At 51.0% G+C, this 57,671-nt stretch carries 52 protein-coding genes, 2 pseudogenes and 1 other annotated feature (2 of these 55 cut by a window edge); of the genes and pseudogenes, 22 read left to right on the top strand and 32 right to left on the bottom strand.

All coding sequences use genetic code 11. The features are described from left to right. From I2G61_RS04125 to I2G61_RS16360, 5 genes and pseudogenes are all read left to right on the top strand, one after another. Positions 1-756 carry the 3' end of a hypothetical protein gene (locus I2G61_RS04125; RefSeq protein ID WP_195547957.1) on the top strand. It extends 1,611 nt beyond the left edge of the window, so 756 of the gene's 2,367 nt are visible here — the last part of the coding sequence; the start codon falls outside the window, past its left edge; the stop codon is at positions 754-756. After that, positions 734-1,453: a S24 family peptidase gene (locus tag I2G61_RS04120; protein ID WP_195547956.1), complete on the top strand. Its 720-nt coding sequence runs from the start codon at positions 734-736 to the stop codon at positions 1,451-1,453. The genes I2G61_RS04125 and I2G61_RS04120 overlap by 23 nt, the downstream gene beginning before the upstream one ends. Positions 1,454-2,036: 583 nt before the next feature. Beyond that, a pseudogene (gene tnpA / locus I2G61_RS04115) lies at positions 2,037-2,366 on the top strand (IS200/IS605 family transposase); the annotation flags it as partial. A gap of 151 nt (positions 2,367-2,517) precedes the next feature. After that, positions 2,518-2,910 (top strand): annotated as a pseudogene (locus tag I2G61_RS16365) (class I SAM-dependent DNA methyltransferase); the annotation flags it as partial. Positions 2,911-3,111: 201 nt separating this feature from the next. Beyond that, the gene (locus tag I2G61_RS16360) at positions 3,112-3,423 is read left to right on the top strand and encodes a hypothetical protein (protein ID WP_229100669.1); all 312 of its coding nucleotides are present in this window, start codon (positions 3,112-3,114) and stop codon (positions 3,421-3,423) included. 367 nt (positions 3,424-3,790) lie between these two features. On the opposite strand, the gene I2G61_RS04105 is transcribed toward I2G61_RS16360, so the two are convergent. After that, entirely contained in the window at positions 3,791-4,135 is a 345-nt protein-coding gene (locus I2G61_RS04105; protein ID WP_195547954.1) for a transposase, read from the bottom strand. 642 nt (positions 4,136-4,777) lie between these two features. Here I2G61_RS04105 and I2G61_RS04100 point away from each other — a divergent pair. The 3 genes from I2G61_RS04100 to I2G61_RS04090 all read left to right on the top strand — a co-directional run bounded on the left by I2G61_RS04100 (position 4,778) and on the right by I2G61_RS04090 (position 9,674). Next, positions 4,778-6,208 (top strand): RNA-binding domain-containing protein, encoded by a 1,431-nt coding sequence (locus I2G61_RS04100; protein WP_195547953.1) that lies wholly within the window; start codon positions 4,778-4,780, stop codon positions 6,206-6,208. A gap of 65 nt (positions 6,209-6,273) precedes the next feature. Next, a complete protein-coding gene (locus tag I2G61_RS04095; RefSeq protein ID WP_195547952.1) occupies positions 6,274-7,512 on the top strand; it encodes an amidohydrolase family protein in 1,239 nt (412 codons plus the stop codon). A gap of 56 nt (positions 7,513-7,568) precedes the next feature. After that, on the top strand, positions 7,569-9,674 hold the full coding sequence (locus I2G61_RS04090; RefSeq protein ID WP_195547951.1) for a LamG-like jellyroll fold domain-containing protein: 2,106 nt from the start codon (positions 7,569-7,571) through the stop codon (positions 9,672-9,674). A gap of 316 nt (positions 9,675-9,990) precedes the next feature. Here I2G61_RS04090 and I2G61_RS04085 read toward each other — a convergent pair whose 3' ends face one another. Together I2G61_RS04085 and I2G61_RS04080 are read right to left on the bottom strand one after the other, a co-directional pair. Then, complete coding sequence (locus I2G61_RS04085) at positions 9,991-11,583, bottom strand: hypothetical protein (protein WP_195547950.1); 1,593 nt, start codon at positions 11,581-11,583, stop codon at positions 9,991-9,993. Positions 11,584-11,876: 293 nt separating this feature from the next. Further along, positions 11,877-12,434 (bottom strand): DUF5662 family protein, encoded by a 558-nt coding sequence (locus I2G61_RS04080; protein WP_072684440.1) that lies wholly within the window; start codon positions 12,432-12,434, stop codon positions 11,877-11,879. 141 nt (positions 12,435-12,575) lie between these two features. Between I2G61_RS04080 and nusB the strand changes: the two genes are divergently transcribed. The 12 genes from nusB (at position 12,576) to deoB (ending at position 25,361) form a co-directional block, all read left to right on the top strand. Beyond that, complete coding sequence (gene nusB / locus I2G61_RS04075) at positions 12,576-12,953, top strand: transcription antitermination factor NusB (protein WP_039865145.1); 378 nt, start codon at positions 12,576-12,578, stop codon at positions 12,951-12,953. After that, positions 12,950-14,281 (top strand): exodeoxyribonuclease VII large subunit, encoded by a 1,332-nt coding sequence (gene xseA / locus I2G61_RS04070; RefSeq protein WP_072684441.1) that lies wholly within the window; start codon positions 12,950-12,952, stop codon positions 14,279-14,281. Before nusB ends, xseA begins: the two co-directional genes overlap by 4 nt. Continuing rightward, positions 14,278-14,499: an exodeoxyribonuclease VII small subunit gene (xseB, locus tag I2G61_RS04065; protein WP_006060764.1), complete on the top strand. Its 222-nt coding sequence runs from the start codon at positions 14,278-14,280 to the stop codon at positions 14,497-14,499. The genes xseA and xseB overlap by 4 nt, the downstream gene beginning before the upstream one ends. Further along, on the top strand, positions 14,496-15,338 hold the full coding sequence (locus I2G61_RS04060; RefSeq protein ID WP_195547949.1) for a polyprenyl synthetase family protein: 843 nt from the start codon (positions 14,496-14,498) through the stop codon (positions 15,336-15,338). Before xseB ends, I2G61_RS04060 begins: the two co-directional genes overlap by 4 nt. Positions 15,339-15,362: 24 nt before the next feature. Further along, positions 15,363-17,228: a 1-deoxy-D-xylulose-5-phosphate synthase gene (dxs, locus tag I2G61_RS04055; RefSeq protein ID WP_072684442.1), complete on the top strand. Its 1,866-nt coding sequence runs from the start codon at positions 15,363-15,365 to the stop codon at positions 17,226-17,228. Positions 17,229-17,251: 23 nt separating this feature from the next. Next, the gene (recN, locus tag I2G61_RS04050) at positions 17,252-18,922 is read left to right on the top strand and encodes a DNA repair protein RecN (protein WP_072684443.1); all 1,671 of its coding nucleotides are present in this window, start codon (positions 17,252-17,254) and stop codon (positions 18,920-18,922) included. 232 nt (positions 18,923-19,154) lie between these two features. Then, positions 19,155-20,159 carry a SpoIVB peptidase gene (gene spoIVB / locus I2G61_RS04045; protein WP_072684445.1) on the top strand — a complete coding sequence of 335 codons (1,005 nt, stop codon included), beginning with the start codon at positions 19,155-19,157 and terminating at the stop codon, positions 20,157-20,159. Between the two features lie 163 nt (positions 20,160-20,322). Further along, entirely contained in the window at positions 20,323-21,156 is an 834-nt protein-coding gene (spo0A, locus tag I2G61_RS04040) for a sporulation transcription factor Spo0A (protein WP_072684446.1), read from the top strand. Positions 21,157-21,381: 225 nt separating this feature from the next. After that, complete coding sequence (gene dinB, locus I2G61_RS04035; RefSeq protein WP_072684447.1) at positions 21,382-22,575, top strand: DNA polymerase IV; 1,194 nt, start codon at positions 21,382-21,384, stop codon at positions 22,573-22,575. Positions 22,576-22,620: 45 nt separating this feature from the next. Beyond that, positions 22,621-23,241, top strand: a complete 621-nt coding sequence (locus I2G61_RS04030) for a stage II sporulation protein M (protein WP_072684448.1) — start codon at positions 22,621-22,623, stop codon at positions 23,239-23,241. A 34-nt stretch (positions 23,242-23,275) separates the two neighbouring features. Then, complete coding sequence (locus I2G61_RS04025; protein WP_195547948.1) at positions 23,276-24,190, top strand: tyrosine-type recombinase/integrase; 915 nt, start codon at positions 23,276-23,278, stop codon at positions 24,188-24,190. Further along, positions 24,180-25,361: a phosphopentomutase gene (gene deoB, locus I2G61_RS04020; RefSeq protein ID WP_255524671.1), complete on the top strand. Its 1,182-nt coding sequence runs from the start codon at positions 24,180-24,182 to the stop codon at positions 25,359-25,361. Before I2G61_RS04025 ends, deoB begins: the two co-directional genes overlap by 11 nt. A 739-nt stretch (positions 25,362-26,100) precedes the next feature. Here the strand turns inward: deoB and I2G61_RS04015 are convergent. The 10 genes from I2G61_RS04015 to I2G61_RS03970 form a co-directional block, all read right to left on the bottom strand. After that, a complete protein-coding gene (locus tag I2G61_RS04015; RefSeq protein WP_072684452.1) occupies positions 26,101-26,349 on the bottom strand; it encodes a hypothetical protein in 249 nt (82 codons plus the stop codon). A 119-nt stretch (positions 26,350-26,468) separates the two neighbouring features. Beyond that, entirely contained in the window at positions 26,469-27,218 is a 750-nt protein-coding gene (locus I2G61_RS04010; RefSeq protein WP_072684453.1) for a sugar isomerase domain-containing protein, read from the bottom strand. 99 nt (positions 27,219-27,317) lie between these two features. After that, positions 27,318-27,989 carry a zinc metallopeptidase gene (locus I2G61_RS04005; RefSeq protein WP_229100667.1) on the bottom strand — a complete coding sequence of 224 codons (672 nt, stop codon included), beginning with the start codon at positions 27,987-27,989 and terminating at the stop codon, positions 27,318-27,320. Between the two features lie 257 nt (positions 27,990-28,246). Further along, on the bottom strand, positions 28,247-28,531 hold the full coding sequence (locus I2G61_RS04000; RefSeq protein WP_072684455.1) for an HU family DNA-binding protein: 285 nt from the start codon (positions 28,529-28,531) through the stop codon (positions 28,247-28,249). A 96-nt stretch (positions 28,532-28,627) separates the two neighbouring features. Then, on the bottom strand, positions 28,628-30,304 hold the full coding sequence (locus tag I2G61_RS03995; RefSeq protein WP_083538516.1) for a hypothetical protein: 1,677 nt from the start codon (positions 30,302-30,304) through the stop codon (positions 28,628-28,630). Beyond that, a complete protein-coding gene (locus I2G61_RS03990) occupies positions 30,301-31,254 on the bottom strand; it encodes a bifunctional oligoribonuclease/PAP phosphatase NrnA (protein ID WP_195547947.1) in 954 nt (317 codons plus the stop codon). Before I2G61_RS03990 ends, I2G61_RS03995 begins: the two co-directional genes overlap by 4 nt. Positions 31,255-31,256: 2 nt before the next feature. Beyond that, the gene (locus I2G61_RS03985) at positions 31,257-32,453 is read right to left on the bottom strand and encodes an acetate/propionate family kinase (RefSeq protein WP_195547946.1); all 1,197 of its coding nucleotides are present in this window, start codon (positions 32,451-32,453) and stop codon (positions 31,257-31,259) included. A 12-nt stretch (positions 32,454-32,465) separates the two neighbouring features. After that, positions 32,466-32,792 carry a putative DNA-binding protein gene (locus tag I2G61_RS03980; protein WP_006060729.1) on the bottom strand — a complete coding sequence of 109 codons (327 nt, stop codon included), beginning with the start codon at positions 32,790-32,792 and terminating at the stop codon, positions 32,466-32,468. Further along, the gene (gene ftsY / locus I2G61_RS03975; protein WP_195547945.1) at positions 32,782-33,753 is read right to left on the bottom strand and encodes a signal recognition particle-docking protein FtsY; all 972 of its coding nucleotides are present in this window, start codon (positions 33,751-33,753) and stop codon (positions 32,782-32,784) included. Before ftsY ends, I2G61_RS03980 begins: the two co-directional genes overlap by 11 nt. Then, entirely contained in the window at positions 33,750-36,689 is a 2,940-nt protein-coding gene (locus I2G61_RS03970) for a chromosome segregation protein SMC (protein WP_195547944.1), read from the bottom strand. The genes ftsY and I2G61_RS03970 overlap by 4 nt, the downstream gene beginning before the upstream one ends. 235 nt (positions 36,690-36,924) lie before the next feature. On the opposite strand from I2G61_RS03970, the gene I2G61_RS03965 reads away from it, so the two are divergent. Further along, a complete protein-coding gene (locus I2G61_RS03965; RefSeq protein WP_195547943.1) occupies positions 36,925-37,287 on the top strand; it encodes a CidA/LrgA family protein in 363 nt (120 codons plus the stop codon). After that, positions 37,284-37,961: an LrgB family protein gene (locus tag I2G61_RS03960; protein ID WP_195547942.1), complete on the top strand. Its 678-nt coding sequence runs from the start codon at positions 37,284-37,286 to the stop codon at positions 37,959-37,961. The genes I2G61_RS03965 and I2G61_RS03960 overlap by 4 nt, the downstream gene beginning before the upstream one ends. Before the next feature lie 63 nt (positions 37,962-38,024). Here I2G61_RS03960 and I2G61_RS03955 read toward each other — a convergent pair whose 3' ends face one another. The 19 genes from I2G61_RS03955 to I2G61_RS03865 all read right to left on the bottom strand — a co-directional run. Then, on the bottom strand, positions 38,025-39,440 hold the full coding sequence (locus tag I2G61_RS03955; RefSeq protein WP_195547941.1) for an amidase family protein: 1,416 nt from the start codon (positions 39,438-39,440) through the stop codon (positions 38,025-38,027). Between the two features lie 164 nt (positions 39,441-39,604). Continuing rightward, on the bottom strand, positions 39,605-41,899 hold the full coding sequence (locus I2G61_RS03950) for a U32 family peptidase (protein ID WP_072684462.1): 2,295 nt from the start codon (positions 41,897-41,899) through the stop codon (positions 39,605-39,607). Then, positions 41,896-42,102, bottom strand: a complete 207-nt coding sequence (locus I2G61_RS03945) for a hypothetical protein (protein ID WP_072684463.1) — start codon at positions 42,100-42,102, stop codon at positions 41,896-41,898. Before I2G61_RS03945 ends, I2G61_RS03950 begins: the two co-directional genes overlap by 4 nt. Before the next feature lie 32 nt (positions 42,103-42,134). Further along, positions 42,135-42,629, bottom strand: coding sequence for a DNA-deoxyinosine glycosylase (locus tag I2G61_RS03940; protein WP_072684464.1), 495 nt, complete (start codon positions 42,627-42,629; stop codon positions 42,135-42,137). Continuing rightward, a complete protein-coding gene (locus tag I2G61_RS03935; RefSeq protein WP_195547940.1) occupies positions 42,626-43,930 on the bottom strand; it encodes an L-serine ammonia-lyase, iron-sulfur-dependent, subunit alpha in 1,305 nt (434 codons plus the stop codon). Before I2G61_RS03935 ends, I2G61_RS03940 begins: the two co-directional genes overlap by 4 nt. A 77-nt stretch (positions 43,931-44,007) precedes the next feature. Beyond that, positions 44,008-44,967, bottom strand: a complete 960-nt coding sequence (holA, locus tag I2G61_RS03930) for a DNA polymerase III subunit delta (RefSeq protein WP_195547939.1) — start codon at positions 44,965-44,967, stop codon at positions 44,008-44,010. Positions 44,968-44,975: 8 nt separating this feature from the next. Beyond that, positions 44,976-46,913 (bottom strand): ComEC/Rec2 family competence protein, encoded by a 1,938-nt coding sequence (locus I2G61_RS03925; RefSeq protein ID WP_195547938.1) that lies wholly within the window; start codon positions 46,911-46,913, stop codon positions 44,976-44,978. Then, complete coding sequence (locus tag I2G61_RS03920) at positions 46,904-47,377, bottom strand: helix-hairpin-helix domain-containing protein (RefSeq protein ID WP_072684468.1); 474 nt, start codon at positions 47,375-47,377, stop codon at positions 46,904-46,906. The genes I2G61_RS03925 and I2G61_RS03920 overlap by 10 nt, the downstream gene beginning before the upstream one ends. Positions 47,378-47,426: 49 nt before the next feature. Then, entirely contained in the window at positions 47,427-47,897 is a 471-nt protein-coding gene (gene greA / locus I2G61_RS03915) for a transcription elongation factor GreA (protein WP_006060688.1), read from the bottom strand. 27 nt (positions 47,898-47,924) lie between these two features. Continuing rightward, positions 47,925-48,554 (bottom strand): uridine kinase, encoded by a 630-nt coding sequence (gene udk, locus I2G61_RS03910; protein ID WP_195396978.1) that lies wholly within the window; start codon positions 48,552-48,554, stop codon positions 47,925-47,927. Between the two features lie 27 nt (positions 48,555-48,581). Then, positions 48,582-49,664: an endolytic transglycosylase MltG gene (mltG, locus tag I2G61_RS03905; protein WP_006060686.1), complete on the bottom strand. Its 1,083-nt coding sequence runs from the start codon at positions 49,662-49,664 to the stop codon at positions 48,582-48,584. Next, positions 49,645-49,911, bottom strand: coding sequence for a DUF1292 domain-containing protein (locus I2G61_RS03900; RefSeq protein ID WP_039865117.1), 267 nt, complete (start codon positions 49,909-49,911; stop codon positions 49,645-49,647). The genes mltG and I2G61_RS03900 overlap by 20 nt, the downstream gene beginning before the upstream one ends. Before the next feature lie 51 nt (positions 49,912-49,962). Beyond that, positions 49,963-50,382 carry a Holliday junction resolvase RuvX gene (gene ruvX / locus I2G61_RS03895; protein WP_006060684.1) on the bottom strand — a complete coding sequence of 140 codons (420 nt, stop codon included), beginning with the start codon at positions 50,380-50,382 and terminating at the stop codon, positions 49,963-49,965. Beyond that, positions 50,382-50,639 (bottom strand): IreB family regulatory phosphoprotein, encoded by a 258-nt coding sequence (locus I2G61_RS03890; protein WP_006060683.1) that lies wholly within the window; start codon positions 50,637-50,639, stop codon positions 50,382-50,384. Before I2G61_RS03890 ends, ruvX begins: the two co-directional genes overlap by 1 nt. A 56-nt stretch (positions 50,640-50,695) precedes the next feature. Beyond that, positions 50,696-53,317, bottom strand: coding sequence for an alanine--tRNA ligase (gene alaS, locus I2G61_RS03885; RefSeq protein WP_072684570.1), 2,622 nt, complete (start codon positions 53,315-53,317; stop codon positions 50,696-50,698). Between the two features lie 58 nt (positions 53,318-53,375). Next, positions 53,376-53,579 (bottom strand) — a binding site (T-box leader). Beyond that, positions 53,554-54,621, bottom strand: a complete 1,068-nt coding sequence (locus I2G61_RS03880) for an AI-2E family transporter (protein WP_072684470.1) — start codon at positions 54,619-54,621, stop codon at positions 53,554-53,556. (Overlaps the previous feature by 26 nt.) Positions 54,622-54,647: 26 nt before the next feature. Next, positions 54,648-54,803 carry a hypothetical protein gene (locus tag I2G61_RS03875; protein WP_006060679.1) on the bottom strand — a complete coding sequence of 52 codons (156 nt, stop codon included), beginning with the start codon at positions 54,801-54,803 and terminating at the stop codon, positions 54,648-54,650. Positions 54,804-54,854: 51 nt separating this feature from the next. Next, entirely contained in the window at positions 54,855-57,044 is a 2,190-nt protein-coding gene (locus tag I2G61_RS03870; protein WP_072684471.1) for an ATP-dependent RecD-like DNA helicase, read from the bottom strand. A gap of 16 nt (positions 57,045-57,060) precedes the next feature. Continuing rightward, positions 57,061-57,671: the 3' portion of a CPBP family intramembrane glutamic endopeptidase gene (locus I2G61_RS03865; RefSeq protein ID WP_083538520.1), read on the bottom strand. Its footprint extends 88 nt past the window's final position; 611 of the gene's 699 nt are visible here — the last part of the coding sequence; the start codon falls outside the window, past its right edge — the gene reads right to left on this strand; it ends in the stop codon at positions 57,061-57,063.

Raw genomic sequence — 57,671 nt, 5'->3', positions numbered from 1 at the left:
ACAGCTGATGTAAAAAGCAGAATAGTAGAGCTTATACGTTATGAACGTGCCCTTCAAGTATATAAGCCTAATGTGAAAACTCAAAAAATCTTGCCTCACAGCAATCAAATATTGGATTATGAATTTATTTCAAAACTGAATATAGATGAAATAAGCATTGATTATTTCAACAGTGTTCTATCCAAAACATTAAAGGTAGGGAAAAAAATCAACTGGAAGACAATAACGGAAAATGATTTAAAGGATATGCTGTTGCGCTATGACGACACAGAGGTACTGCAATTTTTTAAATCTGCAATTAATGAGGTATTGGATCAGGATTTCTCTGCGAAGTATTCAATTATCAGCCAAGGAACAGATAAGTATGCGGAGATGTCTTCGGGCTTAGATTCTAAAATATACTTTGACTTGCTTTGTTCGGAAACACACCATGATGGTGTTTATTTGATTGATCAGCCAGAAGATAATATTTCCCAAAAGGCAATTAGGGATTATTTGCTGGATCGTTTCAAAAACATGGGAGAAGTAAGACAAGTCATCATGGTGACACATAATCCACAATTTATCGTAAATTTGGATGTGGACAATCTTATCTTCTTATCTAAAGATGAAAGCGGCTTAAAGATTAGATCTGGTGCACTTGAATATGAATGCCCAGAGTACAATATTCTGGATATCGTGGCTCAAAATATTGATGGAGGGCTTGATTCAATTCGAAAGAGGTGGAAACGGTATGAGAAGACGGCTGTACTTTGACTATTCGTCGGCTGAAAATAGCTACATAATACAAGAAGATGGAAGTAGTATCTTCCGTATTAATGGCAATACTTTGAAATTTGTGTCTCTTGAATTTTATAATGGTGTGTATGCCGGCAACAAATCAACTGCAATCGATTTTGAAAACAAAATTGCTGACAATTCTTCTGATCCATTGAAAAAAGGTCGCTATATTTTCGATTGGATCAAAGAAATTTTTAAAGCCATTGAGGAAGAATTACCTGACCCTGAAAAAGCTGAAGGCCAAGACAACGAACAAAAAGATAACGAATTTGCTCTCATTGATGAAACACAGTCCACCTCCGAAAGCAAGAAAATAATTCCGCTATTTGATTGGCCAGCTTGTGCTGGAGATGGTTTTTATTTTGATCAGGCCAATGTTCCCTTTGAGAGGATTGAAGTAGATAACCTAAATGCCGATTATGCCGTAAAAATTTCCGGTAGAAGTATGGAACCTACCATTGCAGATGGTTCTGTTGTAATGGTAAAACAAGTGGATGTGTTGTCAAACGGTGATATTGGCATTTTTAGCATTAATGGAGAAATCATGTGTAAACGCTATTGTATAGACGATGCAGGTATTATCCTAATGCCAGATAATCAGTCAGGCGACTTTTGTGATATTGATGTTTCGAAAGTAGAATGTGCAATTCAGGGTAAAGTGCTTCTTGAATAGTACTAACTTTATAGTGGCTACAAATGTTTGACTGATACAATTGTTTCGGGAGAGCTTCAAGTAGGCTCTGTAAAAATGTCTTTATACATGCTATAATACTCCTAAACCACCCAATCATCCGTCTCAAGCAAAACCTCTGATAGGATGCCCCAGATAGATTTTTGATAGCAAAAGTCTGAATAGACCTTAGGATAAGGATAATCTGCATCAAATAAAACCACGACGAATTAAATCCCCTATACAAAAAAGTTTAGAAATGAATTTAACTCGGCGAGTGGGAATAATATCAGCGCTCTGAAAAAGCTCAGTATGACTGGGTCAGACTGTAGACAAACTCAAAAAAGAGGAAGTCGGCAGTTTTTATGATACGGAGAAATCCACAGAAGGTGGATTCCGGGAAGACTTAAGTCGGTTGAGCAGGCGAAGCCAGCGAAACAAAAAACCACCCGCTATGCGGGTGGGCAAAAAAAGTTATACAGTGGAATCACCTTTCCGAATAAAATAGAGTTGTTCAAGCTACTATTAAGAAAGGAAAGGTGATTCAAATGGCTTGAAATACAATTCATTAGCCCACACAGCATGAATGTGCAAATATCACATTGTGTTCATTTCTAAGTATAGAAGAAAAGTGATCTATAATCAAAATCGAAAAGATTTGATCAATATCATCAAAGCACTGTGCAAATACAAAGGGATAGAGATCATAGAGGGGCATATGATGCCGGATCATGTGCATTTGCTGTTAGCTATTCCGCGAAAATACAGTGTATCCTCATTCATGGGATATTTGAAAGGGAAATCAGCGCTGATGATGTTTGATCAGCATGTAAATTTGAAATGCAAGTTTGGGAATAGACACTTTTGGGCAGAAGGATACTATGTAAGTACAGTGGGGTTGAATGAAGCGACAATCTAAATTTCATCAAGCGTTATAACCCCACCGCCGATGCGCGTTTGTTTGAACAGGGAATCAACCCTGAGTCTTACTCAATCTGCCTTGCCTGAGATGATGATTAAGGGTCAGAACGCAGAAAACATCTGCTACCAGGACACCGAAGGCAGACCGTTTTAAGGGCACCAGGATGCGCTTTGTAATTGAGAACTCGTCTTTTGGCACTCCTTGGGGCGGCAAGGATGCAGCAAAGGGTGTGGAACAGGCTGTTCAGTCTGAATATGCCAAGGGCTTTAACGGTCGTTGGGGTGCAGATCTGCCTGGTTCCGGCGATATGCAGATGCTGTTCCTGCAGTCTGCCGTTGACAAGATGGAGAATAATGTTGGCAGAGCTGCTATTATTTCTAACGGAAGTTCGTTATTTATTGACAGCATCGCTTTTGGCGAAAGTCAAATTAGAAAGTGGATTATAGAAAATGATTTGTTGGAAGCTATTGTAGCATTACCGATGAATTTGTTCTATAACACTCCTAGTGCAACATATATGGTTTTTTTCCAAGAATAAGCGCCCTGAACACAAGGGGAAAATCCAGTTGATTGATGCATCCAGCTCCTTCAAGAAATTGCGTAAGGCTCTGGGTGACAAGAAAAACGAAATCTCTCTCGAAGATTGCTCATCATTATCAAACTGTATGCTGACTTCGTGGAAAACGAATACTGTAAGATTTACTCCAATGAGGAGTTCATTTACCATGAGTACGCTGTTATGCAGACGTTGCAGCGCAGCTATGCTATTGCCGAAGACCACATTCAGACTATGCTCTCTAAAGATTCTTTGTCTTCCTTCTATGATTCAGCTAAGGTTGAAGAACTGGAAAATATGGCTGAACCCACTGGCAAGGATATCAAAAAGCTAGAAGCATACCAGAACAATTCGCCTGTGTACGAAGCTACAACTGTGTCTGATGAGGTCAATTATTCTCCTGTGGTATTCCTGCCTGTGCCAACCAAGGTGCTGTCACAGGCAACCGCAGATAAGAAGCGGATTGAGAAGATTGCGGATGGCCATTTGTTATAGATAAGAAAGACGAAATTCAGCGTGATCGTAAGGGCAACATCATCTATGGCAAGGATACTAAAGATACCGAAAGTGATAGCTCTGCTTTTCACAGAAATGTCTGTACTTCTCGGAAAAGGCATTAAGCAAAAGAGAACGAACGCAGTCCACATGCCAGAAATCTCGGCGTAATCCACCCATTTTAGCTGCCATCAGGTCTGACAGGGCTGTTAAAGAGCTGATTGACACCCGGATAGGTCATATCTAACAAAGCTATAAGATTGGAATTGGCCGAGACTTTTTGGGATTTAAAAAAACTCGAACTGAGAATTGTAAAGTTGAAGCTAGGTATGTAATTCATCCATATTCGTATACTCCTCAGAGAATCTCAGTTCAGGAAACCACACCTGCAGATTTTCTTCGCATCGGCAGGGTCGTTCTTCACATTGCAAAGAGAGTTATCGTCGAATTGCTTAATCAGCTTAGGATTGACAACGCTGACAAAGATTCTTTCCTTAGAAAGCTGTTCGACGATAGGAAGGGGGTAACGGCCAGTGCTTTCGACAACAGCACGGACATCCCTAACGATGGCCGCAAAGGACTTCGCCAGCTTCTGAATATCAGACTGACTTTGAGAGACAGTGAAAGGCTTTCTGATAAGGCTCATATCTGAATTGAAGATGGCAATACCGTTCTTGGCTTTGGCGGCGTTGATACCAATAAGATAGCTCATAGAGACACCCCTCTGAAGAGTGATCTCCTGGAGGTTAAACGAACGCGATGGAAAGGATATCGGCTCTACTTACTTAAATCGAACGGCTGCAATGAGCAATTGACTGACTTCTTGACGAACGTATATTCATAGCATAGTTCTAGAAGAATGACGTCACACCATCACCTCTACATTATATAGCTTGAACAACGAGAAGATCAAATTATGACTGGATACCATGATTTCCGATCCCAATATTATATTAGGAGGAGGGTCATAAGAAAGCGAGTCGGAAAAGACAAGGGAGTCAACACCACGAATGGACTGAGAAGAGACACAATCCTCAGAGAAATGAAGATGAGTGTCTTTTAAATTGAGAGCAGATACGATAGAATGAGTAATAAACATAATGAGATTTCCTTTCCGTATGGTGTAGTAACTTTATTGTAACGGAAATTCTTATCTATGTCTCTTTTTTGCAAACAGAACGTTTTGTAGAGAGGCAAAATGAATCCTCAAATTTTAAAAACTATGGTATAATTCAAAAATATGATAAATCAGCAGCTATTAAAAAAGTGTAGAGTGAACTTTGCGTGAATTACATAAAATTATGTCGAAGTTAAGATAGAGTAATAAAGTAAATATAAATAAGGAGAACTGTGAATGAATAGAAGAAGAGCAGCTATGGATGAAGAAAAAAAGTTACTTGTTAAGCAAGAAGATCATTTTTTGGATTTCAAAAGTAAATTGATTACACCTTCAAAATTACAAGAAAGTTTTGTGGCTTTTGCAAATACTGATGGAGGTGAGTTGTATATTGGAATTGAAGATGAGAAATTCAATGGAGAAAGAATTAATGGATTTATTAAAATAGAAGACGCTAATGATATTTTGGAAACATTATTGGAACAAACTAATCCAGCTGTAGAAAATCTTGATATTGAATTTATTGATTTTGATTCAAAAGGATATGTTTTACATATATTTATACCTAAAAGCTCAAAAGTTCATTTTACTGCGCAAAATAAATGCTTTATTCGAGTGAATGCAAATAAAAAGGAAATTAAAGGAGAAAAAGTACTAGCCTTAGGATATGCAAAAGGGAGCTATCAATATGAAAAGCAAATAGTAAAACATGCTGATTTGAAGGAATTAATTGATTCTTTACAGTTACATAAATATATAGAAAAATTGCAAACTAAATTGCAGCCGGAAAAATTTTTGAAAAAGCAAAGACTCGTCGAAGATGTTGATGGAAAACTATATCCCAATGTGGGAGGTATTTTACTTTTTGACGAGGAACCGCAGGCAACATTGGATACACGCTGCGGAATTAAGTTATATAGAATGAGAACTACGAATTCGGAATATGATAGAAGATTTTTAGATTCCATGCCGATTACAATTAATGGATGTTTAGAGGAGTTAATTGATAGAACCTTAATAGCTATAGACAATATGTTAGAAGATACATTATACAATATAGACGGAAAATATAAAAAAAGTAAATATCCTACCACAGCAATTAAAGAAGTATTGGTTAATGCTATTATTCATCGAGACTATAGCTTAAGTGATGATATTCATGTTATTATTTATGATAATAGAATAGAGATTAAAAGTCCGGGAAAGCTACCTGGATTTATTACGGTGGAAAATATATATGAAGAACGATATTCACGTAATCCCAACATAGTTCGTATGCTTCATAAGTTGCCTGATCCACCAAATCATGATATTGGCGAAGGGTTAAATACTGTAAAAAATGAATTACATCAAGTTGGATTAGTTCCGCCAGAAATTGTAGAAACTGAAAATTCTGTAGTTATTGTAATAAAGCACACTAAAATTGCTACTTTAGAACAAATAGTAAGAGATTTATTTAGAGAAGATCCAGATAGAAGTATTACAAATAAACAAGTACGAGAGGCAAGTGGAGAGACAGATATTAACATAGTTAAAAAATCGTTGCAGCGACTTCGCAGTGCCAATTACATAAAATTAAAAGAAAATGGTGTAAATGCTTTTAAATATGAGTATATATTAGGAAATGTTGGAAAAGAAGAGTGGATAGATAATAATAAAAAGGGATAGAGGAAATTTTAAACTGGAAATTTCTTATGTTTTTTTGCATTCTCACATATTGGAAAAGGGTAAAAATGAAATTCAAAAACGCATGGGTATTGGATGAAAAACAAAGTTTGGTTCAAAAAAATGTCTATATTGATCAAGACATAGTCGTTGACGCTAATGATGAAATGGAAGAACTGGATTGCAGTCATCTGTTAGTTCTTCCTGGTATGGTCAACGCCCACTTTCATGGCACCAGCACTGTCACGCGCGGCTTGTTTATGGATATGCCGGTGGCGCAATGGCTCAACGACACGCCGCAGGGACAGCTTCAACAACGATTTGTCAATGCGTTAAACCACTGCACAGAGGAAGAAAAGATTCAACTGTCGCTGTATGAATATATGTCGATGCTGAAGCAAGGCATAACGACCGTTTTTGACTGCCGCTTGTTTCAACAAGATTATCAAGCCAAGAAAAGAGCTGGCGAGCTGTGCGGAATCCGTCTGACTTTGGAAGCGGATGATCCATCACAATTAGAAGATCAAGAGCTGTTAAAAACAGCGCTGCCGTTGCCGGAGGAAAGCAGCTGGTCACAGGATCGCTGCAGCCAAGCACAGTTCTGGAAACAAAATCATCCGCAGACAATGTTCAAAGCGCATTGCATGGAAACGGATCTGGCCGCTGAGGCCATTCGATCCAAAGGCTATCAACATACGATTGAAGCTTATGCTCAAGCCGGTATGCTCGATGAACACAGTGTTCTCATTCATAACTGTAAAGCTCCGGCAGAGGCAATCCAGCTTGCCGCAAAACGAGGCGCACGGATGATCAACTGTCCAATCTCCAATCTAAAGTCGCAGAACGGCGTCAGTCCGCTGAAAATGATGCTCGATCAGGGGATTGAAATTGGGTTGGGCACAGATTGGGGAAGACTGCAGTTCATGGATGTTATGAAATGTGAGTATCTGCTTCTGCGGGATCAACATGTTCTCAATCCAGCGCAAATCGTCTGGAAAATGGCGACCGAGTGGGGTGCGCGCTGCTGCGGGTGGCCGCAGACCGGCTGTCTGAAGCCTGGAATGCAGGCCGATCTCATTTTTATCCGAATGGACGAGCCGGATTTTCAGCCGCTGATCAGCACGCCGCAGTTCAGCGACGTTCTGCAGAACTGGGTTTTCGACGGCCGTTCGGAATGGATCGAACATGTCATGGTCGCCGGGCAATGGAAAGTCAAAAATCGGAAAGTTTGCGTTCTTAACGAAGCTGAGCTGATTGTCCAACAGCGGCAGCTGATGAAGAAACTGATATCGGAAACCTTGAAGTAAGCATGGTGTTCATGCTTATTTTCTTGTATACTAAAAGATAAGAAAATAAGAAAGGAATGATTTCTCTGTCAATCTTGAACAAAATGATCCTTTTACTGCTGAGTCTCTGTCTGCTCGGCGGTTGTCAGAAAAATCCAAAGACAACGCACGTGGCCGATACCAGTCTGGCGGCGGATACTGCGGAGGTCGAATATTACAACTCAACGAAAGCTCCGGAATGGACATGGCGCGAAGGGATTAAAATGGATGCCTATCTTTTAACCAGCGACGCGGAGCATACGATGGAAAGCACGATCCTGAACGGCAGCGATACTGCGACCCTCAGCTTCTGGATCAAGCCGTCGACAAACGTTCCGGATCTGCCGCTGATCTCCGTAGTCAACGAGCAGCAGGAAATGATGAAGCTGACCAACCTGACGGTCCGGGAAGACGGAACTTTGCAGGGAATGGCGCTGCAGATGAAAGCTGAAGGGCAGGAACAGTGGCTGATTTCCAACAGCGAATTTACGCTGAATACCCATCGCTACAATCAAATTGTGATTGTTTTTGAAGGAACGCAAGCAACGGTCTATCTCAATGGACAGGCGGCAATGACAGGGCAAATGAGCGCTTCGATCAATCAAATCGAAAAATCTTGGCTTGTCGTCGGCAAGGATGCGATTGCTTACGGCGATTGCATGGAAGGACAGTTTCAGGATTTTCAGATTCGGAAAAAGGCCCTGAGCGCTTCAGAAATCGAAGATGAGTTTGACCGTTTTTATCCAGAGGTATTGCTCAGTGAAATCACCATTCCGAATGCGGAAGATCTGCGAGAAAACCCGACGCTGTATCCTGAAGTGGACAGCCAGTACGAAGCCCAATGGACCAGCAGCAATCCAGCTTTTTTGAAAGTCGAAAACAACGAAGGCGTGATCACCGTTCCAACTCCAGAGCAGGGGGATCAACAGATTACGCTGACGCTCTCAACCAAAATCAAAAACCGTCAGTTCCAACGCGACTTCCCGATCACAATCCGGGCCCAGACGCCGGCAACCCGCTTGCTTCGGGACGTCAAAGCGCTGCCGATTACATTGGGCTCATTGCTGAATGCGGGGAGTCCGCTGCCAACAGTGGGCGAAAATGACAGCGTGATCGAATGGAAGGTGGTTTCGGGTGAAATTCGATTGGAAAACAATGTTCTGATCAAAATAAATCCGGAAGAAGAACGTGTGCCGGTCCAGCTGGAAGCGACGCTCCGGCAGGGGGATCAGCAGGAAACAATAACGATCGAAGCCGTTGTGCTTGACGCCTATGCCGGTTATATCTTGTCGTATTTCAACGGCGATCTCGGAAAGGAAACGGGAAAGCTGGCGTACAGTCTGGACGGTCTGCACTGGACTGATTTGAATCAGGGCCAGGCCATTCTGACCAGTAAGCTGGGAACCGGACGGGTCCGCGATCCGTTTATCGGCCGCGATGCCGAAGGTCAATTTGTGATTCTGGCGACGGAAGGGTATGATAATCCTTCGATCTATGTCTGGAAAAGCGAAGACCTTGTGAATTTAAGCGATCATGGACTGCATCGGATCGCTTGGTTCGACAAAGGATTGTACAGCACCGGAAGCCGGGCCTGGGCGCCGGAAATGACGTATGATCCCGTTGCCGGGGAGTATGTGATTTATTATTCCGATGCGCAGGATCCGAAAAGCGGATCCATGTTTGCGGTGACTACCCAGGATTTTGAAACCTTCACTTATCCCAAATCGCTGTTCAATCCCGGCTATAAAGTGATCGACGGTACAATCCTGCGCATGCATGGTCAGTATTGGATGCTTTATAAAGATGAACGTGAGGCGGCGCAGACGATCTTCTATGCGGGCACCCAGGATCTGACTGCGGGGTTTACCCGTCGTTATGATGATTTGTTCATCTATAACCGCAAGTATATTGAAGGACCGTTTACGCTGCCGTCGCTGCATGAGCCAGGCGTGTTCTATCTATACGTAGACAATTACCCGAATCAGCGTTTCTATGTCGCCCGCTTTTCTCAATTAGGAGAAGACGCTGATTTTGAGTGGCTCGCAGAAGGCGACTATACGCTGCCCAACAACGACGTCCGGCATGGCTCCGCGATCCCGGTAACGCAGAAAGAGCTTGATCGTATTCTGCAAGCCTATTCCTGATTTTTAACAGTCGGGGATTGAACAGGGCAGCTGAGATCGCCGCGAATCCGCGTTGGACAGTTTGATTTTAATCCATCCATGATTTTAATGAAAAACGTTTCTTACTTGAGTCCTGGCTTCAACCGGACCCGATTTAAGAAACGTTTTTTCTGTAAAAGCGGAAAGATCGGGAATCCGTCTTCTTCTCTGATCTTTTTATTTGCTTTTCGTATTTCAATGTAGGCCTTCCTTGCACCGCAAGTCTTCCTTTTACCGAATCAAATCAGTGATAACAAATTTTCATTCTTTGCACCAGAAGGATAGGATCTTGGACGCTTTAAGCTAATCCGAATTCCCTCCAGACGGATAAAATTGTACTGTGGCTGTGGCCGGTTAATCGGCCGGCCTCTCTGGCAGACAGAAGCGGATGATCCAGTTTCATCTGACAGATCGTCTGAATATCGCAATCTTTGATTCTCTTCTTCGACATGGAAATTTTGAAATTTTTGTTCTGTTTCTCCGCTTGCTCATCGTAGAGCCCGCTTTGTTTCAAAATCCGGTAAACCGCATGACGCTCCATGCCGACAAGCTCGGCAATCTCCTGAGTGGAGGCTTGCGGACGGTCCTTTTTCATCTGGCAGATCTTTTCATTCCGCGCTTGGGTCCGATGATGATAACGCACTTGTTGTCGCTTTACGCCCAGCTTTCGTTCCTTCTGACTGTCATAAATTCCGGCGTTAATCTGGACTTCTTTTACTAAATCCCGGCTGACGCCGAAGTGTTCCGCCAGGGCCCGCACTGACATTTCAGGATTTTTAACGCTCATCTCCAGGATGTTCAGTTTTTCCGATTTCCACGCAACTTTTGTGAGTTCGACCCAATCCAGCTCGGCCAGATCACATTTCAGGATTTGAGACAGTGAGGAGCGAAGCAAATTGGCTTTAATTACTTCGGTCTCGCTTTTCTTACAGTTAATTTCAAGATAGCGCTCAGCGGCGATGCCATGGTCCAGGGCCAGCTTTCTTTTTTGCGCGTCGTTCGCTTTGTTTTTCTTTAACGTATTCTTAAAATAACCAGTGCCTTCCTCATAATGCTGCTTTCCATGCGCTTCCAGGATCACGCCGAAATCCGGCAGATAGAAATCATAGGAAAACGACTGCGCCCACGGCAGCTCTTTTCTGGAAGCTTCCTGAATATAATGAATTTCAAGATGATCCAGCACGGATTTGATCAGCCGGTGAGGAAAGGAGCGTCCGACAGACCAGGAACAGGCGCAGCCGATGGAATGCGTATGATGCAGCGTCGCAATCGCAATCGCTTTTTCGCGCACGTTGCCGCAATAGGGACAACGGAAGCGAAGCTTTTTGTTTTGCCCGCGGGTGTATTGTCGTGCTTCGTCTTCACCGCCGGGAAAGAAGGGGATCATCCAGCGATCGGTTTGGGCGATGGAACGCTTGCCGGACAGAGGCGAATACCGACAGCGGCCGCAGGCGCAGCTTTTTGGCGGCAGAACTCGTTCTTCCGCCATCCAGGTTTTAGCGCCGCACCGCGAACACAGGATCAGAACTTCGCGCTGCGTCATCCGGGGATTGGATTTTAAACGCCCGCGGCGCTGATCTATAATCGTATAATCCCGCCGGGCGTCCGCAAACCGCTGCCCCAGCGACGTAACAAAATCGAAATGGCGCGTTTGAAGGATCCTGCCTAAAATACAATGCTTGACGGAGCTGGCCGGCACCGCGGGAATAATCCTACCGGCATACCGGATATCCAGCACCGCTTCGCCATGATTTCCTTTTCCAGCCCGCAGGATCGTCAGCAGGCCCTGATGATCATCATACTGAAAGGGAACGTCAAAGCCTTCCGACTGATTCCAGGCTATGAAATGACGCGCATCGCGGGGAAGTCCGGATAAATCAATAGAGCGCATGGGATCACCTCACTTTTATCCAACGGATTGTTTCTGAGATAGAACTTAACTGTAAGTAAAAAGAGAATTAAGGAACAGTCTGCGCTTAAAATCCTGATGAAAGCGGGATGCGGAAAGCAAAGCAATGGGGGGGGGGAAGGGCGGCCGCACTGTTTCTTTAGGAATGTATCTTTTTTGCCGGAAGAACGGTCTTCAACAGGAAGAAAAGCGGCTGTTCTGCGCCGCTTGCTTATCCTCTGTAAAAATCTGTTAAACAAGCGATCGGGGCCTTTAAAACATGAATTCAGAATACTTTAAACAACCTCCGAGCGCCGCAAATTCTGCTTGATTTTCTTAAATGCCGCGTCAATCCCGAAATCTCTAACCCATTCCAAATACTGCTGAAGCAGCGCTGCGGTATGCGGATGCATGAACTGCTTGTCGCTGCCCTGAAGGAAATACTCGATCGGCGAAGCGTTTGTATACTTCTCTTTCTGATACGTCTGACACGCTGCGATCCGGTCGCAGACCATCTCCGCGACATACCGCTTCGGCATTTCCACGCAAAATAAGCCCTGACATTGCTTGTTCCGGTCAATCCAATACTCCCAATGGTGCTTGTTATGCCCTTTGTGATGCAGCCAGCCCTCGGAATAGCCTTTGGCTTCTTTTTCGGCGTCAATCGGCGAGCGGTAGCCTTGGAAATAACGCACTCCCGCCCAGAATTCAACCGGGCTGTATTTCGACAGATCATGAAGCAGACCCTGCTTGATCAAGCCCATTTTAAAGCACAGCCGTGTCACCCGCAGCTTGTGCAGTGTAATCGTCTTTAAATGTCCCCAGAAACGTAAGGGGAATGAGGAAGAACGCATATCGATCCTTCTTTCTGTTCTGTTTTTCATTCTATAGGAATGTTAAAAAAAAGGCAAATCAAAAGTCCGCAAAAAGGCATGAGAAAGAGTTTCACCAAACCGTTTTTCATGCTAAAATAATACAATGAGCGGAGGGTTAACATGAACCGACATAGTTGTAGAGAAAAAGCGATGATCTGTTTGTATCAGCATCGTCTGCTGAACAAACCGATGGATGAAATCATTGAGGAAGTCATGGAGATGAAAACCGGAGAGCTGGATGATTTCAGCCGGATTCTGATCCTGGATACCTTGGACAATGAAAACCGATATATCCAATACATTAACGAAACCTTAAAGGATTGGAGCTTCGAGCGCTTAGGCGTTCTCGAACAGGCGATTCTGCTGATGGCGTGCAGCGAACTGGATCACCAGACGGCCTCGGCAGCGATCATCATTGATGAAGCCGTGCGGTTAGCGAAAGATTACTGCGACGACGAAGCCTACCGATTGATCAACGGCGTTCTGGACAGAATATGAGAAACCGGCAGCTGAGCGTCAGCGCCTTAGTCCGGTATCTGAAAGGCAAGCTGGATCAGGATCCGCTGATTCAGCGTGTGATCGTTGCAGGCGAGATTTCCAATTTCACAGCGCATCGCAGCGGTCATTGGTATTTTACATTAAAGGATGAGAAATCACGCATCAGCTGTGTGATGTTTGCTTCCAATGCGGCCCGCTGCAAGTTTATTCCCAAGGAAGGCGACTCCGTGCTGGTGCAGGCCAACACGTCGATCTTTGAAGCCAGCGGACAGCTTCAGCTTTATGTTACGGCGATGAAGCCGACCGGTTTAGGCGATCTGTATTTAAAATATGAAGAATTGAAACGCAGGCTGCATGAGGAAGGTCTGTTCGATCCGGCCCGGAAAAAACCGCTGCCCCAGTATCCGATGCGGATAGTCGTCATCACTGGAAAAAACACCGCGGCGCGCCAAGACGTTGTTACGACGCTGGCCCGGCGGTGGCCGATTGCCCAGGTGAGCGAAATTCCTGTGCTGGTGCAGGGCGAAGGTGCGGCCGCACAGATCTGTGCGGCACTGCGGCAGGCGGACACGTTAGGTTTTGACGTCATGATCTTAGCCCGCGGGGGCGGATCGATTGAAGATCTGTGGTCGTTCAATGAAGAAAGCGTAGCCCGGACGATGGCCGGTTTGCAAACACCGGTAATCTGCGGCGTCGGTCATGAAGTCGACGTCACGATTGCCGATCTGGTCGCTGACCGGCGGGCTCCGACGCCCACCGGCGCGGCTGAGATGGCAACGCCGCAGTTGGCAGAGGTGCAGAGCCATTGTCTGCGCCAGCGGCAGCAGCTGATCTATCTGATGAATCAGAAACTGCGTCAGCAGCGCCAGCGTTATCAGCAGCAGGTTGAAAGCCGGATCTTTCAGGATCCGATGAGTCTGCTTCAGCCGCTTCAGATGCGGCTGGATTACGACAGCTCACGGCTGCAGAACACAACCCAGCGGCTCCGCAGTCAGCGGGCCCGGCTGGATCAGCTGAGCGCAGTTTTATTAAACCAGACCTCGCGTCAGGTCCATCTTCAGCAGCAGCGCTTGGGACAGCTGCGGCTGAATCTGAATCACCATGAGAAACAACAGCTGATGCTTCGCCAGCAGCAGCTGAAAGAAAAGATCCGGCTGCTGGACGCCTATTCCCCGTTAAAGATTCTGGGGCGCGGCTACGGTCTGATCGCTCAGAACGGGCATTTGGTCCGTTCTATCCAGGAAGTTAATGTCAACGAGGAGCTGCGGATCCGGCTGCATGACGGTCAGATCCAGGCCCATGTCAAGGAAAAGGAGGAACAAGCATGAGTGAAAAGCCGACGTTTGAACAGTCAATGGACCGGCTGGATCAGATCGTTTCGCTGTTGGAACGCAATGAAATCGCGTTGGAACAAGCGATCGGATTGTTTGAGGAGGGTCTGAATCTAGTTCAGGATCTCGATACCCAGCTGCAGGGATATGAAAATAAGGTACAGGAACTGATGCTGCGGCATCAGCCGAAAGAAAGTCAGGACGAAAACTTATGATGAACGAATTTGAAGTATTCCTGCAGCGCCAGTGCCGGCTGCTGAAACGTTCCGAGGTTAGCGAAGCGATGGAATATTCGCTGATGGGCAAGGGAAAACGGCTCCGCCCGCAGCTGTTGTTCGCGGTCGCGGAGGGTTATGGACTATCAGCACAGGACGGTTTTATGGCCGCCGGAGCACTGGAAATGATGCATACATATTCCCTGATTCACGACGATCTGCCGGCAATGGATAACGACGATTACCGCCGGGGCCGCAAGACGTGTCATAAACAGTTTAACGAGGCGACGGCAATTCTGGCCGGCGACGGTTTGCTGACGCAGGCCTTTGCCTTAGCCGCCAACAGCAGCGACGACCCGGTCAAAGCGTTAAAAATCGTAAAGGAGCTGGCCTCGGCCGGCGGAGCGGAAGGCATGATCTTAGGCCAGATTAAGGATCTGGAGGCGGAAAACAGCCCGGCTGTAACGCTGGAACAGCTCAAAGAAGTCCATTTGTATAAAACCGGCTGTCTGTTTACTGCGCCGCTGGTCATGGGCGCGATTCTGGCCGGTCAGGACGCGGCCATTTCGCAATGGCGAAGGATCGGCGCACTCATGGGTTTGGCCTTTCAGATTCAGGACGATATCCTGGACGTCACCAAGAGCAGCAAGGAGCTGGGAAAATCAGCCAGCGATCTGGATAACAAAAAATCGACTTATGTCACTTTATTGGGGTTAGGTCAGGCGCAGGATGCGATGACCGAGGTTTACCGTCAGACGCGCGATGCGATCCGTCAGATGAATCTGGATACGCAGCGGCTGATCGCGATTCTGGACGCGATGGAATTTCGTCAGTATTAAGTGAAGATAAGGAGGTTAGCGGAAATGGATTTAACCGATATACACGATCCCGCGTTTTTAAAACAGCTGGATCAGCGGCAGCTTAAAGCGCTGGCGCAACAGATTCGGGAATTCCTGATCGATCATGTCAGCAAGACCGGCGGACATCTGTCCAGCAATCTGGGCGTCGTCGAGCTGACGATCGCTTTGCATAAGGTGTTTGATTCGCCGCAGGATAAAATCTTTTTTGACGTTGGACATCAATGCTATACGCATAAAATTTTAACCGGACGGGCCGGCCAGTTTGATACGCTTCGTCAGTATGAGGGGTTGTCCGGCTTTCAGAAACGAGCCGAAAGTGAGCATGACGTCTGGGAGGCGGGACATTCCTCGACCTCGTTGTCAGCGGCGTTAGGTATGGCGGTTGCCCGGGATCTCAACCATGAACATTACCACATCGTGCCGGTTATCGGCGATGGCGCCCTGGGAGGCGGGATGGCACTGGAAGCGCTGAATCAAATCGGCAGCGAACAGCGCAACATCATCATCATTTTCAATGACAACAACATGTCGATTTCAGAGAATGTCGGTGTTTTGACGCAGAACTTTGCCAAGCTGCGCGCATCCAAGCCGTACAATGCGTTGAAGAATGATCTCAAGACGGCGCTGAATCGAAACAATGTCGGTCAGGTGGTGCTGACCGGCCTGCAAAACATGAAGGACGCGGTGAAAAAAGGCGTGATTGATACCGGCGTGTTCGGTGAATTCGGATTGGAATATCTCGGACCGGTCGACGGCCATGACATCAAGAGCCTGATTCAGATCCTGAAGGTTGCAAAATCCCATCAAGGGCCGGTCGTCGTGCATGTGCTGACGAAAAAGGGCAAGGGTTATTCCTATTGCGAGGAAGATAAAGAAGGTGTCTGGCATGGCGTCGGACCGTTCAATCCCCAGACAGGAAAACCATTGTCGGCCACGCCGGCGGGCTATCTTTCATGGTCTTCAGTTATCAGCGAAACACTGGTTCGTTTAGCGAAGGACAACAAAGATATCGTCGCGGTGACGCCGGCAATGATCACCGGCAGTAAGCTGGAAAAATTCTTCGCGGTTTACCCGGAGCGTGCGTTTGACTGCGGGATTGCCGAAGAACATGCGGCGACGTTCTGTGCGGGACTGGCGATCAGCGGGAAACGGCCGTTTATCTCGTTGTATTCCTCATTCCTGCAGCGCTGTTATGATCAGATCAATCATGATATCTGCCGGATGGATCTTCCGGTCGTGATTGGTATTGACCGGGCCGGACTGGTAGGGGAAGACGGCGATACACATCACGGCGTCTTCGATATCGCGATCCTGCGTTCCTTGCCGAATCTGATTTTAGCGCAGCCTAAAGATGCCGGGGAAGCCCAGCAGCTGATGGCAACGGCGTTTGCCCAGCCGCATCCGATGGCGATCCGCTATCCGCGCGGGACTGCGCTGTATAACGAGCTGGCGCAGGTTGAACCGATTCCGGTCGGCAGCTGGACGCTCGTCAATACGGAACCTGATCATCAATGCACCGTCGTGACCTATGGCCCGGATGTCGATAAAGTCGTATCCAAAGTGCTGACCAATTCGCTGCCGGTTCAGGTTGTCAATGCCCGGTTCTTCAAGCCGCTGGACGAAGTCATGCTGCAGCGGCTGGCGGAGGAAGGCAAGCCAGTTATCGTGTATGAAACAGATATGCTGGCGGGCGGTCTTTCCAGCGCGATTCTGGAATGGGCTGCCGATCATCAGGCGGCGATGACCATCCGGCGCGTCGGCATCGGCGATACTTACGTACCGCAGGGTTCGCTGAATAAAATTCGGCGGCTGGAAGCGATTGATATCCTGAGTTTGTTCGATGTGATTAAAGAATACTGCGAAGCTTAAATCATTCCGGAAGGAGGAAGCTGATGCTTAAACATCTGTATGTCAAAAACTTCATTCTGATCGATGAGGCCGATTTGGATTTTGATGCGGGCTTCAGCGTGTTCACCGGAGAAACCGGCGCGGGCAAGTCGATTTTGATCGACGCGATCAGTTTGCTTTGCGGGCAGCGCGCCCAGGCGGGATTCGTTAAACAAGGCGAAAATAAGGCACTGATTGAAGGCGTCTTTGATTTCTCCACGAATCCGCGGGTGCTGGCATTATTGCAGGAAGCTGGCTTCGATGGGGATGAGGACGTCGTCATTAACCGGGAGATCAGCGCGGAAGGCAAAAGTCAGATGCGTCTGAATCACCGCGTGACCACGGCGAACTTCATTCGCGAGCTGCTGGGACATGAAATTGACATTCATTCCCAACATGATACGCAATATTTATTAAACCGCAATTCGTTTTTAAATCTTTTGGATCAATATCTGGATGACGAAGCGTTATTAGCCAGCGTCAGAACTCAGTTTAAAGCTTACCGACAACTGAATGATCAGCTTGAGGAAGCACGCAGCCCGAAGGCTGAGCAGGACTTGGAATTCCTGCGGTTTCAGCTGAATGAAATTGAACAAGCGCAGCTGAAGCCGGGCGAGGATGAGGAGCTGGAAGCGATCGAACGGCGGATTGCGGCCCGCGAGAAAATCTATCAGCGGGTAGCGGAAAGTCTGGAAATTCTGGATGGTGAACAAAGCGCGGTTCCGCAGCTGTACGAGGCGGCGCGGCTGACCGGCGGATTTCCGGAAGAAACGGAACTGGCAGAAATCAGCGAAGCGTTGAATGAGCACTATTATGGCCTGCAGGATTTGAAAGAACGGCTGCAGCGTTATTTTGAGTCGCTGGAATTCAGCGAGGAACAAATCAACGAAGTTCAGAGCCGATTGTTTGAAATCAATCGTTTAAAGCGAAAATACGGCCGCAGTCTGGATGAAATTCTGGAAAAGGGAGAAAGTTTCCGGCAGCAGTTAAATCAACAGGAGCACCGTCAGGAATACTTGCAAGAGCTGCAGAAACATGTGCAGACCGCCTACAAGCAATTTGAAGAAAGCGCGCTGAAACTGCGCCAGATCCGGCAGCAGAAAGCCCTGGCGCTGCAGAAGGAAGTTGAAATTCATCTGCACGATTTAATGCTTCCGCATGCGCGGTTCATTTTGCAGCTGAAAGACGCCAAGCCGTCGGCGCATGGCCTGGACGAAGCGGACTTCATGATTTCCATGAACCCCGGCGAGCCGGTCCGCTCACTGACGCAGGTTGCCAGCGGCGGTGAATTAAGCCGTTTAATGTTGGGGCTGAAAACGATCTTTACCCGGCTGGAGGGGATTCAGACCGTCATCTTTGACGAGATTGATACCGGTGTCAGCGGCCAGGTCGCAACTGCGATCGGCTTGAAGATGAGTTTATTAGCTCGTGACGCGCAGGTCTTCTCAGTCACGCATCTGGCGCAGGTTGCGGCATGCGCGGATCAACATTACCATGTTACCAAGCGTCAGGGACAGGATTTCACGGAAACCCAAATCCAGTGTTTGAGCAAAGAGGAACGGATTGACCAGCTGGCCCTGATCTCGCAGGGCGAATTGTCCGATACGGCCCGGCAGGCAGCCCAGGAGTTATATCAACGCAATCAAAAGAAAGTGAATGAAGCACGGTCAGTTTGATCGTGCTTTTACTTTCTTCAAAGACTGGCAGGGGCATTCCGCGCTGGAAAAGACTGCGATCCCTTGGACAGCCGCTATTTTCGTTGGAAATATTTTAAAGTTAAATAAATTCCTCGTCTTATTCCAACGGTTATATGCGACGTTTTCCCAGTTGAAACAAAGCCTTGGTAAGATTTTCTGGATATAGTTGAAGCCTGGAAGCGCCATACTATCAGTACTGCGAGGTGAGGCCATGAAAAGAATTTTCGGTTTGACGGCCTTCCTATTGACGTTAACGCTTTTACCCGTTCAGGCCCAGGAGAAAACCGTCATTCTGGGCGGCGATACGATTGCGATCACAGTCAATTACGAAGGCGTTTATGTCAGCGGTATGTATGATTTCCAAGTCAATGGGGAAACGCTGTCGGCAGCGAAGGAAGGGACAGTGCAGGTAGGGGACCGGATTATTGAATCCAATGGCCGGACCGTGTCGACACTGGAGGAACTGTTTGCGAATCTGAAAACGTTGCAGAAAGAGCGGAATCAGGTTCCGGTGACCGTCATCCGCAATGGGCAGCGGGAAGCGGCTTCATTGTTTGTCTGTTATCTGGAAGCAGAAAAGGTATTCAAGACGGGATTGTATGTGAAGGATAAGATCAAGGGTGTCGGGACAATGACGTATTATGATCCGGCGACCAAAACCTTCGCTGCTCTGGGGCATGAAATCGCGGAGGAAGGGCAAAGCCGGCCTGCCGATGTCACAATGGGACAGATCTTTGAAGCGACCGTCGTTTCCGTCCGGCGCTCAACCTCCGGAAATCCTGGTGAGAAAATCTGTCAGTCGGAGAGTCTGGTTCCTATTGGTACGGTCAGGAAAAACACGATCTATGGCTTGTACGGCAAAGTCCAGACACTGCCTTCCGCCGCGCAGAGCGTACCTGTCGCTTCGCGCGAAGAAGTTACCGTGGGCCCGGCGGAAATTTATACCGTCGTGCAGGGAACGACGCCAAAGCGCTACGCAATCCAGATTACCGAGGTGCGCAAACAGAACGGTCAGGCCGTGAAAGGAATCCGCTTTCAAGTTACCGATTCCGCACTGCTCAACCAAACCGGCGGCATTATTCAGGGAATGAGCGGATCGCCAATTCTTCAAAATGGGAAACTTATCGGCGCGGTAACGCATATGGTTACCAGCCAGCCCGACAGCGGTTATGGGATTTACATCGACTGGATGTTGGAGGAAGCCCGGCACGATTAACAGACACAAACTAAGGAAATGCCTGAAATTCAGGCATTTCTTTTGGCTTGAGTTCAAAAACAGGCAAAAAAGCAGAAACTTTTCCATGGACTTCGACCTGTTTCGACTTCTTTTTCAGTTCAAATTCCATAAAATGGAAACATCGAACAGAGGAGTGAACAAGATGAAACAGATCAGAATCCTGTTGTGTGAATCCAACAGCGAGATCAGAGAACAAATGGAACAGGAACTGCGGAAGAAAAACGATTGGCTGCTTTTACCCAGCTGCAAAGATGGTCAGGAGTGTCTGGAACGGATAAGGATGAGCCATCCTGACGTTCTTGTCCTTGACTGCATTATGCCTAAACTCGACGGGATGGAAGTCCTCAGCACATTGAGCCGGGAGGGGATCCGGATAGGAAAAATTTTATGTACATCCAGCTTTATCAACGACTTTATGGTGACGGAAATGCAGAAATATCAGGTCGATTATTTTCTGATGAAACCGGTGGATCCCAAGACGGTCAGCGAGAAAATCGCTCAGGTCTGCAGCTATCAGAAAGTCTCTGCTCCAACCCCATCCACTGCGCCGGCCAACGCCAATGAAAATCAGGATGATGAACGAATGATGCGCCTGCAGCTGGAACGGGAGATCACGGAGATCTTACATGAAATCGGTATTCCTGCCCATATCAAAGGATATATGTACCTGCGCACTGCGATTCTGGAAACTTACTTAAACGTCGATTACCTCGGTCAGATCACCAAGGTGCTCTACCCGGAAATTGCCCGCCGCTATATGACGACCAGCTCCCGCGTGGAACGGGCAATCCGGCATGCAATCGAAGTCGCCTGGAACCGCGGCAACATTGACGCGATTGACGAAATCTTTGCCTATACGATCAGTGCTTCCAAAGCCAAGCCGACCAATTCAGAGTTTATTGCCATGATCGCCGATAAGCTGCGGCTGGAGCATCGGCTGAAGAACAATACCAGCAGCTACGCTAAAATTGGATAACATGATCATCTTTGCACGGAGGAGAAATCTTCCGTTTTTTCTGGTCTGAAAGATGAAAGTTGTTCAAGTCCGTGCTATAATAAATCACGATAGGTTAAAAGCAAAGCTGGGCCATCTGCTTGAATCCTGCGGTGAACCGGAATATTTGACTTGAAACAGGATTGGTTTCTGAAGAAGCAATCAACAAATCTGTTCAATATAAAAGAAAGAAAGGGGGAACGCCGCGTGGGCCGGGTTATTTATCATATTGATTTAAATGCTTTTTTTGCCAGCGCGGAAATTCTCCTTGACCCCCCGCTGGAAGGAAAACCGGTCGTCGTCAGCGGTCTGACCAAGCGCAGCGTCGTGTCCACCGCCTCCTATGAAGCCCGGCAGTTCGGCGTTCACTCGGCGATGCCGATCAACGAAGCCTTGAAATTATGCCCGCAGTTAGTCGTCGTGAAAGGACATCACGGCTATTATGAACAGCTTTCCGAACAGTTCATCTCCTATGTAAAGAAATACACTGACCTTGTTGAACAGGCCAGTATTGACGAATGCTATGCCGATATGAGTCAGGCAATTCATCGTTTCCCGCGGCCGTTGGATTTAGCGTGGCAGCTGCAGCAGGAATTGCTGAGCGACCTGCATTTAAAATGCTCCATCGGCGTCGCCCCGAATAAATTTCTGGCCAAAATGGCCAGCGACATGAAAAAACCGATGGGGATCACCGTCCTGCGGAAACAGGAGGTTCCGGTGAAGCTGTGGCCGCTGCCGATTGAAGACATGCGCGGAATTGGCAAGAAAACCGCGCCGCAGATGAAAGCATTAGGCATTAAGACAATCGGCGATCTGGCTGCGGCCGATCCAGAACAGCTGCGGCCGCTGCTGGGAAAAAATACGATGACCTACATTCAGCGGGCAAATGGCGAGGATGACCGCGAAATCATCAGCGATGCCGAAATCAAATCCATGAGTCAGTCAACAACGCTGAATTATGATTTCTCTACTGAAGAAGAAGTGCGGACACTGTTTCGCAAGCTGGCGAATAAGCTCAGCGAACGCATGATCGAAGAAGATAAAATGGGGACGATCGTTTCCATTTCCATCCGCTATTTCGACTTTAACACCAACGTCCGTTCACGAAAGCTGGATCATCCGGTGTACCGCAGCGAAGACTTGTTTGAGCTGGCGATGGAACTGTTCGATGAAAACTATGAAGATCAGCCAATGCGCCATTTAGGCATTGGCGTCGGTTCGCTCAGCAGCATCCATGATCAGAAAATTCAGATGAATCTGTTTGAAGCGCCGCCCGTCGATCCGGCCTGCGCAACGCTCGATCTCATCAGTCAGCTGAATCAACAGCTTACTTCCGGCGGCAAGCTGACGACCGCCGCGGCGCTGATCAAAAAACCGGTTGATACCCAACACAAGAAATAAGTCTAATCTGTCCTGGCTGTCATACATTGATACCAGGAGGGAAACATGAAAACAATACAACCCCAGTTGAAGAATTTTTCCAATAAGCATAAAAACTCCATCAACTTCTTATTAATTCTGTTAATTTTCGGCATGATTACCGGTGTCCTGCTTTCCCGCTGGATCAGCAGCGCCGACGTTGAGCGTTTGTCCTCTTACTTGTTGACGACGGTGATCACCAGCGTAGAACCGCAGTCGTTTTTTACAAGTCAGTTTGTCACCAACATTTTATTCATGCTTGCGATCTTTTTTCTCGGCTTCTCCTTGGCCGGGATTCCGCTGATCGGGTTTATCGTCTTTACCAAGGGCGTCCAGATTGGATTTTCCTGCGTTTTATACGTTCTGACCTATCAGTTGAAAGGGGTCCTGGGGATCCTGTTAACGCTGATTCCGCAGATTCTGTTCGATTTGATCGCCTTGTTTCTCGTCTCGGTGATCAGCACGGAAATCTCCTATGCCTTGATTCAGCGTTGTCTGGGCTACAGCCGCAGTGATTTTTCGTTGATCCAGCTGATCAACGGCCGCTTAAACGTTTTGATCGTTTCCTTGCTGCTGATCTTCTTTTCCGCCTGGATTAAATCGACGCTGGTCATCCGCTTGATGGAAATTTTCGCCATGATGGAATAACTCTGGTATAATAAAGCTGGAAAGCAGGGAGAATATGACGCTAGAGGAAGCCTTCCGGCAATATCTGATTTACATCTCAATTCAGTTTCCAAAATCAGAAAAAACGATTGCCGGCTATCGCAATGATCTCAGCCGGTATTTTCAGTTTCTTGCGCAGAAAGAAATCGATCGGATCGATCAGATTGATTCGGCGATGCTGGAGGAATATGTGCGGGTTCTGGCGCGGGATCACGCCGCCGCTTCTGTTAATCACGCAATCACCGCAATCCGTGGATTCCATCAGTTTTTAGCCTTTCGCTTTGACGAACTGGACCCAGCGGAATATCTGGAGCAGCTGCAGCGGACGCAGTCCTTGCCGGTCTACTGCACGCGGGATGAAATTGAGAAGATCATGGCACAGTTCGGACATAGCCCGGAGGATATCCGCTGGCACGCGATTGCCGAGCTTCTCTATGGATGCGGGCTGCGCGTCATCGAATGCGCGGCGCTGACAATGAATCAGGTGGATCTGGAATTGGGGATGCTGCGGATCTGGGGCAAAGGGAATAAGGAGCGGTTAGTGCCGATGCCAAAGCAGACGATAAAAATTGTACGCGAATATGTCGACACCGTCCGGCCGTTATATCAGAAAAAACCGACGTCCTGGCTGTTTATTACACGACTGGGCAAGAAAACGACTACTGCTTCCATCGAAAGTATGATAAAATCAGTGTGTATCCAGGCTGGGATTCAGAAGCCGATCACGCCGCATAAGCTCCGCCACACCTATGCCACGCACATGCTGGAAGGGGGCGCAGATCTGCGCAGCGTTCAGGAGCTGTTAGGTCATTCTGATATCACAACGACGAAGATCTACACACATATCGACCGCAACCGGCTGCGGACGGCTTATGATGAAGGGCTTGGAAAATTGATGGATCGAGAAGGAGAAAATGACGATGAAATATAAACGGATATTTACAATTGTAATGGATTCTGTCGGCTGCGGTGAAATGCCGGATGCCGAACATTATGGGGATCGCGGTGCAGATACGATCGGTCATATCGCAAAAACAGTCGGCGGCTTGGCAATGCCGGCAATGGAAAAGCTGGGCTATGGCAACCTGCATTCAATCCTGGGCGTAGAACCGCAGCGTGATCCGCAGGGGTATTACACAAAAATGTTGGAAGCTTCGGTCGGCAAGGACACTATGACCGGCCATTGGGAAATGATGGGCTTATACATTGATAAACCATTTCAGACGTTTACGGACACCGGATTTCCGCAGGAATTGATCGACGAGTTGGAAAAACGCACGGGCTATAAGATTGTCGGCAACAAATCAGCCAGCGGGACGGAGATTCTGGATGAACTGGGTGAGCATCACATGAAGACCAAGGATATGATCGTCTATACATCGGCGGATTCCGTGCTGCAAATCGCGGCCCATGAAGAAGTCTTCGGCTTAGAAGAACTGTATCGCTGCTGCGAGATTGCGCGTGAGCTGACGATGAAGGATGAATGGAAGGTGGGACGCGTCATCGCCCGGCCGTTTGTCGGTGAAGGCAAGGGCCATTTCACTCGTACCAGCAATCGTCATGACCTGGCATTGAAGCCGTTTGGCCGCACCGTGTTGAACGAGCTGAAGGATAAGGGTTATGATGTGATCAGCGTTGGCAAGATTAAAGATATCTTTGACGGCGAAGGGATTACGGAAGCGTATAAGTCGACAAGCAGTCATCACGGTATGGAGCAGACGATTGAACTGACGCAGAAGGATTTCACCGGCCTGTGCTTTGTGAATCTGGTTGATTTTGACGCAAAGTGGGGACATCGCCGCAACCCGCAGGGTTATGCGCAGGAATTGGAGGATTATGATCAGCTGTTAACCACGTTCCTGGGACAACTGCGGGAAGAGGATCTGGTGATCATTACCGCCGATCACGGCAACGATCCTTGTCATACGGGAACAGATCATACGCGTGAAATGGTGCCTTTGATTCTGTACTCGCCATCGCATCAAGGTTCCGGTTTGTTGCCGCTGGCGAATACGTTTGCCAATCTGGGCGCAACGGTGGCCGAGAATTTTGAGGTGTCGATGCCGGAATATGGCGAATCGTATTTATCATATTTGAAATAAAACCAGTGACGCCGCAGACGGGAGTGTTCTCTCTGCGGCGTTTATTTTCGATATCACAACGATTGAATTGCTTATTCCAAATATAAAAATTGGATAAGATACATTATGCGAAGCTATGTAGATGAATCATATTTCCCAGATTTACTCATACGTTTCTGCTTCCAGCGGATAAATGAATAACAGATGATCCCGTTTACGAGTAAACCAAAGATCGCGATAATCCATTCAGAGATGGAAAAATAATAAACGAAAAGAATCTGAAATGCTTTGAATATCAGGACCTCAATATTTATGATTCTTGCATATTCGACTAAGCAGCTGACTCGCTGCTTCTTATTTAAATCATTCATCTGGGGATTAAGAATTAACAAAAGACAGACGAGGACGTCTGTTAACCCATAAAAAGCAGAAAACAATAAAATTATGAAAACGTCCCATTGATGGAAACAATTTAAATGATTGATCAGTAAGTTGCTTATTCCCGACACAATCAAAACAAGTAGCAATCCAATAAGAAATGAAACCCGGAAATAAAAATCACAGTGAATCCATGTAAAAATACTCTTTAAGTAATCCATATTCTATACCTTTGTTAAAGTGAAGATGACTCCCCTTCATCCTTGCTAGTTACAATTATAACAAGCCGACATAGGAAACCCAAGCATTATTCCATTCTTAACTGTAATCTAAAAAGTCCGTTTATCCGGACTTTTTCTTATACTGCTTACCACGTTAGATTTCAGGCCGTTAAAACATGCAGGCAGGCGATTAGTTTCTGCCACAGCCCTGCCCTCTTGGATACTTCCACAACAACTGTATCCGGATTGGAACGTCTTTCCTTTACCGCTTCCTGCAGCTTATGCAGCGGTAGCTTTTCCATCCGTTCTTCCATCTTCTTGAACTTTCGGTACTGCTTGTAATAATTACAGGCGTAGAGCCCGGCTCCTGCCACAGCGACAACGCCAACAACTTTCAACGCTTTTTTCATGATCTTTCCTTTCCGGACGACGGTCCTGATTCTGTTTTCTGATTCTATTATACCCTTGTCCCGCCGATCCGACAATCGTCGTTTTTTGGTCAGATTCATAAATCTGTCGTAAAGCGAACTTACAGATTGCGCATGCGATAGAAATATTTGTCGATAATGGCGAAGTTATGCTCACCCAACGCCGGATTGTTAACCCGTAAGGAGCCGTTATAATAGACATCCGGAATAAAGCCTTCCTTTACGCACAAATCCACCGCTTCCGCCAGAATCGCGTTGATCAGGAAGAGAAATGGTATGGAGGACGTCGATCCCACCTTCATCGGCAGTCCTTCAATCGCCACCGCGGCATCGCCAAGGGCAGAACAATTTGAAATCACAACGTCGCCAAAATCCATCAAATGCTTGCCGCTGGAATGTCTTGGTTTCAATGTTGCGGAATATTCGGTATTCGTCAGAACAATGACCGGAAAGCCCCTTTCCTTACAGATCTTCGCAAATTCCAGCGTGACGGCATTGTTGCCGGAATTGGAAATGCAGATCACAGCGTCGTTTGGTTCAAAGCGGTAGTAATCAATGATCTTCTCAGCATAGCCTTCCATTTTTTCCAGGAATCCTGATTTAGTAATCTGGGTATTTCCAGTCACAGCTTCTTCCAAAACGGCCTGAACGTTGCCCAAGGTGGCAGAACGATAGAAGACATCATCTGCGATCAGATGCGAATGACCGCAGCCGAAAACCCGGATTATTCCGTCGTTCTTCGTGCAGTCGGCCAGAATCCGCGCGGCTTGTTCAATCGCAGTCGTCTGGGTCCTTTCAATCCGGCGTAAAGCATTGATTTCCTCCTCAAGATATTGCTGCCAAACTTTCATAAAAACGCCTCCTTTTTCTCAAGTATACCACACCGCTGCTCAAGATAAAGAAAAACTCACAGCTGTTTTATAGCTGTGAGCATCGCTGCAGTATGGAATCTAATCCCGGTTCCGGTTGAAGATCAGAAGCAGCCGCAGGATCTGCAGCACTGAGGAAATTAACGATGCGATATAAGTAAACGCAGCCGCGCTCAGCATCGCTTTGACATCTTTCCGCTCTTCCTGAACGACAAATCCTTCCTCATAGACCAGCGCCATGGCCCGCTTGGAAGCATCAAGTTCTACCGGCAGCGTCACTAACTGAAAGACGGCGACGCAGCTCAACATCAGAATGCCGGTGTAAAACAGGCCAGTGGAGCTGAACAACAGTCCCAAGATCAAGACAAGCCAGGAAAGCTGACTGGATACCATCGCAAAGGGAAGAATGGAGTTCCGCAAAGCGATGAATCCATAATTCTCTGCATGCTGGATCGCATGGCCGCATTCGTGCGCCGCCACCGCCACAGAAGCGATACTGGAATTGGCGTAAATGTCTTCGGACAGCCGGACAACATTCGCTTTTGGATCGTAATGATCAGACAATGCCCCGCCAGGAGCGGGTTCGACCTGAACATGCTGCAGACCATGATCGTCTAGAATCCGCCGAGCCACCTGGGCCCCAGTATAACCGCGCAGCGTCATCACCTGCCGGTAACGCGCATAGGCGCCCTGAACCTTGATCTGAGAGAACATAACCAGGAATAAAGCCGCTAAGTAAAGGATCCAATCCATCTTCATCACTCCTTCTATTCTCTAGTATAACCCAAATTGGCAGGAACATGTGAGTCTGCTGCTGCGCTGATCTTGAGTTTTTGTTATTCTACCATAGAATATCCGAATTGGCGAATGAATTGCTTCACGCAGAATTCCTGTTGATCAAGCGATCTTATTGAATTATCAGTCTCTCCTCATTTCATCCTTGTTTCAGCCTTTGAGAGAGTCTCGGCACGGATTCACCCTTTTTCACAAAAAAAGAAGCGCAAGGCTTCTTATTTTACAGCGTCTTTTAAGGCTTTAGCAGCTTTGAATCCTGGAACCTTTGTCGCAGGCACGGTGATCTTTTCCTTTGTTGCAGGATTGATGCCTGTTCTTTCAGCTCTTGTCTTCACTTCGAATTTGCCGAAGCCGCTGATATCGACTTTGCCGCCGTCTTTCAGCGTTGAAGTAATTTCATCAAAGATCAGATCGACAGTTTCGCCTGCCGCTTTCTTTGTCATTCCCATCTGATTCGCAACAGTATCTACTAATGCTTTTTTGTTTAACAATTCACTCATACTTATTACCTCCGGTACTCGTATATGATACCATCTTTCGTTTCAGAGTTCAACAGAAACTAATCTTAAATTTTGCTTTATTTCAGGCGTTTTTGCTTATTCGTAATCCATTTCCAAATTGTCAAAACGACTTCCGGCAACCGTGTTGCCGACAGTATCCAGATACTCGATCATGACGTTTTGACCCGCCTGGGTGAGTGTCAGCTCCGCACTGATGTCCAGAGAGAGTACATACAGATGCACATCGTTCTCCAGCGTGAGATAATAATGCGTTGTGCCTTCCTGCACGGCAGAAGCGATCGCAGCCACCTTTCCCGTGACCGTTTTCATTTCCGCCACTTCACCGCTGATCTGCTTGTTCGCAGTTTTCAGCTTTCGCAGATAATCGTCATGCGCCGTCTGCATCGTTTCACCGATCCCGACAATGGAGTAGTCCGTAACGTCGACGAAGGAATACATTTTGACCAGCCCTTCGGAATCTTTCAAGGAGATGAAATATGTCGGCTCATCCGCGATATTCAACAGAATCGGGAAGGTTGCGCGATAGTTCAGATGCTGAACCTGCCCTTCCGCGGAAGCCATCGCCGAAACCTCGTCAGCGCCGCCGACTTTGATATAGCTGGCTTCCTTGGTGCGCAGATTGATCAAGGCAAAGCCGTTGATCGAATGATCCGCCGCGACGGAAGTCAGGCCGGAAAAGACATAGGTTTGCCCGTCGATATTGACAAAATTGTAGCCGTCGGTCGTTTGAATCATATCCTTCTGACCAAACAGCGTGTTGAAGAAACCATGGACGTAATAGCCCCAGTTGTCAATCTGATTCCATGCCAGCTCCGCCGGCTGGACACGATCCACCCAGGCTGGAATTTCATCCATAGCGTATTTGTTCATCTCACCGGTCATTGGATCGACGATGATCACGCCCTGAGCGCTTAATCCGCCGTAGTAACCGATTTCCGGTGCGACGACGGAAACAACCCAATACGGATGACCTTCGTCATCCAGCTCAAATGAATAATCGGAAAGCAGCTCTGTGCGATAACGGAAGCGGATGTGCCGGAACAGATTTTGATTGAACCAGGCCGACGGGGAATACTTAATCCCTTCCTGAAGCATGACCATATCGACGTCGTTGGGATCGTTCACATTGACCTGGATAAAGCCCGGGATTCCAGTGCCGTTGTTCTGGAACCATTTGATGAAATCCCGGTATTCCAGCGGCGATACACGGTATAAATGCTGATCAGAGCTGATCAGCGTGTAGGTCTGATCGATCTGATACTGCGAACCCAGACCAGCCTGCTTGCCGATCTGTTTGTCGCCTAACAATGCCGCAGTCTGCTGATCAACGACCGGAATCCGCTCGGTTGAAATCGCCTGGAACTGTGAGCTGAAATCAGACACGTCTTTTATCGCGATCTGATCGCGGTATTTCTCAGCATTGAGCAGCTCGCTGCCTAAAAACATCAGTAGCAGCATCGCGGCAAACAGGAATCCTGCCCCGAAAATGCAGCATTTCTGGATCAGCGCCCACTTGCCGGACAGCACAAAATCGCTGATTCCAAAGACGACAAGCAGAAAGACCACGAGCATAACGGTCGAGGGACTGTGCAGATTCCAGGCCGGCAGCGTCACATAGTCAATCAGAATGGCCAGCGCCAGCGTGATCACCAGAGCTGTCAGATGAGCTTTCCCCGGCTTCATTTTAGGCTTGCGCGGTGTCTTGAATTGGTTGAAGGCGTTGGGATCAAAGTTAAAATGGAATTGAGTCATGCTTGATTCTCCTTTAAGCGCTGGCGCAGCTCAGCGATCAGCGCGTTCAGACTGGCGTCGTCCAGACATTTGCAGCCGGCCGCGTTCTTATGCCCGCCGCCGCGGTAATTCATCGCGATGTCGTTGACCGGCAGCGTCTTGGAACGCAGCGAACCAGCCCACCAGGTGTTTCCCTGATCGTCGTGATCCTTGGCAAAGATCGCCCAGATCTCAATTTCGCGGATTCCGCCGAACTGATAAACTTGATCCTTTGCCTGGGAAGCCGTCAAGGACCAGCGGTCTAAGAAGGCCTGATCAATAACGGAAATCATCAGATGCTCATCCAGAATTTGAGCTTCGGCCCGGATCGCGCTGGCAAATTCATATTCTTTAAGCGGAACGTCGAACAGATCGCGGTTGATCTGCGGGATATTCAAGCCGCTCTGAGCCAGATAGGAAGCCATTGCGAGTGTATGTTCCGTTGTGTTGCTCGTCTTGAAGCTCAGCGTATCCGTCAGTAAACCGCGGTACAGATATTCCGCGACATCCGCTTCCAATGGTTCCTGATCAACATTGCTGAAAAATTCCGCAAGAATTTCACAGGTCGCCGCGTAGTGATCAATGACATATTCAAGATCGGCGAAATGCTCGATCTGCGGATGATGGTCAAGATGGATGATCTGCCGGGCGTTTTGCCAGCGGTCATCGTCAATCCGCCGCACGTTTGCCGTGTCCAGCACGATCGCCAGCGACTTCCGAATGGTCTCATCGTCAACTTCATCGCTGTCCGGAAACAAGCCGTTGGTCATTTTCTGATGTCCGAGCACAATCACCCTTTTTAAAGGAAAGCGATGCTTTAACCAGGTGGCAAGCCCCCATTGGCTCCCTAAAGCATCGCAGTCCGGATTGATATGTCGGTAAAGTGTAATGACCTCAGACTGCTCCAGTGCGGAATACAGTCCTTCAAACATGCTTATAACCCTAACAGACGAACAGTGTCGCGGGCGATGACGAGTTCTTCGTTGGTCGGTACGATATAGACCTGAACCTTGCTTTTCGGATTGGAAATGCAGACTTCCTTGCCGCGGGTCTTATCGTTGAGTTCATAGTTGATGGACAAGCCCAGGCATTCTTCCATCTTCTCGAGGATCTGATGGCGCAGGTTCGTGTCGTTTTCACCTAAGCCGGCCGTGAAGGCGATCGCATCGACGCCGCCCATCTGCATGACGTAGCCGCCGACCACATTGATCACGCGGTTGACATAGACAGCCTGGGTCAGAATAGCGCGTTCGTTGCCCTGCTTCACTGCGTCTTCGATATCACGGGCATCGCTGGAAATGCCGCTGACGCCCAGCATGCCGGATTTCTTATTTAAGATCGTGTCCATTTCTTTCGGGGAAATGCCCTTCTTATCCATGATATGGCAGATGACGGATGGATCGATGTCGCCGCAGCGGCCGCCCATCATGATGCCGCCTAACGGTGTGAAGCCCATCGATGTGTTGACGCACTTGCCGCCCTTGACCGCCGTGATCGAAGCGCCGTTGCCTAAGTGGCAGGTGATGATGCGGGTATCCGCAATGTCCTTGCCCATCAATTCCGCAGTGCGCTGGGAAACATACTGGTGGCTGGTGCCGTGAGCGCCGTAACGGCGAACCTTATCTTCCGTGTACCATTCGTACGGAACCGGGAAGATGTAGGATTCCGGTGTCATCGTCTGATGGAACGCCGTATCAAAGACGAACACGTGGCCGATTTTCGGCAGCGCTTCGCAGAACGCGCGGTAACAAATCAAATGCGCCGGATTGTGCAGCGGCGCCAGCGGCGCCAGTTCCTCAACTTTATTGACGACGTCCTCATCGACCTTGACGGACTGATCGAAGTACGCGCCGCCCTGAACGATGCGGTGGCCGGCAGCGGAAATCTCATCCAGCGTTTCGACGATGTGATATTTAACCAGAGCTTCCAAAAGCAGTTCGACCGCGACCTTGTGGTCCTTGATCGGCAGGTTCTGGGTATGTTTTTCCCCGTTGACCTTGATCGTGAAGATGCCTTCGTCCAGCCCGATCCGTTCTGCCACACCGGAAGTCAGAACTTCCTCCTCGGGCATGTTGAACAGCTGGAACTTAAGGGATGAACTGCCTGCGTTGACTGAAATAACTTTACTCATATGTACCTCCATTTATTCTGTCTGCATACAGACCTCGACCAGCGCGTCGACTTCGGCAATGTGCAGCGCTTTCAGCTTTTCATATTGCGCGATGCGGACCTGATAGTGACGCAGCAGGTGAAGTTTCGATTCATAGTCTTCCAAAATCTTTTCACAGCGTTTCAGAAGATCGTACACGGCGCTGCGGCTGGTTTGCTGCAGCTCGGCGATTTCCGAGAGCGAATAATCCTCTTGAAAGTAGTAATCCAGGATCGTGCGCTGCTTCTCTGTCAGCAGCGTACCATAGAAATCGATCAAAAGATTCATTCGTTCGGTTTGAGCCAATTCTTTATCCGACATCCCGGATGCCTTCCGAAATGCTGTAAAGATACAGATCGAGATCAAACGGCTTGAGGTCGTCTTCCCTTTCGCCTAAGCCCAGATAATAGACCGGAATGTGCAGCACATCCTTGATCGCCAGCACGATGCCGCCCTTGGCGGTGCCGTCCATTTTGGTCAGGATGATGCCGGTCACATCCGTGACCTCCTGGAAGATCTTGGCCTGGGATAAGCCGTTCTGGCCGGTTGTGGAATCGAGCACCAGCCATACATGATGGGGCGCGCCTTCGATTTCACGGCCGATGACCTTGCGCATCTTGGCCAGCTCGTTCATCAGATTGACTTTGTTCTGCAAGCGTCCGGCAGTGTCGCACAACAGGATATCCAGGTTGTGTTCCTTGGCATAGCGGCAGCCGTCGACCAGCACGCTGCTGGGATCGCCGTTCTCGCGGCCTTTGATGCACGGGACGCCGAGCTTATCAGCCCAGCGCGCCAGCTGCTCGATCGCCCCGGCCCTAAACGTGTCCGCGGCCACGACGCCGACTTTTTTGCCCTGACTCTGATACAGCTTGGTCAGCTTGGCGCACGTCGTGGTCTTGCCGCTGCCGTTGACACCCACCATCAGGATCACGGTCGGACCGTTCTCATTCATCACGATCGGCGCATCGTTGCTCTCCAGATAGATATTCTGCATGATCTCCATCAGAAAGGCCATGACGTCCTTGAACGTGACGTAGCGGTATTGATCGACCGTCGTTTTCAGCTGATCGCAGATCTTCTCCGCGGTCTGAATGCCGACGTCGCTCTCCAGCAGCACGATCATCAGTTCTTCGAGGAAATCCTCGGTGACGCCGTTGAAGCCGAACGCCATCTTGTTGAGCTTTTTGCCCATCGTGTCGCTTGTTTTGTTGAAACCGCTCAGATAGCGGTCGCCGTCTTTTTTCTTGGAAAATTTGTCTTTCAGCGTATCAAAGAAACTCATGCCGGCTGCACCTCCTTGGTTTCGGCCATTTCAATCGCGTCGGTCAGTTCGACCTTCAGCATCTGCGAAACGCCCTGCTTCTGCATCGTGACGCCGTAGAGGACGTCGCACTGCCCCATCGTTCCGGGACGATGGGTGACGACGATGAACTGCGTCCGTTCGCTGAAATTCTTGATGTAGCGGGCGAACCGTTCGACATTGCCCTGATCCAGTGCCGCCTCGACTTCGTCGAAGATACATAACGGAACCGGCCGGGCCTTGAGAATCGCAAACAGCACGCTGATCGCGATCAGGCTCTTTTCGCCGCCGGAGAACAGCCGGATATTCTGAACTGACTTGCCCGGGGGCTGGACGTCAATATCGATGCCGGTGTTTAACAAATCCGTTGGATCCTCTAAGATCAGGCGGGCCTTGCCGCCGCCGAACAACGCGCGGAATGTGTCGCCCAGCTCCTCGTTGATCTTATCGAACATATCCTTGAACTGCCGGACCATGACTTCGTCCATCTCGTCGATGGCCGACAGGATTTTATCACGGCTGGCGATCAGATCGTCCACCTGCTTGCGCATGAATTCATACCGGTCGTTGACCTCAGTGTATTCTTCCGGCGCGTTCATGTTGATGTTGCCGAGCGCTTCAATTTCCGAGCGCAGCTGCAGCACTTCCTCACGCGCGTTTTCAATGTGGCTTTCCTCAACCTTGGTGCGGGCGTATTCATAGGTCAGCTGATATTCGCTGGTCAGCCGCGCCAGGTTGTTTTCCAGGCGTGTTTCAATCTTCGCCTTGTCGAGCTGAATCGCATGCGAGCTGGCGGTCGCCGTTTCCAGTTCCCGGCGGATCTGGCGGATCTGCTGCTCGCGGCGTTCGATGTCGGCAGTCAGCTTCATCTTCTGCTGGCGCTTCTGGGACAGGGACGTCGTGATTTCATCCCGGCGGGAATAGGCCTGGTTAAGCGATGTGATCAGCGAATCCGCAAACGTTTCCTGCTCGCCGTCTACCGCTTCCGGCGCTAACAGCTCGTAATCGTTTTTCAAGCGTTCAAATTTGGCACGCTTGGCGTCGACGACCGGTTCCAGCTGAGCGCTGGCAATCCGTTTCTCCGTCAGCGACCGCTCCAGCTCAGAGCGCTGGCGTCCGGATTGATCCAGCGCCTTCTGCGCCAACTGGCATTTCGCCTGCTGCGATTGAATCGTTCCCGTGATTTCTTCCAGTTCACGCTGAACCGTCATTAAGGACGAACTGTTGCGGGCCTTGCCGCCGGTCATCGAACCGCCGCGGTGGATGACGTCGCCGTCCAGCGTTACGATTTTATAACTGAACTTTAATAAATCGGCCAGGTTGTTGCCATGTTCCAGCGTATCGCAGACCAATACGTTCTGCAGTAACGACTGACTGACTAAATCAAACTGCGGATCACAGTGGATGAACTCGCTGGCGACGCCTAAGAAGCCTTCGGTGTTCTGCGCCACGATGCGGTGATCCTGCGCGATCCAGCGGGGTTTTAAGACCCGGATCGGCAGAAACGTCGCGCGCCCGCTCTGGTTCTTTTTCAAAAAGCTGATCGCCTGACGGGCGCTGGCCTCGTCGGTGGTCACGATGTTGTACATCGCGCCGCCTAAGGCAACCGAAATCGCTTCCTCATAGCCTTTTTCCGGTTCCAGCACTTTCGCCACGACGCCTAAGACGCCGGGCAGAAACGCCTGGGAATCCATGACAGCCTTGACGCCGGCTTGTGAATTGAACGGCTGACGGGCCAGGTTTTCCAGCACTTCCCTGCGGTTCTGCAGCCGCCGCAGAATGCCGGCGGCCTCGTCGTTTTTCTGCGAGTTTTCAGCCAGCTCCATCGCGGTCTGCGACAGCTGTTGGGAAAGCAGCGCCACATCCCGCTGCAGCTGATCCAGCCGCTGCTGCCGGTCTTCGTATTCAAAGCGCGCTTCTTCCAATAACGACTGCATCTGCTTCGCTTTTTCCTCGCGCGTGCCGACCTCAATCGCGTATTTCCGCTTTTCATCCAGCTCGATCTTGCGGGTTTCCAGCGTTTGGATTTCATTGATGACGCGCATCAGTTCTTCCTGCAGCTTGTTGATTTCGACTTCCAGCCCGTTGGAATCCTTCTTGGCCTCCAGATTGGCCGTTTCATGAACCTGAATCGTCGTCTGCTGCATCGTCGTCGAATTCTCGATATCGAACAGCGTCTTGACAGCTTCGTTGATCTGCTGGTTAAGATGCGTGATCTCCTCGACTAAGACGGCGATCTCGATTTCCTGCAGACGTGCTTTCTTTTCCCTGTAAATCTCAGCCTTGCGGGCCTGGCGTTTCAACGGCGAAACCTGCCGCTCCAATTCGCTTAAGATATCCTGGGTGCGGTCGAGATTTTCCTTGGTCCGCTCCAGCTTGGACAGCGATTCAAGCTTGCGTTTCTTGTACTTGCTGACGCCGGCGGCATCCTCAAAGATCGCCCGCCGTTCGATCGGCTTGGCTTCCGCGAATGAACTGATATTGCCCTGAGAAATCATCGACAGGGAATCTTTTCCCAGGCCGCTGTCCAGAATCAGATCCACAACGTCCTTTAACCGGACCGGGTTGCGGTTGATCAAATACTGGGCTTCACCGTTATTGCGGTAAAGCCGGCGTGTGACTTCTATTTCATCCAGCTCGCTGTTAAGATCCCGGCGGCTGTTGTCAAAGACAAGGGTAACCTCAGCCATGTTGACCATTCGACGGTCGGCGCTGCCCGCAAAGATGACGTCGGTCATCGCGTTGCCGCGCAGAGACTTCACGGACTGTTCGCCCAGAACCCAGCGGATCGCGTCGGTAATGTTGCTTTTCCCGCAGCCGTTGGGGCCTACGATCCCGGTGACGTCGTGATCAAACTGAATCACGACCTTATCGGCGAAAGATTTAAAGCCCTGCATTTCTATTCGTTTTAGAAACATGGCATCCTCCTTCTCACTCCATCTATGTATTATAACAAACCAGCGTTTAAATTTAAAGGAAACCCAGGACGAAAAGCGGTGCTTTCGCATGTTTTTTAAGCAATTCCGCACATCCGTGATCACTTTGATAAAAATTGCTCAAGGAATGCGCTTCCATTCAAAAATCCCGGTTGCGCCGGGGTTTTATTTCCGGTATACTGGTAACGATCTTTTTAAAGCGAGGTTCTTTTCCCCTATGAAAATTTTAAAACAAATCACGATTGTGTTTCTGTTGTGCTGGCTGGGCGAGGTGATCAGCGCCCTGCTGCCGTTTGCTTTTCCCGGCAGTATCGTGGCGATGCTGCTGTTATTGGGCTGTCTGTCGACATCGCTGCTGAGGATCGAGGATATTTCCGGGTTCGCCGGGTTTCTCCTGGCCAACATGGCGTTCTTTTTCATTCCGGCGGGCGTGTCGATTCTGGACAGCTTCGGGGCGATCCAAAATGATCTGCTTCCGATCCTGGCGGTGATCGTGCTCAGCACCCTGATCACCGCGGCGGTAACTTGCGGCAGCATCCTTTTGATCACAAAATGGCAGAAGCGGGGGTCGGCGCGATGAACGAGCTGCTCAACGGTCCGTTTTTCTTCACGGGTCTGTGCCTGATCGTTTATCTTCTGGCCTGCCGGCTGCAGCGGATCACGCGGAAAACATGGCTGAATCCATTGTTGGTTTCAATTCTGATTCTGATTGGGATTCTGTCGGTTCTGCGGATTCCCTATGCCCATTTTAAGGAAGGCAGCAGCGTCATCGCCATGATGCTGACGCCGGCGACGTGTGTCCTGGCGATTCCCATGTACAATCAGCGGAAAATCCTGAAGCAGAACCTGGCGGCGATTCTGATCGGAACGTTTCTGGGAGCGCTCAGCTCGATCCTTTCCATCACACTCCTATGCCGGATCTTTGGCTTAAACGAGCTGATCACCCGTTCGCTGCTGCCGAAGTCAGTAACGACGCCGATTGCGGTCAGCGTGTGCGAGGTCAGCGGCGGCCTGCCCGCGATCACCGTGGCGGCGGTGATCCTGACCGGAATTCTCGGTTCGATCGTGATTCCCCTGTTATTCGCTAAACTGAAGATTAAAAACAGCGTGGCGCTGGGCATTACCCTGGGCACAGCGTCGCATGCGATGGGCACGTCCAAGGCGATTGAGATCGGCGAACAGGAAGGCGGCCTGTCCGGACTGGCGATCGGGATCACCGGCATCTTTACGGTCATCCTGTCGCTGCTGCTGTGAACATACAAACCAAAATAAAGGCATATCGTTCAGCCAGAAACTGATGATATGCTTTTTTTGATTTTATTGGAAAATCGGGGCATGGCGGGCGCACAGTTTTGTTTCAAGGGCATGGGCAGCGGTGATCAGTGTTTCTTCGCTCCAGGCCGTAGCGATAAACAAGACAGAACACGGCGTCCCCTGATCCGGACTTTGCGCGCAGACCGCGGCGCAGGGATATCCGGCAATCGGCGCATAACCGGTGATTTTAACCGTCATCAGACAATCGAGCTGATATTCCTTCAACAGCCGGTCGATTCCTTCTGTGCGTGTTTGACGGGTCAACGCTAAGCGCTGCCGGAGATAGTCGGCTTCCCGCAGCGTGCCGGAGGTGCGGTTGCTGCTTTCCAGAAGATCCTGTCCGTAACGCAGGCAGGTTTGCGCATGCCGGCGGTTATACGCTAGGATATCGTCCAGCGTACGCATCGCGGTGCAGCCGCGGACAGACCCCAGCCAGGCGTTGATTCCATTTTTGAATTCATGTTCCAGCACCGGCAGATTGTTCAGCCGGCCCTGCGGGAGGGAAACCGGCACCAGCATTGCGCCCTGCTGTACCAGAATCTGCCGCGCCTGCTCCAGAATCGTGTTTTCAAGCTCATCCTGCGGTGCGTCGTCAAACGTCAGAACGCCGATCCGGAAGCCTGCGACCCCGCGGTTCAGCGCACCGGCGAAATCGAAGTGATCCGGGCACGCCAGCGTCGCCGGGTCCAGTTCATCCTTGCCCCATAACGCATCCAGGACGACGGCGCAGTCCGCGATCGTCTTGCCCATCGGTCCAGCCGTATCCTGCATCGAGGAGATCGGAATGATGCCGCTGCGGGAAATCAGCCCCACCGTCGGCTTGATCGTCGCCACGGCGTTGTTGCGGGCTGGGGAAACAAGCGAACCGTTGGTTTCCGTACCGATGGAAAACGGTACAAGCTGAGCGGCGACGACCACGGCGGAGCCGGAGCTGCTTCCGGACGGATCCAGCTGCGGATCATAGGGATTGACGACCTGACCGCTGCGCGAGCTGAACCCTGACGGCATCTTCCGCTTCCGGGCTACCCAATACGCGAATTCAGAAAGACAGGCTTTACCGAGAATGACGGCTCCCGCCTGCTTCAGCCGGTGCACGACTTCGGCGTCCTGCGGTGCGTAAAAATCAGCCAGTGCCGCCGAACCGGCCGTGGTGTGCATCTTGCCGGCTGTGCTGATATTATCTTTCACGACGACCGGCAGCCCATGCAGCGGTCCGCGCGGTCCTGTTTCCCGCAGCTCGCGGTCGAGCGCGTCCGCAATCCAAAGCGCATCCGGATTCACCTCGGCAATCGCGTTCAAGCCCGGTCCGGACTGGTCGATCTCCGCGATACGGCGCAGTGCTTCCTCGGTTAAACTCCGGCTGGTCCAGCGGCCGGTCCGCAAGCCTTCCGCCAGTTCTGAAATTGAAGCTTCAAACATGAAAATTCCCCCTTTTTGTTAGTGTAGCATAATTGAAAACGTTAAACCAGCTCATCCCGCTTCCGAAACGGAACTTTTGATTTTCATATCGAAACATAGTAAAACCGCGGCGTTTCGCCGCGGTGGAAGTGTACGATCTTGTTTTCTTTTCAACCAACAGTTCCTTATTCTCCCTGAATCCGGTTGCGGATACGAAGGAAACGTTCAACGATCTGCCGGCTGGCAGCGCCGTCTTCCAGCGTCAGCCGGATCTTCCACGCAGAATGTGGATCCAGCTCGCCGGCTTTGAGCTCAAACGGCGTTTTTTCAAGACAATGACTGTAACAGGCGGCGTCGCCGAAAACGGGATAGAGCTCGCCTTTTTTATTTTTCAGCGCGTAGGCCTGCTGATGACAAAGCTGACAGTTCCGCTTTGTCCCGTCTTTTAACAATCGGTTGACCGGACAAGCCTTGGACACCATCAGATCGCGATAGCCGTAGACGTACTGCACGGTCGGCGCGGAAAATCCGTATTGTTCTTTAAACGCTTCACGAATCGCACTCTGCTGCATTGGATTAATTTCCAGTGAAAACTCCACACCTGCTACCGAAGTCTGGCTGAGCAGCAGCGCCAGCGCTTCGCTGTTGGTCACATTGAAGCCGCTCGTACAGATCAACCGCGTCGTTGTCCGGGTCAGCGTTCCGATTTCCTCGGTCTGTAGCCATTCCGTTTCGCAGCGGGCCGGATGCTCCTGGACCCGCAGCGTTGAGGGCATGATCTGCGGATACGCCTGAATCAGGGCCGGCACGCTGCTGATCAGCTGCACTGGAAGCTCAGCCAACGCTTCCGCCTGTTCGCGGGTTTCAATCTGCACGATCAATCCCGGCAGCGGCTGTTTTTCTTGGATCGTTAAAGGCTGAACAGCCTGACGCTGAAGCTGAGCCCGCTCAGGATAGCGGACAGCTCGCCGCTGCGCAAGTTGATCAAGCGCCTGGCGGCGGGCTTCGTTAATTTGCTGAACTGGCAGAAACAACGCCCCTTCCAGCTGATTGTCGACGCTTTCCAGCTGAAACGGCGTATCGTTCAGCTTGCCCAGCTGCTGGGTTAACCGCCCCGTGTCCAACGGTGCTTTCTGCGCGGGCTGCAGAACTTGTTCCGTCCGGGCCTGCGCCTGAAATCCCATTTCGTCGCAGACGTCCACCTGCATCGGTTCGCCAGCCCGGCCTCGGATCGTAAACCGCACGGCCGTCCGGCGCGCCGGCTGGGCAGACTGCGCCTGGATTTCCTTCATCAGCTCGCTGTCAGTCGTCTGAAGCAAAGCAGCCTCCGGCCGGACTTTCTCCCGCACCGGCAGCTCAATGATCTCGCCCGGCTGTCCCTGGGCGCATAACAAATCATGCTTATAGATGTAATTGGCAATGAAGCCGATATCTTCGCCGTTTTCACGTAAAATCCGCAGTCCGTCGCCCTGATGCAGCGGCGCGGTTAATTTTACCTGGACACGGCCGTTGCGTTGGCTGAGCACCGTGCCGATGCGGATTCCAACGTGATTGGGGCGCAGCGGATTCATCAACGCCGGTCCGCTTTGATGAAACAGATAGCCGGTGGTGAAGCCGCGGTTGAACAACTTCTTTAACCGGATCTGTTCCTCTTCCTCAGAAGCCGGCCGCATTCCGGCCAGAACCGCGTCGATTTTCTCACGGTAAGCCCGCACGACCGCACCGACATATTCCGGCCGCTTCATCCGGCCTTCAATTTTAAAGCTCGTCGCTCCGCTGCGGATCAACTCCTCAACCTGGTCAAGGGTATTGAGATCCATCGGACTTAATAAGTATTCCCCCGGAGCTTCGATGACCCGGCCGCTGTCCCTTTCAACCAGTTGATACGGCAGCCGGCAGGGCTGTGCGCACTGGCCGCGGTTGCCGCTGCGGCCGCCGTTGATGCTGGACATCAGGCATTCGCCGCTGTAACAGACGCACAAGGCGCCGTAGACGAAAATCTCCAGATCCAGCCCTTCCTCAGCGCACTCCCTGACCAGTTCGACCGGGGTTTCCCGCGCCAGCACAGCGCGCTTCATCCCCAGCTGTCTGACCCAGCGCACACCCTCCCGGTTATGGATGTGCATCTGCGTCGAAGCATGCAGCTCAAAATCCGGATAAGCCCGGCGGATCCAGGAAACCAAGCCGAGATCCTGTACGATCAGAGCGTCGACGTCGGTGTGATACAGAAAATCAATCAACGCCTTGGCATCGTCCAGCTCGTTTTCAAAAATCAGCGTGTTGACGGTGACATAGACCTTCACCTCGTGTTGATGACAATAGTGCACCGCCTGACGCAGCTGCTGCTCGTCGAAATTGCCGGCATAGGCCCGCGCGCCGAAGCGCGTCGATCCCAGATAGACCGCGTCCGCCCCGTTGTTGACGGCGGCGATCAGCGCGTCCATGCTGCCCGCCGGCGCTAAAAGTTCCGGGCGTTTCATCCCAGAACTCCTTTAATGATCAGCGAAATCCCTAATATAGCTAACGGAATGCCCAGCCACAGACCGATCAGCGTCGCGCACAGCATCAAACCCAGCGCGCAGACGGCTAACCCCAAAATGATGGTGATCAGCTTGCCGCATAAGGACAATACCAGTCCTGTCAGCCAGAATACCAGTTTAAACGGCCATAATAAAATTCCCATGCCATGTCCTCCTTTGGAACTTCAATTTTTCTCTAAAGCTCAAACAGAAACCGATAGGCTTCGATCAGCTGCTCGAACGACACCGCGGCGTTGGCGGGCGAGGTGGAAGGCAGCACGATCGCTTCGATGCCGGTTTTCGGCTGAGCGTATTTCTGATAGCAGCGGCCGGCGGTCTTGCCGGTCGTCACAATGGTTTTGATTTCCGTTTCCGCAAGCAGCCGGTTGAAATCGTTGGCGGTGACGTCGCGGATACTGGCGTCGCTGCTGCCGGTAATCGTGCAGCTGGCGATCACATCCCACAACGCGAAGTGCCGGCGGTGCAGAAAGGCCACGCGCTGCGCCGTGGTATCCAGCGGACTTCCGTCCAGCGCCGCCATGACCGGCCAGAACCGGTTGCGCGGATGAGCGTAATAGAACGCCTGCTGACGCGAGGCGACCGAAGGCAGCGATCCGAGAATCAGCACCCGGCTGTGCGCGTCGTAGATCGGCGCGAACGGATGCACGACGGTCTGCGCCGCGTTGTTCATAGATCGAACCGGATCGGCGAAGCCAGCACGTCGTTTTCCATGACGGCTTCCTCAACGATCAGATGACCGTCCAGACAGGAAGGATGTTCCTCAGGTACAATCTGCACCTCTTTGGCTAAGCCGCCAAGCGAGGTTTCCTTAAGTTCAATCGGCAGATGTTTGCCGGTATAGTTCATCGTTTTGACAACGACGTCGAAGCTGACGCGGTTCTTTTTAATCCGGCTCATCGTGCGAGCAAGCGACATCGCGTCCAAGGCGCGCAGGACTGCGACAGCGTTGCGTTCGATGCACGGAATGATGACATAGCCGCCAACCGGATCACACGTTAATCCAAGGTGGTGCTCCATGCCGATTTCCGCGGCGTATTCGATCTGACCGCAGTTCATGCCGTTAAGATAGGCGGCTGCGGCCGCAGCCATCGCGCAGGCTGCGCCGATCTCTGCCTGACAGCCGCCGACCGCACCGGAAATCGTGGCGTTGGTTTTGATCAGATCCCCGAACAAACCCGCCACTGCCAGCGCTTTGACCAGCTTGCCGCGGGTGATCTGCTGATCGTTATAATAGTAATACATCAAGGCCGCCATGACGCCGCAGGAGCCCAATGTCGGCGCAGTGACGACGGTGCCGGCCGAAGCGTTCTGTTCGCTGGCCGCATAGGCATAGGCCGCCAGCTTCATCTTCGTCCGTTCCGCTTCATCCTCGATCGTTCCCGCCTGTAAAAGCATTGCCTTCGCTGCGCGTTCCATCTTCAACCGTCCCGGCAAGACGCCGCTGGCCTGCAGACCTTCCTTTACGGAAGCGAGCATCGCGGTCAGAATCTTATCCAGATACGGCTCCAGTCCGGCTTCCGCCCGCAGCGCGTATTCTGCAAAACCGATCTTTTCTTTGTCGCAGATTTCACGGATCGCCTGCATCGAATTTTCCGGATAGACGTTTTCACCCGTTTCCAGATGCTTTTCTAAAATTTTAATCGAACCGCCGCCGACAGAGAAAACCGTCCATTTTGCCAGCAGCTGATGATCCCGGTTGTAGCCGCGGATATAAAAGCCGTTGGGAAAGCTTTCCTTCCAGTCCTTTAAAAAGAAGATTGTCGTCTTCGCCGGCTCAAAGGTCTTGCGGATGATATAATCTGTCAGATGACCTTTGCCGGTTAACGACAGCGAGCCGTACAGCTCGACTTCGACATGGTGCAGTTGCTCGCCGTATTCCGCCTTATACAGCTGGCAGGCCCGCTGCGGTCCCAGCGTATGCGAACTGCTGGGACCCGGGCCGATTTTATAAAGTTCCTTTAATGAATCCATCGTAACACTCCCTTTATTCTTTCAGCGTATGAAAACACGCGGATTCTGACTGTTTCTCTGGTGATTTCACAGATTTTTTAGTGCGCGGCTTTGATTAAGAACATTTCAAAGCCCAGCCTGCGGTCCAGCGTCCCGCTTTTAAACCGCTGATCAAGCTCGGCTAAATCGTTCAGAATTTCCAATAACCGTTCGGAATTCAGCCGGGCTACGGCTTCATGCGCTTTCTTGACGCGGAAAGGATGAACCTTCAGCTGCTGAGCGATCATCGATTCGCTCATCCGCCGATCGCTGAGCATGCGCACCTGCGCCATCAGGCGAAACTGCGAAGCCAGCAGGGCGACGAGGTAAATCGGATCCTTGTTCAGGGAATCCAGATCGTGCCAAAGATGCATCGCCTGTTTTAAATCATGCGTGATGACGGCGTTGACCAGATGAAATACATCCTCGTCCAACGGCCGGCTGACCAGATGCACGATGTCGTCGCGGCTGATCTTCGTTCCAAACAGCGTCAGCTTGATCAGCTCCTGATGGAAGCTTTCTAAATCAAGCGGCAGCCGCTGCATCAGCTCGTCCATCGCTTCGCGCGACAGGATCAGCTGGTGCGCTGATAGCTGTTGATTGACATACGAACGAAACTCGCGTTCATCAAGCCGCTTCATCGTGAACACCCGGCACGTTTTTACAGCCAGCTTGACCAGCTTCTTGCGCTGATCCAGACTTTCAAACTCACCGCAGAAAATTAAATCGGTGCTCGGGCAACTGTGATTGAGGTAGTCCTCCAGCGCTTTGCCGTCCTTCTCGTTTAACGATCCGCTTGTCGTTAAAAAGACCGGATTGCGCACGACGACGGTTTTCTTTTCCGCAAAGAACGGAATTGTCCAGGCGTCTTCCAGAACTGCACGAAGCTGAAAATCGGCGTTGCCTGTTTCGTAGACCACCGTGTTCATGCCCGTGTTTTCCGGATCGTTCGCTTTCAGCAGCTCGTCCAGTTTTTTCTTCAGCCGATACGTTTCCGACCCGTACAATAAATAGTTCATCGAATCACCTACCCTATTATAGCAAATCCCCGGCGCGCGGTAAAAAGGAAATTACAAATCGGCGTCACGATAATCCGGATATCGCCTTCCTGCTTCGTATCGAACATCCCGATCCGGCAGTCTTCCAGGCGCTGCATGACCTCGGGATGGGGATGTTGGTAGCGGTTATTGCGGCCGCTGGAATTCAGCGCCACAATCGGTCTCAGCGTTTGCAGCCAACGCGCGCAGCTGGATGTGCGGCTGCCGTGATGCCCGAGCTTGACGATATCCGCGCGCAGGCCGGGAATCTGATCCAGAATTTTCTGTTCAATTTCAGCCGGGGCGTCCCCGCTCAGAATCATCGTCAGATCCTGCATCCGCAAAAGCAGCACCAGCGATCCCTCGTTCCCCTGCCGCGTTTCACTGTCAGGATTCAGATTGAAAATCGTTAAGCCATGCAGGGTCAGCGGTTCGGTCATCGTCTCGATCACCTGCGCGGGTTGATAGGCTTCGATTAAAGCCTCCTTGTTGCCGCTGTGATCATCGTCCTCATGCGTTAAGATCAGCGCGTCCAGCCGCCGCACGCCCTCGCCTTGAAGCATTGCTTCAACCTGATCCAGCGCCGCCGGCTTGCCGGTATCAATCAAAAGATTGCCCTGATTGTACGGCAGGCGGATCAGGATGCTGTCGCCCTGACCGACGTCGATCAGCGTCAGACTGGCCCACGGATGCCACCAGCCCAACAGCGTCCAGATCCCGATCAGCCCGCAAAAAAGAATCATCCGCACGCGCTTGGAGAACACCCCGGCAAGCCCGGCCAGAATCACAATCAGCCACGACAGCTGCCCCGGCAGCTCCCCGCCCCAGCCTGACACCTGATCCAACAGACCGGCGAGGCTCACGCTGAAGGACAGAAACGGCGTAAAGACAAGCCCGGCCAGAGAGCCAAGCGTACACAGCGCCAGGCCCCAGCGCAACACGCGCATCCCAAGCACCATCATGGGATTCACGGCATGAAACAGGAAGCTCTGCATTGTCCAGCTCAGCGTAAAACGGGCGGTTCGCGGCGCGGAGCGAGCGGGAAACATAGCGAGCAGCGCAAACGCGAACGGAAGCAGAAAGGCCGCTGTCGCGACCCTTCGCGGCGCTAACAGCGCCAATAACAGCCATTTGGTTTTAAACGTTTCGATTTTATCGCGATGGGGATTCAGCCGGAAGCCTTCGCTGAGCACCAGACGAACCAGAGGATAGGGAAAATGCAGTATCGCGGCGATGCCCAGCACGGTCCCCAAGCGGATCCTTCGCACGCTCCGGTCCGTCAAGAACCAGCCGCAGATCATTCCCAGGCCCTGAATCAGCACGCTGATTTGAAATCCGCAGCGAAGCAAGATCGCCAGTCCGCCTTCTTCCTCATTCACACCCAGAATCAGCTTGCCTGCCAGCGCCCGGGCAGCCGGATCGCGGATCGCTTCAATGCGGCGGTAAAGAAAAGCCCGCAGTGTTTTCCCGGCGCTTACGATCTTAACGGTTTTGGCAAACACGCGGCCGTTAAGCTTTTCCCGCAGCGACCAGGCTTTCGCATCGAAACCATAGAACGAATAATTTTCTTCAAATAGGCTGCTTTCCCCTTCGACCTCGACCTGATCGTCTAACCCGGGGCGATTTTCGCTGATCACCTGAAAGCGGCCTTGAGAATTTTCGAGGATAAAGCTGTTGGCGGAAACCGCGCTCACCGTGCCGCTGATCCGTGGTGCAGTGAGCGCCGGCGACGGTTTCAGCTGCCAGAACAGAATGACAAGAACCGAGGACAGCCAGAAAAACAGAAACTTCCGCTGCTTCGGGCGGGCGGAGACCAGCACGAAGACCAGGCTGAAAAGCAGGCCGGTTTTCTGCACAGGGAGCGGCAGACACAGACTGATCACGACGCAAACCAGCCACCGCAGCGCGTCAGTGTCGTTTATAAGCATATAAACTCCTTCAGCGCTTCCCATTTCTTCTGCTTGATGCCCGGCACCTGCATCAGATCTTCCAACGTTTGAAACAAACCATGCTCCGCGCGGTAAGCCACGATCTTTTCCGCCGTCGCCTGCCCCACTCCCGGCAGCTGCGTCAGCTGCTCGGCGGATGCGGTGTTGATCGAAATCCGCGGCGTTTCCTGGAAATGGGGAATCTGGATCACGTCGTGATCCTTGACGATCATCGTCATTGAAAACGGCGAGAGGTCCGCGTCGTCCAACAGCGTCACCTGGTCCAGCAATTCGCCCAGCTCGGTGTAGGGCGGACATTCCAGGGTGACCGGCTCCCGCACAGCCCCCTCGATCGTCACGGTAATCGGCTGCCCGCGCATAGCCTCCAAATCGACGACGCGCTGCGGAATCAGCGGCAGAAGCAGAAAAACGAAACAAAAAATAAGCAGGAACTCTTTTCTCATAAGATCACCTGCTTATTCTATTGCGCAAATTGTTAAAAATCCTGTTTTTTTACCGAATCTCTAAAATCTTTACCTGATACGGCTCGTCGACCAGAACTTCAACGGTCTGACCAACTTTGTGTTCCAGAATTGCTTCCGCCAGCGGCGTGACGTTGGACAGCTTGCCGTTGAGCGGATCCGCTTCTACGGAACCCACGATTGTGAACTCGTCAATCTGATGCGTGTCGAGTTCTTCGATCTTAACGGTTGAGCCGATTTTCGCAACCCGTACCGAGCCCTGCTTATCGTCGATGATTTCGATATTGTTAAGCATGACTTCCAGCTCGCGGATCCGGGCTTCAACCTGAGCCTGACGATCCCGCGCGGCATCGTAGTCGGCGTTTTCAGACAAGTCGCCCTGCGCCCGGGCGGCCTTTAAATCTTCAATGACTTCCTGACGAACGACATGGATCAGGTTTTCCTGTTCCTTTTTTAATTCTTCAAGACCTTCTTGAGTTACATAAATTTTATCATCTGCCATTGGTTTTCTCACTCCTTAGCTCGGCTATTATAGCATATTTGGACTGATGATGCTACTGATTTTTGTCTTCAGCAGATCGATCGCAACGATGTTGCTTCCGCCCTCGGGGATGATCACGTCGGCATACCGTTTGGACGGTTCGATAAACTGCTCGTGCATCACCCGCACGGTTTCTGTGTATTGATTAACGACCGACTGCAGCGTTCTTCCGCGTTCCTCAACATCCCGCAAAAGCCGCCGGATAAAGCGGATATCGGCATCGGTATCGACGTACACCTTAATGTTTAAGCGCTTGCGCAGCTCCGGTTCCTCCAGCACAAACAGCCCCTCGAGCACGACGACATCGCATGGCTCGATCACTTCCGTAACAGTGCTGCGGGTATGCTGGACAAAGTCGTAAACCGGCTTCTCAATCGCTTGCCCGGCTAACAGGGCGTCGATCTGTTCGATCATCAGCGCGTGATCGAAGGCAAACGGATGATCATAATTCGTTTTTACCCGCTCCGCCATCGTTTTCTGCGACTGGTCTTTGTAATAATCGTCCTCGCGGATGATCACGACCGACCGCGTCTGTTCAAATTCTTCCTTCAGACACTGGGCAATCGTCGTTTTGCCCGACGCGCTGCCGCCGGCGATGCCGATCAATAACGGCTTCATCTTCCCTCACCTCTTCCTGACTGACGTTTATTTTAAATACTTGCGGACATTGGCCTGATGCTCGGCGTAGGTCTTGGCGTAATACACCGTGCCGTCACCCTTCACATCGGCCATGAAATACAGGTAATCGCTGGCCTGCGGCTGCAGGACCGCCTGAATCGCATCGCGTCCCGGATTGAGAATCGGGCCGGGCGGCAAACCTTCGACGCGGTAGGTGTTATACGGGGAATCAAAGTCCGGATTGACCTCGCACGCCATCCAGTCGTCGTCTTTTTCCTTATCTATCGCATAGCACACGGTGACGCTCGACTGCAGCTTCATGCCGGCGGCCAGACGGTTGTAGAACACGCCCGCGACCAGCTGCATATCGCTCGGCTTGGCCGCTTCATACTGAACAATCGAAGCCAGCGTAAACAGCTGGTGCACGCTCAGCTGCGACTGCGCGAACTGATCCGCAAACTCATTGTAAACCTTCAGCGTCTGATCCAGTATCTTGCGGGTAATCTGATCGGCGTCGGCGTCGACAAAGAAATTGTAGGTTTCCGGAAACAGATAGCCTTCTAATAAAATCCGGCTGTCCGCGTTGAAGATTTCCTCGGTTAAAAACGGATAATCACTCATCAGCGAACGAACATAGCTTTCATCGTTCCACAGCGCCAACATTTCATCCTTGCTGCAGCGCGTCGTCTCGCCGATTTTTTCAGCGATATGCTTCGCCCAGTCGCCCTCGATGAACGTTAAGCGCGTGTCGTTAACGACCGCCCCGTGGGAATCGTTGAGCACTTCAAAAATCTCCCGGACTTCCCAGCTCGGATCCAAGATGTACGTGCCGGCTTTGATGTTCGTCAGCTTCGCCAGCTTGACACTGATCTTCGCCGCCCAGCCGCTGCGGATCACGCCCTGATCTTCCAGGTTCTTAATGACCCGGTTGAGCGATTCGCCCTGACTGACGGTAAAGGTGATCTGTTCGCTTTCCGAAGCGGCCGGCTTCAGCTGACCGTTGTAAAAGAAAATCCCGCCCAGAACCAGGCCGGCGCATACGACCAGCACGATCAGTACGGCGGCCAGTCCGTTATTCTTTTTGCGCCGTTTATTCTTCGACTTCGGCATCGTCTAATTCCTCGACAAAAGCCCCGAAGACTTCCTCGATCATGCTCCACTCCTCGGGATCCTCAACCGGTTCCATTTCGCCCTCGTCGGTGTAGCTGCAGGCGAAAACCTCGCCTTCCTCATCCTTCGGATCGGTGAACAGCACATAGCTTTTGCTGCGGCTGTCGTCGTCGAAGGTGAACAGGATTTCCATTTCTGTTTCCGTGCCGTCTTCTTCCGTAATTAAAATTTTATTTGATTCCAACATCGCTTTTTCCTCCTTTTTGCGATTCAAATGAAAGAGTGCATTGCTGCACTCTTAGCGCTTCTGATCTAAATAACTCTGCAGGATTTGCACTGCCGCCATCTGATCGATCACCGCTTTGCGCTTTTTGCGGGAAACGTCCGCAGAGATTAAGATTCGCTCGGCCGCCGCCGTCGTCAGCCGTTCATCCTGCAAGATGACCGGCAGGCCGCAGGCTGCTTCCAGCTTCGCCTTGAAATCCAGCGATATCTGGCCGCGGATCCCGACATCGCCGTTCATGTGCTTCGGCAGGCCCAGTACAAACTTCACTGCACCCAGCTCCTTCGCCAGCTGCACCGCCCGGGCGCAGGCCGCGTCGTAATCGTCATCCGCAAACCGGAACGTTTCCACGGTCCGGGCAATCATGCCCAGGGGATCGGAAACCGCGATGCCCAGCGTGCGGCTGCCCAGGTCCAGCCCCATGATCCGTTCCATTACTTTTCTTCCAGGTAGGAACGCACCAGTTCCTCGATGATTTCGTAACGCTCGACCGACTGAATGATGCTGCGGGCGTTGTGATGCGAGGAAATGTAGGCCGGATCATTGGAAATCAGATACCCTGCCAGCTGGTTCACTGCATTGTAGCCTCGTTCTTCGAGCGCTTCTTTTGTCAGCCGGAGCACCTGCTTGATGTTATCTCTGCGGATCTCCTCTGACTTAAAAGACATCGTTTCGGTAATTTGTTTTGACATGGATATCCCTCCTTGAATTCATTTTAGCGTAAACTGCGGAAATTGGAAAGGGATTTTCAAAGTTTTGAGCGAATCAGCGCAAAGACTTCGTCCACTTTGGAACCATCCTTGCCGCCCGACTGCGCCATGTCCGGCCGGCCGCCGCCGTTGCCCTGGCTCATCTGGGCCGCCATTTTCACGAAATCTCCGGCTTTTATGCCCTTGGCGATCGCTTCCTTGCTGCAGGCGCAGACATAGGTGACCTTGCCTTCCGAAGGATTGGCTAAGAAGATGAAAGATTTTTCACACTTATTGCGCAGCGTTTCCGCCAGATTCTTCATCGCCTGTCCGTCAAGTCCGGAAACCTCTTCCAGAATGATATTCAGACCGTTGACCGCTTCCGCATGATTGACCATGTCGTCTGCTTTTAAGACCATCATTTTCTGGTTCAGCTGCCCGATTTCTTTTTTCAGCGCCGCGTTTTCTTCCAGCACGCCCGCAACCTTTTCACTGACGCCGTTAAGGCTGTTCATCTTCAGCTGCGCGGCAATCGTTTTTAACACGTCCTGCTCGCTGACAAACTCCTGATAAGCCGCATAGCCAGTCTTGGCGGTGATCCGGCGAATGCCGGAGCCGATGCTTTCTTCGCTGACGATTTTGAACACACCGATATCCTGCGTATTGTGGACATGCGTGCCGGCGCACAGTTCCTTGGAAACCTCGCCCATGGATACGACGCGGACTTCATCGCCGTATTTTTCATCAAACAGCGCGATCGCGCCGGAATGTTTGGCTTCTTCAATCGCCATGACTTCGGTATGGACCGGAAATTTCGCCATGACAAATTCGTTGACCAGCGCTTCGACTTCCTTTAACTGCTGATCGCTGACCTTTTCAAAATGCGTGAAGTCGAACCGCGCGTAATCCTGGCAGACATAAGAGCCGGCCTGGGCGATGTGATTGCCGACGATCTTCTTCAGCGCGCTCTGCATCAGATGGACGCAGGAATGGTTGGCCATCGTGCGGATCCGGCGCTGGACGTCGACCTGCAGCTGCAGCTTCATGCCTTCCTTCAGCACGCCGTCGACGACTTTCACATGATGCATAAACTGCTTGTGCGGCGCTTTCTTGACGTCGAGCACTTCGCAATCCGCTTCGTCGCAGCGCATCGTGCCGCCGTCGGCCACCTGTCCGCCGCTTTCGGCGTAGAAGCAGGAACGGTCGAGGATGACCTCGCCCTCGTCTTCCAGTATCGCGACGCGCACGCCGTTTTTAAACAATCCGGTGATCGTTCCGGTATCGCTCATTGTTTCATAGCCCGTGAATTCAAACGGCGCCGTGAAATCCATCAGATCCGCCGACTGGCTGGCCATCGACTGCGCGTCTTCACGCGCGGCCCGGGCACGTTCACGCTGCTTCGCCATCTGCGCCTCAAAGCCTTCCTCGTCGATCGTATAACCGCGCTCGCCGGCGATTTCTTTCGTCAGCTCCAGCGGGAAGCCGTAGGTATCGTACAGCTTGAAGACGACCTCGCCGCTCAAGGTTTTCGCCGCTTCGGCTTTGGCCAGCTCCTCATTGAGCAGCTTTTCACCGTTGGCCAGCGTCGAGTGGAACGCTTCTTCCTCATTCTTAACCAGCTTGGCGACAAATTCCGACTTTTCTAACAGATACGGATAAAAATCCTTCATGTTGTCGGCGACGACGTCGACCAGCTTGTACATAAACGCGCCGTTAATGCCTAATTTAATACCGTAGCGAACCGCCCGGCGCAGCACCCGGCGCAGCACGTAGCCGCGGCCCTCGTTGGAGAACATCGCGCCGTCGCTCAGCGCGAAGGTCACGGTGCGGATATGGTCGGCAATGACGCGGTACGCCATTTTATATTCACCTTCATACGGATGCTTGGCGAGCTTTTCCGCCGCGCGGATGATCGGCAGGAACAGGTCGGTATCAAAGTTCGTTTCCCCTTCCTGGATGATCGAAACTAACCGTTCCAGTCCCATGCCGGTATCAATGTTCTTGTGCGGCAGCTCTTTATACAGCTTGCGGTCCGTTCCCGGCCGGCAGTCAAACTGACTGAACACGACGTTCCAGACTTCGATGTAGCGGTCGTTCTCCATTTCTTCAAAGAACAGCTTTTCGCCTAACCCCTCCGGGTCATACTTTTCGCCGCGGTCATAGAAAATCTCGCTGTCCGGTCCGCCCGGCCCTTCGCCGATCTCCCAGAAGTTATCTTCGGTTTTTAAGATATGGCTTGGATCGACGCCGCACACCTCGGTCCAGATGCGGTAAGCTTCCTCATCGTCCGGATAGACAGTGACATACAGCTTGTTTTTGTCAAAGCCGATCCACTTTGGCGAGGTTAAAAATTCCCAGGCGAACGGGATCGCGTCCGCTTTGAAGTAATCGCCGATCGAGAAGTTGCCGAGCATCTCAAAGAACGTATGATGCCGGGCAGTCTTGCCAACGTTTTCGATATCGTTGGTGCGGATCGACTTCTGCGCGTTGGCGATCCGGTTGCAGGCCGGCTTCTCGCTGCCGTCGAAATATTTTTTCAGCGCCGCGACGCCCGCATTGATCCACAACAGCGTCGGATCGTTATGCGGGATCAGCGAAGCTCCCGGTTCAATCATGTGACCTTTGGATTGGAAGTAGTCCAGAAACATCTGGCGTACCTGGTTGCCTGTTAATTCTTTCATGTTTGTTTCTTCCTTTCTTTGTCTGATGCGTCTGCCAAAATAAAAAGCGCCCTGAAACTCCAGGAACGCTTTACTCACGCGGTACCATCCTGATTCATTTCTTTTCTTCAAAAGAAATGCCCTCATTTCTCTTTAACGCAGAGCACACGTTGCTTTGGGCAAACTCGGAAGCGGCTTCGATCAGATTCCATGAAAACTTGCACCGCCGTTTTCTCTCTGCAATGGAACAGCCTGATCTACTCTTCTTCGTCATCGTTTTCAAAACTATCGAAATTATACCACACTGTTTCCCACGTGCCAACTGTTTCCGTGCATTTTGCGAAAAGATAGCTGCGGTAGGCCAGCTGTACAATCGCGGCCAGGATCGGCGCCAGAATGATCCCGATCATGCCGAAGAAACAACCCCCGGCCAATAGCGCGATCAGCGTATAAACCGGCCGCAGGTTCATGACCTTTTTGAAGATCAGCGGCTGCACCCAGTTGGCTTCAATCTGCTGGATCAGCCACAACAAGACACCCAATACCCACGGGATCTGACCGGTTGCGAAATATTGCGCAAGCAGGATCACGATCTGACCGACCGTTGCGCCCAGATAGGGAATCAGATTGAACAGCGCAAGCATGATCGCGTAGAATACGGCGTTGGGTACGCTGAAGATCAACAACAGCACCGACACGGTGATCATTAAAAACAACAAATCCAGCGCCAAGCCGCGCAGATAGTGGTAGACGACGCGCGAGCTGGTTTTGTAGAAAAGCAGCCAGTGCTGATAGGACGGAAGCCGTTTTTTGAGAATGCGCCCGAAGGCTTCCATGTCCAGCGCAATGAAATACGCACCTAAAAAGCTGACGCCGAAAAACGACAGCCGGTCGACGGCGCTGCGGGTCGCGCTCATCGCCGCCTCATAGCCGGCCGTGAATACGCCATGCCAATCCAGCTGCCCGGCCCAGTGAAAGAACTCGGTCGCCGCCAGCTGTTCTCTTAACCGGCCCGCTTCGCCCAGCAGCTGCGACCCCTGCTCCATCACTAACGGCACCATCATGCCGATGCCCAGAACCAACAGCCCGAGGAAACCGAAGTACACCAGCGAACAGCTGATCCCCCGGGGAAACGGCAGTTTCTCGACAAACGGCTCAAACAGAAACACGATCAGACAGGAGAACAACAGCGGCGACAGCGCATGGAAGACGGCCATCAGCACAACATCCCAGCCTAACATTCTGAGCACGATCATCACGATCAGCACGCAGCCAAACAGCTGCAGCCAGCGTTTCCAATCCGTTCGTTCAAACAGGTCTTTCATAAAAGAGAAACCCCGCAACGACGGGGTTAGTGTTCAAGATCCATCTGGTGCATTTTGCGGATCAGCTTCTTTTTACATTTGCAGGCCTTGTAATAAGCGTCGTCGAGTTCATCTTCATTCGCAAACGCGACCACCATGCCGGCAGCCATACCGGCCATGAAACCGAATAACCATTTTTTCATACGTTCCACTCCTTTTGGTGTTAGTATGTCCGCAAGCGGATAAACTTATGCTTAAAATTCCGGATTCAGCATCGCCGCGATCCGCCGGGTAAGCGTCGTTGAGCGCAAATGATGTTCCTGGCTGGCAATCCCGCGGATCAACGCGTCCTTCTCGCCTAAGAGAACCAGTGATTTTTTAGCGCGGGTGACGCCGGTATAGATCAGCCGCCGCTGAAGCATGATCCCATAATCACGCACGACCGGCATGATGACGATCGGATATTCGCTGCCCTGGGATTTATGCACGGAAATGCAGTAGGCGTGCGAAATGTTGAGCAGGTTATCCGAGGTGTATTCAACGAGAATTCCTTCGAAGTCGACGATCAGCCGGTTTTTGCCGGCTTCGTCCTCATTGGCGTAAACGATTTCCACGAGCATGCCGATATCGCCATTGTAGACGTCGTCATCCGGCTGGTTTTTTAATTGTAAAATTTTGTCGCCCTCGCGGAAGGTGCGGTAGCCCACCTTCCATTCACGCTTGCCCTTCTCCGGCGGATTCAGGCATTGCTGCAAAGCGGCGTTCAGCCGGTCGATCCCGGCCGGTCCGTTGTATTTGCTGGCCAGCACCTGAATGTCCTGAATATCGTAGCCCTTGTTGAGCGCCGACTGAACGACGTTGATGACCTGATCCTTGATCTCGTAAAGTCCGACCGGGAAAAACGCCACGTCGCCATGACAGTCCAGTTCCTCCGTCTGGCCCTGACGGATCTGATGCGCCAGCGTGATCACGTCGCTGCCCTCGCTCTGGCGGAAGATCCGTTCCAGCCGGACTAACGGAAACAGCTCGGAGGTGATTAAATCCTTCAAGACGCAGCCGCAGCGGACCGAAGGCAGCTGATCCTCGTCGCCGATGATGCACAGCTTCTTGACATGCACCGAGGCTTTGCACAGCGCCGCGAACAGCCAGCTGTCGACCATGGAAAATTCGTCGATGATCAACAGATCGACGATCAGCGGATCCTGTTCCGTCTTGGTAAACGTATTCGATTCCAGATCCCAGCCCAACAAACTGTGGATCGTAAACGTATCGGTTTCCGTCAGCTCAGCCAGCCGTTTCGCTGCCCGTCCGGTCGGGGCGCAGCAGGCGATCCGCTGGTACGGATACAGTTTTTTAAACAACGCGGTCAACGCCCGCACAACGGTTGTCTTGCCCGTTCCCGGGCCGCCGGTCAGGATCATCGCGTCATGTTCAAAAAACGTGTGGATCGCCTCCAGCTGCGCTTGATCGTAGGTGATCGCCAGCTTTTCCTGCAGCGCATCCAGCTCAAACTGCAGCGTTTCGGGATCGACCGGTTCCAGTTCTTCAAACGGAAACAGCGTCAGAAACTGCGCGATCTGGACCTCCGCGTCATATTGATCGACATGATAGATCCGCCCTTCTTCTTCCACTAACCGTCTTTGTAAAAGCAGCGATTCCAGCAGTTCGTCAAAATCATAGGTCAGACCGGCGCACTGACGTTTCATCTGATGCGCCAGTCCTTCGCGGCTGACAAACGTATCGCCGCTCTGCATGTTCATCTGATCGACCAGCGCCACCATCGCCGCTTCCAGCCGGCGCGGATCCTCCAGCTCAAAGCCCAGCGACATCGCGACCTTGTCCGCCGTCGCAAACCCGATGCCGTCGACCTCATCGACCATCCGATACGGATTTTCCTGGATTTTCTCAACCGCTTCCTTACCGTAGATCCGCTCCAGCTTCATGACGTTGCGCATCCCCAGACCATGAGCGACAAAGAACTGGATCAGATTTTCCAGATCGTCGTCGCTTTCTTTTAACCCTTCCAGAATCGCTGTCCGGCGCTTGCTCGTCATTTTCGGCACGCTGTCCAGCACAGTTGGGTCGTTTTTAATCCGATGAATCGCGTCTTTACCAAGGGCCGCCACAATCGTTTCGGCATATTTTTTGCCGATGCCCTCAAATAACGGACCGGACAGAAAACGAATCAGGGAATCCTCGTCGTCCGGCATGACGCGATGGAAGGTCTCAACCTGAAACTGCATTCCATAGCGGGGATGATCGACATAGCTGCCGCTTAACTCCATCAGCGCATCCTCGCTGAACACCGGCAGATACCCGGTGATCGTCACCTGCCGCTGCTGCAGATCATCAACGATAAAACGAGCGACAGTGTAGCCGTTGTCGTCGTTGCGGAAGACGATCTGCTTCAGTTTGCCGCGGATGACGTCGCGTTCCTCACTCATTTCCCTCATTCCTTTCTCACAGCAGGATCAGCATCACGCTGATCAGATTGTTCAGCCCGTGCATCAGCAGCGGACTGACGATCGTCTGATTTTCTTCCTCGGCTGCGCACAACAGATAGCCCATCGTGCCGTAAACGAGGATAAAGATCCCGTCGCTGAAATTGCCGCTCAGCAACGACGTGAACACATGCAGAAGACCGAACAGAAACCCGCTGACCAGCGCGGCGGTGCGAAAGCTGCCCCGCTGGCGCAGCGGCGTAAAGACGGCCCCGCGGAAGACGGTTTCCTCGACGACCGGCGCAAACAGACAGGTGACCAGAATGATCTGCAGCGGCGACTGGGTCAGCTGCTGGACGACGGTATCCTGATTCTGGCTGCTTGACAGCCCGGTGATCAGAATGATCGCCAGATTCATCCCATACATCACCAGCCACATCTGAACATAGCGCGTCAGCGTCGATTTGACAATCGCCCGCCGGTTTTGCCGAAAGCGCTCAAGGTGTTCCTTCAACAGCGGCCAGGCTGCGCCGACCGTCACCGCGAAAACCAGGATATAGACCAGATTTTCCAGCATCCGGTCAAGATTGGGGATCTCTAAGGGTGCAAACAGCCGGAAAAGCACCCCGA

This window comes from Holdemania sp. 1001095H_141210_F2 (assembly GCF_015558105.1).
GTDB lineage: Bacteria > Bacillota_I > Bacilli_A > Erysipelotrichales > Erysipelotrichaceae > Holdemania.
The sequence above is the reverse complement of the archived record's forward strand: the minus strand, read 5'-3'. Positions and strand labels throughout refer to the sequence as shown.

What these genes read in the sequence shown, in the direction of transcription:
- I2G61_RS04120 (WP_195547956.1), top strand. Translation starts at nt 734, where the DNA reads ATGAGAAGACGGCTGTACTTTGACTATTCGTCGGCTGAAAATAGCTAC.
- I2G61_RS16360 (WP_229100669.1), top strand. Translation starts at nt 3,112, where the DNA reads ATGCAGACGTTGCAGCGCAGCTATGCTATTGCCGAAGACCACATTCAG.
- I2G61_RS04105 (WP_195547954.1), bottom strand. Translation starts at nt 4,135, where the DNA reads ATGAGCTATCTTATTGGTATCAACGCCGCCAAAGCCAAGAACGGTATT.
- I2G61_RS04100 (WP_195547953.1), top strand. Translation starts at nt 4,778, where the DNA reads ATGAATAGAAGAAGAGCAGCTATGGATGAAGAAAAAAAGTTACTTGTT.
- I2G61_RS04095 (WP_195547952.1), top strand. Translation starts at nt 6,274, where the DNA reads ATGAAATTCAAAAACGCATGGGTATTGGATGAAAAACAAAGTTTGGTT.
- I2G61_RS04090 (WP_195547951.1), top strand. Translation starts at nt 7,569, where the DNA reads ATGATTTCTCTGTCAATCTTGAACAAAATGATCCTTTTACTGCTGAGT.
- I2G61_RS04085 (WP_195547950.1), bottom strand. Translation starts at nt 11,583, where the DNA reads ATGCGCTCTATTGATTTATCCGGACTTCCCCGCGATGCGCGTCATTTC.
- I2G61_RS04080 (WP_072684440.1), bottom strand. Translation starts at nt 12,434, where the DNA reads ATGCGTTCTTCCTCATTCCCCTTACGTTTCTGGGGACATTTAAAGACG.
- nusB (WP_039865145.1), top strand. Translation starts at nt 12,576, where the DNA reads ATGAACCGACATAGTTGTAGAGAAAAAGCGATGATCTGTTTGTATCAG.
- xseA (WP_072684441.1), top strand. Translation starts at nt 12,950, where the DNA reads ATGAGAAACCGGCAGCTGAGCGTCAGCGCCTTAGTCCGGTATCTGAAA.
- xseB (WP_006060764.1), top strand. Translation starts at nt 14,278, where the DNA reads ATGAGTGAAAAGCCGACGTTTGAACAGTCAATGGACCGGCTGGATCAG.
- I2G61_RS04060 (WP_195547949.1), top strand. Translation starts at nt 14,496, where the DNA reads ATGATGAACGAATTTGAAGTATTCCTGCAGCGCCAGTGCCGGCTGCTG.
- dxs (WP_072684442.1), top strand. Translation starts at nt 15,363, where the DNA reads ATGGATTTAACCGATATACACGATCCCGCGTTTTTAAAACAGCTGGAT.
- recN (WP_072684443.1), top strand. Translation starts at nt 17,252, where the DNA reads ATGCTTAAACATCTGTATGTCAAAAACTTCATTCTGATCGATGAGGCC.
- spoIVB (WP_072684445.1), top strand. Translation starts at nt 19,155, where the DNA reads ATGAAAAGAATTTTCGGTTTGACGGCCTTCCTATTGACGTTAACGCTT.
- spo0A (WP_072684446.1), top strand. Translation starts at nt 20,323, where the DNA reads ATGAAACAGATCAGAATCCTGTTGTGTGAATCCAACAGCGAGATCAGA.
- I2G61_RS04030 (WP_072684448.1), top strand. Translation starts at nt 22,621, where the DNA reads ATGAAAACAATACAACCCCAGTTGAAGAATTTTTCCAATAAGCATAAA.
- I2G61_RS04025 (WP_195547948.1), top strand. Translation starts at nt 23,276, where the DNA reads ATGACGCTAGAGGAAGCCTTCCGGCAATATCTGATTTACATCTCAATT.
- deoB (WP_255524671.1), top strand. Translation starts at nt 24,180, where the DNA reads ATGAAATATAAACGGATATTTACAATTGTAATGGATTCTGTCGGCTGC.
- I2G61_RS04015 (WP_072684452.1), bottom strand. Translation starts at nt 26,349, where the DNA reads ATGAAAAAAGCGTTGAAAGTTGTTGGCGTTGTCGCTGTGGCAGGAGCC.
- I2G61_RS04010 (WP_072684453.1), bottom strand. Translation starts at nt 27,218, where the DNA reads ATGAAAGTTTGGCAGCAATATCTTGAGGAGGAAATCAATGCTTTACGC.
- I2G61_RS04005 (WP_229100667.1), bottom strand. Translation starts at nt 27,989, where the DNA reads ATGGATTGGATCCTTTACTTAGCGGCTTTATTCCTGGTTATGTTCTCT.
- I2G61_RS04000 (WP_072684455.1), bottom strand. Translation starts at nt 28,531, where the DNA reads ATGAGTGAATTGTTAAACAAAAAAGCATTAGTAGATACTGTTGCGAAT.
- I2G61_RS03995 (WP_083538516.1), bottom strand. Translation starts at nt 30,304, where the DNA reads ATGACTCAATTCCATTTTAACTTTGATCCCAACGCCTTCAACCAATTC.
- I2G61_RS03990 (WP_195547947.1), bottom strand. Translation starts at nt 31,254, where the DNA reads ATGTTTGAAGGACTGTATTCCGCACTGGAGCAGTCTGAGGTCATTACA.
- I2G61_RS03985 (WP_195547946.1), bottom strand. Translation starts at nt 32,453, where the DNA reads ATGAGTAAAGTTATTTCAGTCAACGCAGGCAGTTCATCCCTTAAGTTC.
- I2G61_RS03980 (WP_006060729.1), bottom strand. Translation starts at nt 32,792, where the DNA reads ATGTCGGATAAAGAATTGGCTCAAACCGAACGAATGAATCTTTTGATC.
- ftsY (WP_195547945.1), bottom strand. Translation starts at nt 33,753, where the DNA reads ATGAGTTTCTTTGATACGCTGAAAGACAAATTTTCCAAGAAAAAAGAC.
- I2G61_RS03970 (WP_195547944.1), bottom strand. Translation starts at nt 36,689, where the DNA reads ATGTTTCTAAAACGAATAGAAATGCAGGGCTTTAAATCTTTCGCCGAT.
- I2G61_RS03965 (WP_195547943.1), top strand. Translation starts at nt 36,925, where the DNA reads ATGAAAATTTTAAAACAAATCACGATTGTGTTTCTGTTGTGCTGGCTG.
- I2G61_RS03960 (WP_195547942.1), top strand. Translation starts at nt 37,284, where the DNA reads ATGAACGAGCTGCTCAACGGTCCGTTTTTCTTCACGGGTCTGTGCCTG.
- I2G61_RS03955 (WP_195547941.1), bottom strand. Translation starts at nt 39,440, where the DNA reads ATGTTTGAAGCTTCAATTTCAGAACTGGCGGAAGGCTTGCGGACCGGC.
- I2G61_RS03950 (WP_072684462.1), bottom strand. Translation starts at nt 41,899, where the DNA reads ATGAAACGCCCGGAACTTTTAGCGCCGGCGGGCAGCATGGACGCGCTG.
- I2G61_RS03945 (WP_072684463.1), bottom strand. Translation starts at nt 42,102, where the DNA reads ATGGGAATTTTATTATGGCCGTTTAAACTGGTATTCTGGCTGACAGGA.
- I2G61_RS03940 (WP_072684464.1), bottom strand. Translation starts at nt 42,629, where the DNA reads ATGAACAACGCGGCGCAGACCGTCGTGCATCCGTTCGCGCCGATCTAC.
- I2G61_RS03935 (WP_195547940.1), bottom strand. Translation starts at nt 43,930, where the DNA reads ATGGATTCATTAAAGGAACTTTATAAAATCGGCCCGGGTCCCAGCAGT.
- holA (WP_195547939.1), bottom strand. Translation starts at nt 44,967, where the DNA reads ATGAACTATTTATTGTACGGGTCGGAAACGTATCGGCTGAAGAAAAAA.
- I2G61_RS03925 (WP_195547938.1), bottom strand. Translation starts at nt 46,913, where the DNA reads ATGCTTATAAACGACACTGACGCGCTGCGGTGGCTGGTTTGCGTCGTG.
- I2G61_RS03920 (WP_072684468.1), bottom strand. Translation starts at nt 47,377, where the DNA reads ATGAGAAAAGAGTTCCTGCTTATTTTTTGTTTCGTTTTTCTGCTTCTG.
- greA (WP_006060688.1), bottom strand. Translation starts at nt 47,897, where the DNA reads ATGGCAGATGATAAAATTTATGTAACTCAAGAAGGTCTTGAAGAATTA.
- udk (WP_195396978.1), bottom strand. Translation starts at nt 48,554, where the DNA reads ATGAAGCCGTTATTGATCGGCATCGCCGGCGGCAGCGCGTCGGGCAAA.
- mltG (WP_006060686.1), bottom strand. Translation starts at nt 49,664, where the DNA reads ATGCCGAAGTCGAAGAATAAACGGCGCAAAAAGAATAACGGACTGGCC.
- I2G61_RS03900 (WP_039865117.1), bottom strand. Translation starts at nt 49,911, where the DNA reads ATGTTGGAATCAAATAAAATTTTAATTACGGAAGAAGACGGCACGGAA.
- ruvX (WP_006060684.1), bottom strand. Translation starts at nt 50,382, where the DNA reads ATGGAACGGATCATGGGGCTGGACCTGGGCAGCCGCACGCTGGGCATC.
- I2G61_RS03890 (WP_006060683.1), bottom strand. Translation starts at nt 50,639, where the DNA reads ATGTCAAAACAAATTACCGAAACGATGTCTTTTAAGTCAGAGGAGATC.
- alaS (WP_072684570.1), bottom strand. Translation starts at nt 53,317, where the DNA reads ATGAAAGAATTAACAGGCAACCAGGTACGCCAGATGTTTCTGGACTAC.
- I2G61_RS03880 (WP_072684470.1), bottom strand. Translation starts at nt 54,621, where the DNA reads ATGAAAGACCTGTTTGAACGAACGGATTGGAAACGCTGGCTGCAGCTG.
- I2G61_RS03875 (WP_006060679.1), bottom strand. Translation starts at nt 54,803, where the DNA reads ATGAAAAAATGGTTATTCGGTTTCATGGCCGGTATGGCTGCCGGCATG.
- I2G61_RS03870 (WP_072684471.1), bottom strand. Translation starts at nt 57,044, where the DNA reads ATGAGTGAGGAACGCGACGTCATCCGCGGCAAACTGAAGCAGATCGTC.